We start from the raw sequence: 51036 nt of genomic DNA on the forward strand, positions 1-51036 counted from the left end.
AGTGATAAATCATGCGCTTGTTGGTGCCGGCCCGCCGGGCCACGACATCAATACGTGCACCTGCCAGTCCCTTCGCCGCGACCTCGCGACGGGCTGCTTCCAGAATGGCAGCCCGCGTCCGTTCAGGATTGCGTTGTTGTGTCGATGCGCGTTTGCGAACAGGCTTCACGCTCTCGTTTGTGTCCGGATCAATATTGTTATTCGTATTTGTTTTATCCATCACGACACCCGCTTGACAATGCGTTCGATCAGTGTTCCCATGTAACCAATTAGTTATAAAACAGCAATAGCTGTTCTCGAGCATCATCAATTGGCATTCAATATGGGAGGAGTTGCCAATGTCCATGACGCTTCACAGGCGCACTGTGCTTTCCGGGGGCCTTGCGGCACTCACTCTTGCAACTCTCGGCGGTGGTTCCGCCAATGCGCAGGCTGCACGCCTTCGTATGTTGTGGTGGGGCTCGCAGGAGCGTGCCGACCGCACCAATAAGGCCATCGAGGCCTATAAGACTGTAAAACCCGACCTTACGATTGCAGGAGAATTCGCAGGCTGGAGTGATTATTGGCCACGTCTTGCAACTCAGGTTGCCGGACGCAATGCGCCAGACCTGATCCAGATGGATTATCGCTACATCTTTGAATATGCACGGCGCGGTGCGCTTGCGCCTTTGGATGACTATATCGGCAAATCCTTGAAGATCGATGATTTTGGCAAGATGAACATCGATTCCGGCCGCGTGGATGGCAAGCTTTACGGCGTCAATCTCGGTGTGAACTCGAGCGTCATGTTCTTTGATGCTGCAGCCTGGGAGAAAGCAAAGGCAACGCCACCGTCATCCGGTCAGACCTGGGAAGAATTTGCGGAAAACGCCACGATTTTTGGCAAGAACAAGCCAAAGCCCGGTTATTTCGCAACGGCTGATTCCAGCGGTCTGGAACCAAGTTATGAAAACTGGCTGCGCCAGAACGGCAAGTCCCTGTTCACGCCGGAAGGTGGTTTGGGATATGACGCCAGCGACGCGGCCAAGTGGTTTACGATGTGGGCTAAGATGCGTGAAGCCGGGGCCTGCGTGCCCGCAGATGTTCAGGCGCTTGACCAGTTGAACATTGAAACCAACCCACTGACCACGGGTAAGTCGGCGACTGCTTTTGCCCACTCCAACCAGTTCGTTGGTTATCAGGCGCTCAACAAGGCCAAGCTTTCCTTGACCTCCTATCCGAAGGTATCCAAGGATTCACCATCCGGTCACTACCTGAAACCATCCATGCTGATGAGTGTTGCCAATGGCAGTGCTGGGATTGAGGCAGCGGTTGAATTCATCAACTTCCTGGTCTCTGAACCTGAAGGCGTGGATATTCTCGGTGTGGAGCGCGGCGTGCCGGCATCGGAAGCCATGCGCGGCCAGCTTGGTCCGAAACTCAATGATGTCAGCCAGGCGATGGTGAAGTATATTGCCGACATTACCCCTGACGTGGGTGACCTTCCACCTGCGCCACCACCCGGTGCTGGTGAACTTGCCTTTGTGTTGACCCGCACCAGCCAGGAAGTGGCCTTTGGGAAAATGACGCCGGAGCAGGGCGGTGAACGCCTTGTCACAGAAGCTGAAGCTGTTCTGAAGCGGAAGTAATCGCAAATGACCATGCAGTCTGACATTCTTGCGAGGGAGGGCCGTGATACGGCTCTCCCAAAACGGGGCGGTTTGCGTCGTGTTTTTGATCGCAACTTCCACGCCTATATGTTTCTGCTGCCATGGCTGATCGGCTTTTTCGGCCTGACGCTGGGCCCTGCGCTGGCCTCGCTCTACCTGTCATTCACCAATTACGACTTGCTGCAATCGCCTGACTGGGTTGGTGCGTCCAACTATGTGCGCATCGCCACGGCGGACCCCAAATTTGCGGCAGCGATGAAGGTGACCTTTACCTATGTTTTGCTGTCGGTGCCGTTGAAGCTGGCTTTTGCCTTGCTGGTTGCGATGGCGTTCAATCGGGGCATCAAAGGACTGACACTGTACCGTGCCATTTTTTATCTGCCCTCTTTGCTCGGTTCGAGCGTGGCGATTGCTGTCTTGTGGCGCCAGCTGTTTGCTTCCGATGGTCTCGTCAACATGATGCTGTGGCAGTTGTTCGGTTATGAGGGGCCAAGTTGGGTCTCCAACCCCGACTATTCGCTTTACACGCTGGTTATTCTGTCGGTCTGGCAGTTCGGGTCGCCGATGATCATCTTCCTTGCCGGTCTTCGCCAGATCCCGCAGGATATGTATGAAGCTGCGGAAATGGACGGCGCCAGCAAGACACGACAGTTCTTCCGCATAACGCTGCCATTGTTGACGCCTGTGATCTTCTTCAACGCGGTGATCCAGACGATTGATGCCTTCAAGGCCTTTACGCCAGCTTTCATCATTTCTGAAGGCACTGGCGGGCCAATCAATTCGACACTGTTCTACACGCTCTATCTTTATCAGGAAGCATTCGGTTTCTTCCGTATGGGATACGCCTCCGCTTTGGCATGGATCCTGGTCGTGATTATCTCATTGTTTACAGCCTTCTCCTTCCTCAGCGCACGTTATTGGGTGCATTACGATGACTGATGCTGTTACCGCTCCACGTCCCGGAACTGAAGTTCAACGCTCGCCGCTTCGTTCTACCTTGCTGCATGCAGCGCTGATCATCAGTTCGATCGGCATGCTTTATCCCATCCTGTGGATGATCTCCGGCTCGTTCCGACCGCAGGAAGAATTGTTCGGTTCCTCCTCGCTTATTCCATCGGCACTTGATCTCGGCGGTTATATCCGTGGCTGGACAGGTTTACAGGTAAGTTTCGGCCAGTTCTTCTGGAACTCGTTTTTCATCGCCGTTCTGGCGACGATCGGCAATGTGGTTGGCTGCTCACTTGCCGCTTTTGCCTTCGCGCGGTTGCGGTTTGGCGGGCGTAATTTCTGGTTCGCGCTGATGTTGGGCACCTTGATGCTGCCCTATCACGTTGTGCTCATTCCGCAGTACATCATGTTTTTGGAGATGGGGTGGGTCAACACATCACTGCCGCTGATCGTGCCAAAATATCTGGCAACGGATGCCTTCTTCATCTTCCTGATGGTGCAGTTTTTCCGCGGCATCCCCAGAGAGTTGGATGAGGCTGCGGTGATGGATGGTTGCAGTCCGTTCCGTATCTACTGGAAAATCATGCTGCCCTTGTCTTTGCCTGTACTGGCAACCGCGGCGATCTTTTCCTTCATCTGGACCTGGGACGATTTCTTCGGGCCGCTGATTTATCTGAACGACATCAATACCTACACCGTGCAGCTTGGTCTGCGCTCCTTCATCGACTCCACCGGCAGCTCGGACTGGACGGCCCTGTTCGCCATGTCCAACCTGTCGCTGATCCCTGTTTTCCTGTTCTTCCTGTTTTTCCAGCGCCTTCTGATCGAAGGCATCGCAACCACCGGCATGAAACGCTGAAACGCCAAGGCATACCCATGAAACCTGTTCGATTTGCAGCCATAGGCATCAACCACGACCACATTAGCGGACAAACACGTTGCCTGCTTGACGCAGGTGCCGAATTTGTCGGTTTCCATGCGGTGGAAGATGACCTGTCGAAAGCCTACAGCGCGAAATTCCCCGGCGCACAGCGCGTGGATGACAAACGCCGTTTGATCGAAGATGAGAGTATCGATCTCATTATCAGCGCTGCCATTCCCGATGAACGTGCCGGCATTGCCATAGAAGCGATGAAGGCTGGCAAGGATGTGATGGTTGATAAACCTGGCATGACCACGCTTGACCAGCTCGCCGAGGTGAAGCGCGTTCAGCAGGAAACAGGGCGTATTTTCTCGATTCTCTATTCCGAGCATTTCGAAAACCGCGCAACTGTAAAAGCCGGTGAATTGATTGCTGCCGGTGCAATCGGCAAAGTGGTGTCCACCGCCGGTTTCGGTCCACACCGTTTGCGTGCACCAACTCGCCCCGAATGGTTCTTCAAGCGGGAGAGATATGGTGGCATTCTGGTCGATATAGCGTCGCACCAGTGCGAACAGTTCCTGTTTTTCACTGGCGCTGACACGGCGAGCATCCTGTCTGCGACGGTGTCCAATCGTGCCAATTCGCAGTTTCCTGGCCTGCAGGATAGCGGTGACATCCATCTTTCCACTGATGATGCGGATGGTTTCATTCGTGTTGACTGGTTCACTCCAGAGGGCTTGCCAAGCTGGGGTGATGGTCGTCTGTTTATCACTGGAACGGAAGGCGCAATCGAGCTTCGCAAAAACATTGATGTTGGTGGACGTGATGGTGGCAACCACCTGTTCCTCACCGACAAGAAGGGCGTGCAATATATTGATTGCAACAATGTGCAGCTTCCCTATGGCGCACAACTGATTGCTGACATCCGCAATCGCACCGAAACGGCCATGCCACAGGCGCGGTGTTATGCGGCGATGGAAATTGCCCTGAAGGCCCAGAAGCTGGCGGAGGGTAAGACCCATGGCTAAGCGTTACAAGGTCGGCATTATCGGTTGCGGTATCGGCAAATCGCATATGGAAGAAGGATATTTCCCGCATTCCGATAAATATGAGGTTGCCGTTTTGTGTGACCTTGATGAAGTCAGGCTGAATGCGGTCGCCGACGAGTTTGGCGTCACGAAACGCACACGCCTGTCCGACGAAGTCATGGCCATGGAGGATGTCGACATCATCGATATCTGCACGCCACCTGCCACCCATACCAAACTCATCCTGCAGGCGCTTGCCGCAGGAAAACATGTCGTTTGTGAAAAGCCGTTGACGGGATCATTGGCTGAGGTTGACGAAGTCCGGCGTGCCGAACAGACCGCAAAAGGCGTTCTCATGCCGATTTTCCAATATCGATATGGTGAAGGTGTTGCGCAGGCACGCCACATCATTGAAAGCGGCCTGGCTGGAAAACCTTATGCGGGAACCGCTGAAACTTTCTGGAAGCGCACAGCGGCCTATTATGACAATCCGTGGCGCGGACGCTGGGTGACCGAGCTTGGCGGAGTGCTGATGACCCATGCCATCCACCTGCATGATATGCTGACCTATCTGATGGGGCCGGTTGACCGGGTTTTTGCGCGCACGGCAACGCGGGTAAATGCCATTGAGGTCGAGGATTGTGTGTCTGCTAGCCTTTTGATGCAAAACGGTGCGCTTGTTTCCGCCACCTGCACGTTGGGGTCTCAGGAAGAGATCAGTCGTCTTCGCATCGCATTTGAAAACGTCACCTTCGAAAGCGTGCACTCTGCCTACTCCCCCGGGGATGGGCCTTGGCAGATCATTCCTGCGAATGAAGAGATTGGTTTGAAAATCGCTGAGCTTGTCAAAGAAATGCCGCCGATCGGCCGACGATTCAACGGCCAGATGGCAGCCTTTTATGAGACGCTTGAAAACGGAGAACGCCCACCGGTGACGAGTGATGACGCGCACCGCTCCTTGGAGCTTCTGACGGCAATCTATCATTCCAACGATACCAATAGCGATGTTGCCCTGCCGATTACGCAGGCCCATCCGAAGTACAAGAGCTGGCGACCTTAACAGGTTGGTCTTTGGCTGCCGGACGGGAGGAAACAGAATGGCAAGCAGCATTAAACTGGAAAAAATCGTCAAACGTTATGGTGCGCTGCCTGTCATTCATGGCATCGACCTGCAAATCGAACCGGGTGAATTCACCGTATTCGTTGGGCCTTCTGGCTGTGGCAAGTCCACGCTGTTGCGCATGATTGCGGGGCTGGAGGAAATCTCCGGCGGCGAATTGCGTATTGATGGTGAACGGGTAAATGAGACGGCTGCGTCCAAACGTGGCATCGCCATGGTGTTTCAGTCCTATGCGCTTTACCCGCATATGAGTGTTTACAAGAACCTCGCTTTTGGTCTGGAAACGGCCGGTTACAAGAAACCGGAAATCGAGGCGCGGGTCAAAAAGGCGGCCGATATTCTGCAGATCGGCCCGCTGTTGCAACGCAAGCCAAAGGCACTTTCCGGTGGCCAGCGCCAGCGTGTTGCGATTGGGCGTGCAATCGTTCGTGAACCCAAGATCTTCCTGTTTGACGAACCGCTATCCAACCTCGACGCTGAGCTGCGCGTGCAGATGCGTGTCGAAATTGCCAAGCTGCACCAGACACTCGGCAGTACAATGATTTATGTGACGCATGATCAGGTGGAAGCCATGACCATGGCGGATAAGATTGTTGTACTCCGTGACGGCCATATCATGCAGGTCGGCAAGCCGCTCGACCTCTATAACCACCCGGCAAACCAGTTCGTTGCTGGTTTCATTGGTTCACCCAAGATGAATTTTCTCAATGCGAAACTGGCGGCCGATGATGGTTCAAGGCGGACTTTGGAGGTTGCTGGCCAGAAAATACTGCTTGAAAAACCATTGGCAGCAAAAGACGGCGAGCCTCTGACCTTTGGTTTGCGTCCCGAACATGTCGAACCGCAATCACAGTCTGCGACATTGGGGCAGGGTGCAATCCAGCTTGTCGAGCATCTGGGCGGATCGACGGTTGTTTACACCAATACGGCCGACGGTCAGCCTGCAACGGTGCTGCTGGATGGCCAGAAACATATCAGGATTGGTGAAACCATTCCGCTGGCCTTTGATCTTGCAAATACGCATATCTTCGGCGCTGATGGACGCAGGTTATGAGGATGCTCCGTCGCAGGATTATTTGATAAGCTTGAACGGGATCCCGGACGCCAGTGCTTTGACATAGCGTTTTTTCTGAAACAGGCCGTTTAACGAAACTCTGGGCAGCAGACCGATGTTGTCCAGACTGGTTTTTGACAAGACGCCAGGCTGCGTGGTGACTGCAACTGGAATGCCGGTTGCAAGCACGGCGTCTGCCTCTCTTTGCCCGGTGGCAGACTTATAGCCATAGGGAAAGGAGAATGACTGCGGAGACACCCCGGTATATGTCTGCAATGTCGAAATGGACTGGCGGACTTCATTTTCCAGCCGTGTCTGGTCAACACGTTTCAGGTTTACATGGGTCATGGTGTGCGCACCCATATGGGCAAGCGGATCGTCATGAACCAATTGCTTTAGTTCAGCCTTCGTCATGACGAGATTGTCGACAATGGCGAGCGGATTGATGCCATACTGACGCGCTGCCGCATCAATGCGGGTAACGGCGACATCTTCGTCGTTGGCGTGCACAAAGGCGGCCAGCCGGTCAAACGCATCATGTTTTTGCGTTAGGCTTTCTGCCGCTACGGTCTCAGTGCCTTGGCCGAAATCAAAATCGAATTTGTCCTGCTGTCGAACCAGTGCTTCTACAGTTTCCCACCACATGGAGCGACTGCGCTCCGTCAGACCTGGTGCCACAAATATCGTGTAGGGAATTCCAAATTTTTGGAAAACCGGCGCAGCATATTGCGCATTGTTGCGATAACCGTCGTCAAGCGTGAAAGCGACGAATGTGCGGTTATCGCCCTGATCTGCAAGGCGCGCGGGCAGGTCGTGCAAATGGACCGGTGTCATGCCCATCTCCAGCACCGCCTTGATGGCCTTTTCGAGAAATTCGGGAGTGACAGAGAGTATTGCGTTGGGAGCAAATGCCTGCGGACTATCTGGACGCACATGATGCAGCGTGAAGATAAGGCCGCGCCCGCTGGCACTGGGAAGCAGTGCACGAACAACTGAGAGCGCAGACACTTCAAGCCCGGCTCTGATGATCCCATATTTCAACATGCGTTTGGCGGATTGCAAAGAGAACATAGGCGTGTGGTCCAGATCGTCGTGTCGTATTATTTCTTTGATAGGTTGAATATTCTGCGTGTTAATACACGCCATGCGGTTAACGGTAGATCAAGGAAACCGGGCAGGGGATCATTCCAGCTGAAGGCCGCCATGGCACGCACCTTGAAAAATGAGCCAAAGAAGCTGCGCGCTTTCAGTTTGCCGCGTTTGATAAGGGTGATCGCGGCAGCAAGGTCGCGGGCAGCATAGATCCAGGCCGTGCCGGAATGTGCGGTCAACAGGTTTGACGGCAACTTTCCTTGGGCTGCGTCCCACATCAAGGGGCCAAAATCAACGCCGGCTGCCGAGGACAATGCCAACCATGCCCACGGCCTTGGATTGACGTCGAGTATGTTGAGGGAGCCGTTAAGGGGATGGCGTTTGAACTCAATCTCCACCAGACCACTAAATGCCAGGGATGAGAGCAGTTTATGTGATGCTTCGATGAGGGCCGGTTGCGAGATCACCTCGACATAGGTGCTGGTGAAGCCGAAATCGACGGGATATTGCCGTGTGCGGCGGGCCGTGAACTCTGCAACCGGTTTTCCCTCACTCCACAGGGCGACATAGGAAAACTGGCTTTCGCCACCGCCAGGGATAAGTTCCTGCACAACAACATTGCGCGCACCAATTTCGCCGGCAGCATCGGTGAAACTGTCAATAAAGGACGCCTTGTCATCAGCCTTGATGACTTTTGCCTTGACGATGCGGCTGTTTCCGCCGCCCATATTGGGTTTCAAGATCACCGGGAATGTGGGCGCCAGCATATGCGCTTCTTCGGTCGATGCCAGTTCGTTTGTGCGTGGATATTGCAGACCCAATTCTTCCGCGCGCTTGTAGAGAAGAGGTTTGTCGCACAGCCATTGCAGCGACTGCCAGTCTGGCAACAGGATGTTGTATTCGGATTGCAGTGCCTGTTTGGCTTTCGACACCAGCATCACTTCCGCATCGCCTGCGGGTACAAGAAGACTGCCTTGCAGACCATTTTTGCGGGCAAATTCGATGAGAAAAGCCGTGGCATCGACGTGGTCCGCACCGGGCCACTTGATCTGTTTTTGCACAAAGCGCGACCACCCGGTGAGAGGAGAATCATTGCTGATGTAATGAACCCTTATGCCGGATCGTCCGAGACTTCTTGCCAATGCCAGTGCCCCATGCGCTCCGCCAAGGATAACGACACCTGTCGACTGCGGTGAAATGGCTGTGCGTGGCAATATTTTGGTCCTGAAAGGGCGCCGGATAGGGCGGCAAGGCGGGCTGGTACGTTAGAACGATACGCCCAAATGGGAAGCAAACCCTTAATTCTCCAAGCGCAAACATCAATGCCACCCGAATAGTTTCAATGGCTTCGAAGCACTTGTTCTGGGGCGTCTGAAACAAAATGTGGAAACGTTACCACGTTTTTTATTGACGCTCGCTCTTGAACCGGATAGCAAAATGTGGAAACGTTACCATATTGGGAGGAACCATCATGAAGGCAGCACGCCTCAATCGTCTTTTCGGCACGTCCGGAAATTGCTTCGACGTGGCTATTGACCACGGCATGTTCAATGAACGCACATTCCTGGCAGGCATTGAAAACATGAAGACCGCCATTCAGGTCATCGCTGAAGCGAAGCCGGATGCCATCCAGCTTCCGCCTGGAACTGCCCCTCTTCTTCAAGCTATTCCGGGCAAGGATCGTCCAGCTCTGGTGCTGCGCACCGACATTGCCAATATCTACGGTAACCCGCTGCCATCGGTTCTGTTTTCGGAAGTGATTGACCGTGCTGTCGAACAGGGCGTTGTGCTGGATGCGGCCTGCGTGGTTGTCAATCTTCTGATGTTGCCGAACCAACCGGAAGTTTACCGCGCCTGCGTGCGCAACGTGAACATTCTCAAGCGCGAATGCGAAATCTACGGCATGCCGTTGATGGTTGAGCCTCTGGTCATGCAGGACAACTCCAAGGGTGCCTACATGGTTGACGGCGCCATCGACAAAATCCTGCCGCTGGTTCGCCAGGCCGCTGAGCTCGGCGCTGATATCATCAAGGCTGATCCGTGCGATAACGTCGAAGAATACCACCGCGTTATCGAAATCGCGCAGGGTCTTCCGGTTCTGGTGCGTGGCGGTGGCCGTGTCAGCGATCAGGAAATCCTGTCGCGCACCAAGGTGCTGATGGAGCAGGGCGCTCGTGGCATCGTCTATGGCCGTAACGTTATCCAGCACAGCAACCCGAAGGGCATGACGCAGGCGCTGATGGCTATCGTTCACGATGGTGTAACTGCAGAGGAAGCGGCGCGCCATCTCGGCTAACCGTGCGGTAACGAAGGGAGGAATGTTATGACGAAGATTTTCCGCTTCGGCGTTATCGGCTGCGGTCTGATGGGCCGTGAATTTGCAAGTGCAGCCGCGCGTTGGCTGCATTTGGCGGATGCAAAAGCGCGTCCGGAAATCGTTGCAGTGTGTGATACCAACACTTCCCTGATGGACTGGTTCAGCGACAATGTATCCACCGTGCGCCAGCGCACGACAGACTACAAGGAACTGCTGGCCAATCCTGAGGTGGACGCGATCTATTGCGCGGTGCCGCACGTCCTGCATGCCGAATTCTACACGGACATCCTACGGGCCGGAAAACATCTACTCGGTGAAAAGCCGTTCGGCATGGACCAGCTGCAGAACAGCGAGATCATGAAGGTTTTGAACGAAAAACCTGAATTGGTCGTGCGTTGCTCGTCCGAAATGCCGTTTTTCCCTGGTGCGCAAAAGGTCATTGAACTAGCGCGCAGTGGCGAGATGGGTGAGATCCTGGAAGTCGAAGCTGGTTTCCTGCACTCTTCCGACATTGATCGGCAAAAGCCGATCAACTGGAAGCGCATGGAGCACATCAACGGTGCCTATGGCTGCATGGGGGATTTGGGCATGCATGTGTTGCATGTTCCGCTGCGCCTTGGTTGGCGCCCTTCCACGCTTCACGCGCAATTGGTGAAGAAGGTAACCGAGCGTCCAGACGGCAAGGGCGGTGTCGTGCCGTGCACCACCTGGGACAATGCGACGATCAGCACACGTGTAACCACTGCCGATCAGGATTTCCCGATGGTGTTGAAAACCTGGCGTATCGCGCCCGGCGAATCCAACACCTGGTATATTCGTGTCCTCGGCATGAAAAAGAGCGCCTATTTCACCACGAAGTCTCCACGCCAGTGGCAGTGGATGGATTATAATGGTGGTGCTCAGGCGTGGAGCACGGAAGATCTCGGTTATGGTTCGTTGTTCCCGGCAATCACCGGCAAGATTTTCGAGTTTGGTTTTGCCGATGCCATTCAGCAGATGTGGGCAGCTTTTGTCGACGAACTGGCCGGCGGCAATGGCAGAGGTTTCCATTGCGCCACGCCACAGGAGGCCCAGTCGCACCATGCCGTTTTGACGGCTGCGTTGCAGTCTGGTCGCGAAAACCGTGTGGTTGAAGTCAACTATGCCAATGGAGCGTCCTGATGAAACGCTCCGAGATCAATACGGCCCTTAAATTTGCCGTCGGCATGCTTGATAGCTGGAAATGGTCGCTTCCCGTCTGGGGGGACTGGACCAGCGAGACATTGGCAGCACGGCCAGACGATGCCGCCTATCTGCGCGCTCACCAGTTGGGTTGGGATGTGACGGATTTTGGCACTGGACGGTTTGCCGAGTGTGGCCTTGTGCTTTTCTGCCTGCGCAATGGGATCGTCGGGCAGGCTGACGAACGCACCTATGCTGAAAAATTGCTGTTCGTGACCGAAGGGCAATTGACGCCCGCCCATCTTCACAAGGCCAAGATGGAAGACATCATCAACCGTTCCGGTGGCACGCTGGTGATTGAGTTCAGCGCCGTTCATGAGGACGGAACGCTGAGCAATGACGATGTCGTGGTACAGGTCGATGGCCTGCCGCAGCGTCTTGCGCAATGGGAAAGCCTTGAGCTTTCGCCTGGCCAAAGCGTAACAATCCATCCCGGTCTTTATCACCGTTTCTACGGTAAGGTAGGTGACGGTCCGGTACTGGTCGGTGAGGTCAGTCAGGTCAATGACGACCGCAACGACAACTTCTTCCTCGAGCCAATTGGTCGTTTTGCCGAGGTTGAAGAAGATGAGCCACCCTTCCGGCCTCTCTGGAATGAAGGGGGCAGCTGATGTCCTTGGGGGAGGAGACAAAAGGCGGACAATCAGGAGGGATCGTTTGCGCCGGCAATTTCATCGTTGACCGCGTGCACACACTTTCCTATTGGCCGGAACAGGGCAATCTGACGCATATCGCCCATCAAGATATCGGCGTTGGTGGCGGAGCCGCCAACGTGGTGACGGATCTTTCATCCCTTGGTTTTCCGGGGCGTTTGTCGGCTGCTGGCTGCCTTGGGGATGATGCCGATGGCGTGTTCGTGCGTGAGCGTCTCTCTGATCATGGGATCGATGTGTCGCGGATGGTGTCTTTAGACAGGGCCGCTACGGCGCATACCCATGTGATGTCGGTGCCGGGTCAGAGCCGGACGTTTTTCTATCATGGCGGCGCCAATGACGACATGACGCAGGCCTCGATTGATATCGCATCCTGCGTGTCACAGGGCTATCGTCTGTTTTATCTCGGTTATCTGATGTTGTTGCCGGGATTGGACAAACTCGACCATGAAGGACGGTCTGGTGCAAGCCGTCTGCTGGAAACCGCGCAGAAAGCAGGATTGCTGACCTGTGTGGATTTCGTGTCGAGTGAAGACCCGGCCTTCCAGCGTCAGGTGGAGGCGGCACTTCCCTATTGCGACTACGTCATCATCAACGAAATCGAAGCTGGCCGTGCCACGGGAGTAACCGTACGTGACAGCGATGGTGTGTTGTTGCCGGACGCTGTTTTGAAGGCCGGCAACAGTTTGCTCTCCGGTGGCGTCAAGCGCGGCGCAATCATTCATGCACCGGAACTTTCCCTCTGGCTCGAGCGTGGGTGCGAACCGATTACGACCTATTCGCTTGCTGTCGCTGTCGAGGATATCGTCAGCCCGGTAGGGGCAGGGGACGCATTTTGTGCTGCCGTACTTTACGGCCTGCATGAAGGCTGGCCGAGTGCCAGAACAGCTGCTGTTGCGCATCGTGCGGCAGCTCATTGTCTCGGTGGCGCAACAGCCACAGATGGAATTCCGCATATGTCGGTTCTCGTTGAGGAAACCAAGGAGACGGAACAGGCATTCGGCTGAACCCCGGCTGTCGCAGAAGGAGTGTGCGACAGCCGGTTTTATCAACACATGGGAGGAGAATAACATGAAGGCATATCTTAAAGCCGCAGCATTCGGTCTGGTCGCTTCGGTTAGCATGGCGCCGATGAATTTCGCGCATGCTGCCGAAAAACCGGTGGTCGCAAGCATCGTGTTCCAGGGTGATCAGTTCATGAAGTCGCTGCAGGCCGGCATGCGCAGTGCTGCCGAAAAGGCCGGCGCTGAAATTCTGGAAATCAACATTGATGGTGACCAGGCCAAGGAAACGCAGGCGATTGATACCTATATCGCCCGCAAGGTGAATGCGATCGTGATTGCACCGGTTTCTGCCAAGAACTCGGCCGCGGCTCTGAAGCGCGCCCGTGACGCAGGTATTGTCGTGGTTGCCGTCAACGGCGGCCTGACCAATGCCGGTATTGCGCAGGCAACCTTCTCGACCTCGAACAAGGATCTCGGCATATCCACCGGCAAGGCGGCCGCCAAGTTCATTACTGAAACTTTGGGCGGTAAAGCAAAAGTTGCCATTTTGGGCTTCAAGTCGCTGTTACCTGAACAGAGCGGCGATCGCACTGGTGGCTTCAAGGAAGCTGCTGCTGCAGGCAACACCGTTGATGTCGTAACCGAACAGGACGCATGGCTTCCGGAAAAGGCAGTTTCTGTCGCAACCGATATCCTGACCGCCAACCCTGACGTCAACGTGGTCTACGCCGCCAATGAGGGCGGTACGATTGGCGCCATGCAGGCCGTGCGTAATGCCGGCAAGGCCGGTTCCGTTTATGTCTTCGGTATCGATGGTTCCGAGCAGCTCGCCAAGGGCCTGATGGCCAATGACAATGTGCTGCAGGCCGTTACGGCACAGTCGCCGTTCGACATGGGCGCACAAGGCGTTGATGCGGCACTTGCCATCCTCAAAGGTGACAAGGTTGCCGAGCAGACAACCGTTCCGGCGCTCCTGCTGTCGCGTGCTGATCCTGATGGCGTCAAGGCATTCGCCGAAAGCCTCAAGAAGTAAGGAACAGCGCACGGCATATACCGTGCCGTGCGCATTCCCCACCCTCCAGAAAACACGGAGAACGTATGTCTTCCGTCCTCGAATTGCGTGGCCTCACCAAGCATTACGGCAAGGTGACGGCGCTCGATGACTTCAACCATTCCTTCGAACGGGGGAAGGTTCATGCCCTTTTGGGTAAAAATGGCTCTGGTAAAAGCACCTTCATCAAAATGATGTCCGGTGCCACCGAACCGACAAAAGGCGAAATCCTTTTGAATGGCGACGTCTGTCATTTCAGTCGCCCCTCCGATGCGTTGGAGGCCGGTATCGTCACGGTTTATCAGGAACTCAGCCTGGTGCCGCATCTGAGTGTGGCTGAAAACATCTTCATGGGACGCCTGCCCAAGCGCAAAGGTACGCCATTCATCGATTGGCCGGAGTTGCGCAAGCGTGCAGCCCAATTGCTGAACGATATGGGGGCCGGTGACATTGATCCCGACATTCCAGCCGGCGATTTGTCTGTTGGGCGCCAGCAGGTGGTGGAAATCGTCAAGGCCATGTCGTTCAACCCGATTGTGCTGCAATTGGATGAACCGACCTCGGCGCTGGCACAGGCTGAAGTCAAACAATTGTTTGAGCTTGTCCGGCGTCTGCGTGATCGCGGTGTGACGATCATCTACATCTCGCATCGTCTGGCGGAACTGACCGAGATTGCCGATACGGTAACGGCCTTGCGTGACGGTGTTTTTACCGGATCCTGCTCGATTGACGAGGCGACACCTGCCGTCATTCTTGAAATGATGTTTGGTGAAATCCAGCCGGTTCACCGCCCATTGCACCCCAAGGAGCGGACCAAACCGATCCTTTCGGTGCGCAACCTGTCACTGGCCCCTTTGTTGAAGGATATCTCCTTCGACCTTTACCCAGGTGAAGTGGTGGGCATTGCCGGCATGCTTGGTTCGGGGCGAACTGAACTTCTCAGGGCGATTTATGGTGCAGGTCCGCATGATGGCGGAGAGATTGTCGTCGACGGCAAAACCGTTTCGAATGTCTCCATTCCTGTCATGAAGGCCTTTGGCATCGGTTACACCTCCGAAGATCGCAAACATGGCGGTCTGGCGCAGATCCTGTCCAGTCACGCCAACCTATGCCTGGCTGCCATGCAGCGCATCGGCAAGATGGGCTTCATCACAACTGGGCGAGAAACGCCTTATGTCAAAAAACAGATTGAAGACCTGTTGATCAAGGTTGGTGACCCATCCTTGCCCGTGTCGAGCCTTTCCGGCGGCAACCAGCAGAAAATCGTTGTCGGCAACTGGCTGAATGACGACCCGCGCATCCTGCTTTTTGATGAGCCTGGACGCGGTGTCGACGTGCTGGCCAAACAGCAGATCTACAACATCATCTGGGAACAGGCGACCGAAGGTCTGGCCAGCATCGTGGTTTCCACTGAGCTGGAAGATCTCGTGGAATGCTGTGACCGCATTCTCATTTTGCGCGACGGTGTCATTGCCGATGAATTCGTCAATGACAAGCTTGATCCCAAAACCCTCTATGCCGCCTGCATGGTGCGGCACAAAACCCATTGAATTCAGGAGATTACCATGACACTTTCCGGCGGAAAAATCGGGACCTTCGCACGGCGGAACTCTATGCTCATCATCCTCATCGGCCTTTATGTGCTGGTGGCGTTTACCGCACGAGGGTTCATGTCGCTGGATAACCAGCTTAACATTCTGCGCACTATCGCCGTGCCGGGCATGATCGCCTTCGGTATGACACTGCTGATCATTGTTGGCGAAATCGACCTGTCGGTTGGCTCTATGGTTGCGGCATCATCATGTCTTGTCGCCTGGCTGGTATCATGGATATCAGGCGGTGACTTTGAACCCGCCATATGGGTCGTAATCTTAGCCTTTTTGCTGACATTTGCCTTTGGTGCCGGCATCGGCATCTTTAATGGCTGGCTCAGAAACCGCTTCATGGTGCCGACCTTCATTTCCTCGCTGGCGATGATGGCAACGCTGGCCGGTTTCGCCAATCTGATAACCGACGGAACACCGATCGAGTCCTTTCCGTCATGGTACTATTTCATCGGCAGTGGACGGATATTCCACGTGCCGGTGCCGGTCTATCTGCTGTTGATCGCCTTTCTCATCGCCTATGTTCTGGCAAATTACACCAGCTTCGGACGTTCGGTTTACGCGATCGGTGGCAATGCAGAGGCGGCACGTCTCTCTGGTCTTGCGGTTAGCCGAACCCGCACATTGTGCATGATCATCACCAGCCTTTTTGCTGTCACGGGAGGCATCGTTTATTCGTCACTTCTCAATTCCGGCAATCCGACCATCGCCAAGGGCATGGAGCTTGAGGTTATCTCCGCCGTCATCATAGGTGGTGTTAGCCTGTTTGGCGGCAAAGGATCGATCTGGGGAGCCTTTGTTGGCGTATTGTTTCTGGGTGTGCTTTTGAACGCCATGACGTTGTGGGGCTTTAATCCCTATGCCCAGCAGGTGGTTCGTGGCGCTCTGATCCTCGGTGCGGTATTCATCAACCTGATTATCGATCGCCCACATGCCGGCCATGGCTGAGAAGGAAAACATCATGCAAAACCTGTCGATGTCGTGGGACCGGGGTGATGCAAAACTGCAAAGCCTGGGCGGCATGCTGGGGCCGGTGTCGTTGGTCCTCGAGGATGGACGGTCAGTTTCGCCCCTGCATGTTTCTCCTTGGGAAAATGAGGATATGGCCGATCAGCCGGCCATTCTTCAGCGGTTGCGTGGTGAATGGCCCTGCGTGCCTTTCGGCGCAGTTCCTGGCCGGCCACTTCCTGAACGCTGGCGCGAGGCTCAGGGAAACACTGTCGTGTCTGATCCGGCGTTCGAGGATCCGCACGGCTTTGGTTCAAACCACCATTGGACCATCGCCGCTGGCGGTGAAGGCGAGCTTCTGGCTGACATCGAATATCCGCCGGAAAGTGTCATCAAATCCCTGCAACGGCGCATTGTTGCGACACCGGGAAAAGCCGGTCTTGTGTTTGAATTGACCATCACTGCGCGGCGTGATTGCGAAATACCGATTGGTCTGCATCCCTGTTTTGTTTTGCCGGAAACGCCGGGTGCGATGAGGCTTCACACTGGTCCGCATAGTGGTGTGTGGACACATCCGCTGGATGAACGCCAGCCACTGTCACGTTTTGCAGAGGATCAATATTTCGCTGATCTCTCCGTATTGAAGAACCGCCACGGTGATGAGGTGGATGCCACCGCTTTGCCATTTGCCGGACAATCCGAAAATCTTCTTCTGCTGACAGGTGTTGAAGGGCGGCTGATACTGGACAATCTTGAACAGAACTATCGCATCGTTCTTGAATGGGACCGTGATGTATTTCCCAGCCTGATGTTGTGGATTTCCAATCGCGGTCGCAGCCAGCGCCCTTGGTTTAACCGCCATCTGGCGCTTGGGGCTGAACCGGTGAGGGCGGCGTTTGATCTCGGTGTGGGGATTTCAGCGGCCTCAAATCCGCTCAATCGGGCAGGCGTACCAACAGCTTGGCATTTTGCGGCTGGTGAAAGCCTGACGACACGATATTCGATTTCAGCTTCTGTTTTGCTGTGACGGCAATAGTGCCAATGGCTTAAAGTCTTGCTGGCCCGGTGGAATCACGCTGAACAAGATTAACCGGCAAGCGCAGTACTCCCATGGCTGGAATGTCTTTTTCCTTACGGTGCGCATCAATCAGTTTTTCCAGCCGCTCGACAGCCTTCAGGCCAACCTCACGAATAGGCTGAGCCACCGTGGTCAGTCGCGGCAATATGTGAGAGGCTTCCGGCAGGTCATCAAAACCGATCACGGAATAATCCTGAGGCACAGTACGCCCCTGATGGTGGATCGCGTGAATTGCCGCAATCGCCGCAACGTCGGTTGTGCCGATCAGCCCGGTGACCTCGGGACATTCCTTCAACAGGGTTTCCGCCATCTGGTGGATTTCGGCGAAACGGTGTTCCTCACCGATTGCCTCGCGTACAGGCTCCAGTCCATGGGTGGCGAGCTCCTGCCTTACACCTTCAAGGCGCAGCTGAATGGGCTGGCTGTGCCCAGGCGCGCCAATAACGGCGATGTTTCGATGCCCGAGATCAATGAGGTGTTTGGCCATCATGCGGCCACCTTCGATATGATCGGCCATGACGGCATCTTTTGAAACGCCGGTCATCTCACGGTCTATGCCAACAATCGGAATATGGGTGTTTGCCAAAGCATGGAAGTGCGAGAGATCACCAAAGGCGCTGGCAATGATCACGCCATCCACCCGTTGAGACAACAGCATGGAGATATAACGTTCCTCGTGGTCCCGGTTTTCAGCAGTGCTGCAAATCAGTGTCTGATAGCCCCGTTCAAAAAGCTGCTGTTCGATGCTGTGGGCAAGAATGCCGAAAAACGGCAGGTCGATTGAAGGCAGCAACAAACCGATCATACGGCTTGGCTCACCGCGCAACATGCGTGCGCCCTTATTCGGTGTGTAATTCAGTGACTTGATCGCCGCTTCGACTTTTTCGCGCACTTCGGCAGACGTGTAGCCGCTATTGTTCAGCACGCGCGAAACGGAGGTGACGGAGGTTCCCGCCAGTTTTGCAATGGTTCTTATGCTTGTTTTCAAGTCAGCGGGTCCATACCCTTGATGTATTCAGTCAATACGTGGAAACCGTCGTGTTCACAAGTTTTATCAGTGCCTTATCGCGCCTGCGGTGAAACGAACCGCATGGTTTCATCTCGTAACTCGCCATCTGTACCAAGGATGGCGCGCCACTGCCGGTTTCCGCAACGCAGGGTCAAGCGCCAGGTGTTGGCATCAGCGTCGCGCCCTTCTTCCACCAGACTGTGCACAAGGTTGCGACGCATCAGGTCACGCACGGCATTTTCATTCAGTCCGAAGCGACTTGCTATAAATTCCGCATCGAGAACAAAATTGCCGTCTTCGTCGCGTTTTGCCGATGGAGCACTCTTGTCTGGCGTTTGCTGTGGCGTCTGGTTCATATGACGGGCGGTCTCTGCACATGTGCGTTGGAGTGTTATCTTTGACAATAATGCCGCTCGGAAAAATGCGCCAGTGACCGACTGACGCATTTGGGAGACATCATTCAGCCAATCGTGACCAGTTCGCGAGACAGGCGGTTCATGGTTTCGGCGCCATTTGATGTGATCAGGAACTGCTCTTCGATCATCAATGCCCCAAGACCATTGGCATAAAACGGCGCTTCCAGTGCCAACACCATATCAGGTTCGATGACGATGTCGTTTCCATGTGAAATGAATGGCCATTCTTCGATACCCACTGCCGCGCCAACCGAGTGGCCGAAATGCCCACGATAATATTCCTCGAAACCAAGCCGGCGCATGGACGACAACATGGTTTCGTGGACCTGCCCGAAGGTGTTCCCGGGTTTGAGAACCTCAATGCCGGACATGAATGTTTCCAGCAGCGCCTTGTAGACGTCGCTTGCGAGCGCTGAAGGTTTGCCCAACACGAAAGTGCGGGCACCATCTGAGGAATAACCACCAATCAGCGTACCGACATCCGCCTTGATCAGGTCGCCCTCCTTGAGCGTAGCCGCCATGTTTTGCAAGTCTGCACCGATGGAGATGTAATCCCAGTGTCCTGAAAGAACCTCGCCATTGGCGATTGCTGTATCTGTCGCGCCTGTCAGCCATGCGGTGGAGAGGTCTTTGATGCTTGAGCCGTATCTGGCTGTCTTGACGAGATTTTCGAGACCTGCCTCGGCGTAACGGGCTGCATTGCGCAGACGCTGGGTCTCGGATGCATTCTTGACCATCCGCAACCGTTTGACGATACCGGAAGCATCGCGCCAGACGACATTTGGCATCATGTTTTGAAGTTTCGCAAAGTCAGCGGCCGGCATGAATTCAAGATCAACGCCGAGTGTCGCGCGGTCGAGCCCTCGTTCCGTCAATATGTCGGACAGCAACTGGAAACAGGCCTGTTGGTCAAAGGTTTCAGGGCGTGGGCCGACATTACCGCTATCGCGATAGGCCTTGTTGATGTCGGTGATGGTTTTGGCGTCCTGTAGGTTTACGGCGTCAATCCAGATGCGGTGAGAACGCAAATCCATGGATTGTTGCAAATGACTGGTGCCGGCAAAAACATGATCGCTGACGATCGCAGCCAGTTTGGATGCGCTGTCTGTCGGAACCAGTGCGATGGCTGAACCGGCACGTCCCCACATTGTCGCGACGCCGGCTGCAATGCCGGTGGCATAACGGAAGGTTTCAGGCTGGAACAGTACCATGCCGTCCAGACCCTCCGCTGCCAGCAGTCGTTGTGCCCTTGCGCGATCCATGTCAGCCATAATTTCCTCTCGATGCATTTCCAGCTCTGATGAGGCGGACTTTATCCTGTTGCGATAAAACATGCTTCTCACCGGCGCGCAAAAAATGTCCATAAAAATATGAATTTTCGAGATTTAATTCTATCGACTGGAGAAAAATAGTTGTGCGTGCGGATATCGATCCCGTACACCTGTTTGTATAATTTGTGTCGACGGCAAGCCGTAACGGGCAGCTATTTCGAACAGGAGAATGACATGAGCGGTTTCAAAACCCGCAACGGCAACATCAGGCACACCACCCGTGCTGTCACGACCGCGTTGGCGATCGTGCTTGGTGCAGGTGTGTTCACACAAGCGTTTGCTGCTGAAAACGACCCGGATGCCACAATCAATATCGGTTCGCTCTATGAGCCGCAAAACCTTGATAACACGGCCGGTGCCGGTCAGGGCATCAACGAGGCTTTCAATGGCAACGTTTATGAAGCGCTGTTCCGCCTTGATGATGATGGCTCCGTACAGCCCGCCCTGTCTAAAGAATTCACTGCAAGCGAAGATGGTTTGACATACACCTTCAAGCTACAGCCTGGTGTGACCTTCCACTCTGGTGCGCCACTGACCTCGAAGGACGTCAAATTTTCCATCGAGCGCGTTGCTGCGCCGGAATCGAAAAGCTCGCGCAAGAACAGCCTCAAGACGATTGCCGGTATTGAAACCCCTGACGACGAGACCGTGGTCATCAAGCTGTCGTCCCGCTCGATTTCGCTGCCGTACAATCTCAGCTATGTCTGGATCGTCAATGATGAAGCGACGGACCTGCAGTCGAAGGAAGACGGCACTGGCCCTTACGCACTGGAAGACTGGCGTCGTGGTTCATCGCTGGCCATCAAGCGTTTTGACAAATACTGGGGTGAAAAGCCGAAAAACGGCGAAGTTGTCTTCCAGTATTTCACCGAAGCAACTGCGTTGAACAATGCGCTGCTGACCGGGTCGGTTGATGTGATCACCTCGGTGCAGAGCCCGGACTCGCTTGCGCAGTTCAAGGATAATCCTGAATTTACTGTCAGCGAAGGCAAGTCCACCACCAAGCTTCTCCTTGCTTACAATGACCGCGTTGCACCATTCGATAACGTCAAGGTTCGCAAGGCGCTCGCCCGCGCAATCGACGATGAAAAGCTGCTCAAGGCCGTATGGGGTGACTATGGCACTCTGATCGGTTCCTTCGTGCCGCCAACCGATCCATGGTATGTCGATCTGGCCAAGGTCGATGCCTACAATCCGGAAAGCGCGAAGGAGTTGTTGAAGGAGGCCGGTTATCCCGACGGTTTCACCTTCACCATCGATACGCCGAACTACGATCCGCATCCGATTGCCGCCCAGTTTATCCAGAGCGAACTGGCCAAGGTTGGCGTGAAGGTCAACATCAACATCATCACCGCCAATGAGTGGTACACCAAGATCTACAAGGCGCATGATTTCCAGGCGACCTTGCAGGAACACGTGAACCACCGTGATATCGTGTTTTATGGCAACCCAGACTTCTACTGGGGTTACAACAATCCGCAGGTTGTCGATCTGATCAAGCAGGCGGAAGCCAGCGCCACGACGGATGAACAGACGGCAAAACTGACTGAAGCAAACAAGATCATTGCCGAAGATGCAGCCAGCAACTGGTTCTATCTCTATCCGCAGATCGTCGTTTCGAAAAAGTCGGTTGGCGGTTATTCGCTGAACGGCCTGAATTCACAGTTCTTTGCTTACGGCATTACAAAGTCCGAATAAGTCCAGGAACTCGACACTCGACATGGTACGCCGCCTGAATTATTTTCCGGCGGCGTTGCTGCTTTTGCTGTAATCCGTTGATCTTGTATAAGGAAATGGTCAGCAGCAAACTGTGAAATGTCAGCCGATGAGCGAACCGGACGTCGGTAGCTCATGCTTGAGAGGTAAGCGTCATATTTTCCTATCTTGTTCGCCGCTCGGCCATTCTGGTCCTGTCGGTTGTTATCGCTTCTCTCGTTCTGTTTCTTTTGTTGCGCCTGCTTCCGGGCGATCCTGCCAATGCGCTTGTTTCTGTTGGTGCCGACGCCGCGCAGATTGAGGCCGCGCGCCGGCAGGTTGGTTCTGATCTGCCGCTTTATGAGCAATTTATTCGTTTTATCAGCAGCCTTGCCCGTTTTGACCTTGGAAGCTCCTTTGTCAGTGGTGCGCCTGTATTGGCGGAAATCGGCAAGCGACTGATTGTGACCGTGCCGCTGACCCTGATGGCCTTTGTGGTTGCCATAGCCATTGCCGTGCCGCTCGGCATTTTGTCCGTGGTGCGTCAAAAACGCTGGTACGGCACGTTGATTTCGGTCGTTTCGCAGCTCGGTATTGCTGTGCCGGTCTTCTGGATCGGTATTCTTCTGGTTACTGTTTTTGCGGTGAACCTGCGACTATTCCCCTCTGGCGGATTTCCGTCACGGGGATGGCAGTCTGCACCGGCCGCTTTTCAATCGTTGGTCCTTCCGGTGGCGACAATCGCCATTGTGATGTCTGCGTCGCTCATCCGCTACGTTCGTTCTGCCACGCAGGATGTTTTGGGCAGCGACTATCTACGTACAGCCCGCGCTCTGGGCGCAACTTTTTCGCAGGCACTGATCCGCCACGGTATTCGAAACGGAGCTGTGCCGGTCATTTCCATTCTCGGTATCGAACTGGCGTCGACATTGCTTGGCGCTGTGGTGGTTGAACGCGTGTTTTCGCTCCCTGGTCTCGGTTCCATGCTACTTTTGGGCATTGAACAGCGTGATTACCCGAACGTACAGGGCGTGCTGTTTATCTCGACATTGCTGGTGCTGCTTGTCGGGTTCGCTGCCGATCTTGCGCAGAGGATTATTGATCCGAGGTTGCGTAACCGGGCGGCAGGAGGTGGCGCATGAGCAATCCTGACATGACCACTGTCCCTGAAGATACGCAGCAGAAAACCAGATTGCCATGGCCGCTGGTGGTAGGCGGACTGTTTGTCGGACTGCATCTGGTCATTGCGCTTTTGTCGCTTGTCTGGACACCCTACGGTGTGGGCGACATGGTGGGTGGCCGTTTGGACGGACCATCATTTGCCCACTGGGCCGGAACGGACCGGCTCGGTCGCGATCTGATGACGCAAATCATGATTGGTTCGCGTATCGCGCTGATTGTCGGTTGTGGCGCTGTTGCCATCAGCGCCCTGATCGGTGTGACGCTTGGTGTTCTGGCGGCTTTTGCCACGCAGACGTTGGATGACGTTCTGGCGGCAACGCTTGATATTTTGATCGCGTTTCCGACCCTGTTGCTGGCCATGTTGATTGTCGCCTCCAGCGATGGCGCCAGCCTGTGGACTGCTATTCTTGCCATCGGTGTCGCGGGATCTGCGATTGTTGCCAGACTGACCCGCATTCTGGCCAAGCGTGTCTTGGCGATGGATTACATCACCGCCTCAAGAATTTCAGGCACGTCCTGGTTGGGTATCGTTCGGATACACGTGCTGCCCAATATCTGGCCAACCCTGATTGTCAATTTCGCCTTGCAGTTCGGCCTTGCCGTTATCGCTGAGGCATCGTTGTCTTATCTAGGCCTCGGCGCTCCACCACCAAATTCATCCTGGGGCAGATTGCTACAGGAAGCGCAGGCTTCCGTTTACACCGCGCCGTTTGGCGCGATTGCGCCTGGCCTTGCACTTGTTTCGCTCGTCATCGGGTTGAACCTTTTTGCTGATGGTTTACGAGACGCGGCTGACCCTACCCGCAGGAGACAGAGATGAGCGTTTTGCTGTCGGTTGAAAACCTTGGAATCGAGACTGCAGGCCGCATGCTGGTATCAGGTGTTTCCTTTTCAATATCTGAAGGTGAACGAGTTGGCCTGATCGGTGAGTCCGGTTCCGGCAAATCACTGACTGCGCTGGCGGCGATGGGCTTGCTTGCCGACACCATGCGGCCGAGTGGTTCCATCGTTCTTGATGGTCATCAGGTGATTGGGGCCAAGGACCGTGATCTGGTGCCGCTGCGTGGAACGAGCGTTGCCGCCGTTTTCCAGGAGCCGATGACTGCCCTTGATCCGTTGATGCGAATTGGTGATCAGGTTGCCGAGGTTGTCTCGCGTCGCGCCTCACGCGATGGGCAAAAGCTGTCGAGGAGCGAAATCCGCAGCCGCGTCGTGGCACTGTTTGAGCGTGTTGCCTTGCCTGATCCTGAACGCATTGCTGCATCATGGCCGCATGAAATTTCCGGTGGGCAACGCCAGCGTGCGGCGATTGCCATGGCCTTGGCCTGCCGTCCCAAGCTGCTGATTGCAGATGAACCGACCACAGCACTCGATGTCACGACCCAGGCCGAAATCCTGAAACTGCTTGAGGCGCTCGTGCGGGATGAAGGCATGGGGCTGTTGTTTATCAGCCACGACTTGCCAGTCGTTGCGACGGTGGCAGAACGTGCCTTGGTTTTGCGGCAAGGGGAGCTGATTGAGCAAGGTCCGGTGGCCTCACTATTTGATCAACCTGCACATCCCTATACGCAGGGGTTGGTTGCCGCTGCCCTTGCCTTTGACAAGGCGTTTGAGATTGCACCATGAGCCTGCTGAATTTGTCCGACGTTTCATTTTCCTACATCACAGGAAAACCGGTGTTGCATGATATAAATCTGACGCTGGAGGCCGGCAGTAACCTTGGCATTGTCGGCGAATCCGGCTCCGGCAAAACCACCATGCTGAAACTGTTGCTTGGCCTTCAGCGTGCATCAACTGGTGATGTTTCTTTCCGCGGGCAACCGCTGGATATTCGTAGTAGCGGGTTCATGCGCGGCTTTCGGCGCAGCGTACAGGCGGTGTTTCAGGATCCATATTCGTCACTCGACCCACGCCAGCGCGTGTTCGACATCATTGCGGAACCATTACGGTCGTTGAAAATCGAGAGGGATATTAAGGACGCGGTTGCGCAAGCCCTTGAGGCCGTCGACTTGCCTGCTGACGCTGCAAGGCGTTACCCGCATGAATTTTCAGGTGGCCAACGGCAACGTATCGCGATTGCACGCGCAATTGTCTCGACCCCTGACCTCATCATTGCCGATGAGGTGGTCAGCGCGCTTGATCTTTCCACCCGTGCCCGCATCATTGAGCTGTTGAAGACCCTGTCGCAACGCATGACCTTCGTTGTGGTGTCGCATGACATCGCCCTGGTTGCATTGCTGTGTGACAGGCTCATTGTGCTCGAGAAAGGCAGGATCGTGGAGCAAGGTGTAACACGCGATATTCTGGCTAACCCGTCGCATGACTATACCCGTAAGCTTCTTGCCAGTACGCCACGCATGCCCAAGACTGGCTGAAACCTTCGCACAATCTAACCGGTAACATCTACCCGGTAACTTGGGGTGATGGGGATTGCGAAACGTGCTGCGGTGCGTCATGAATTGCAGCATGACGCATCCGGACCTTACCATCCTCGTTATCGATGAAAATGCCATTCGCGCTTCCATTATCGAGGAAGGGTTGCGGGAGGCAGGGCACAGCCATGTCACGGTCATTCACGAGGTTCATGGGGTGGCACGAACGATTGAGACGCTGCGCCCTGATGTGATCGTCATCGATCTTGAAAATCCCAACCGCGATATGATGGAGCACTTGTTTCAGTTGACGCGTACTGTTGGGCGACCAATTGCAATGTTTGTCGATCGTTCGGATACCGCATCGATTGAAGCGGCCGTGGAAGCCGGCGTCTCTGCCTATATCGTTGACGGTCTGAAAAAGGAACGCGTTAAACCAATCCTTGATATGGCCGTTAGTCGCTTTAATGCTTTCAGTCGCTTGCAGCGCGAACTGGCCGATGCGAAGTCGGCGCTGGAAGAACGTAAGGTTGTCGAACGTGCAAAGGGCATTTTGATGAAAATGCGCGGGCTGTCCGAAGAGGAGGCCTTTGCACTGCTGCGTCAGACGGCGATGAATGAGAAGAAGAAATTGTCTGACATAGCACAAAGCGTGGTTACGGCTGCCGGTTTGCTCATGTGATGTCTTGCGGGTTTCGCCCCAAGGGATCAGCACAATGCTGACGGTGGATGTGGAGTGATGACATGACGGAAAATGGCAATATGACTGAAGAGCACGGTCAAGGGCAGGTCGCCCATGCTGCGCCAGGTTTGATCGGCAATGACCGGCAGCGCATACTGCGTGCGGGCTTCATTCCACTTGTCGATGCATCCGTTTTGATTGCCGCGGCGGAGTTCGGATTTGCTGCCAAAGAAGGTCTGAGCCTTGATTTGGTGAAGGATGTGTCCTGGGCAAATGTCCGCGACAGATTGGCGTTTCGTCAGTTCGATATTGCGCATATGCTGTCGCCGATGCCGGTTGCGTCCATGCTAAGCCTTGGTTCGAACCCGTTGCCGACCATCACGCCGTTTTCTTTAGGGCGTGGGGGCAATGCCATCACCCTATCCAGCAGGCTTTTTGTTCGAATGCGCGAGGCAACCGATCTCTCGGAGACGGCGACGGCACTGGAAAATGCCGTTGCGCTGAAACGCCTGCTTGAAATTATGCGGGCGAAGGGTGAGCCTCAGCCTACTTTCGGCATGACCTATCCCTTCTCCTCTCACAATTATGAGTTTCGTTATTGGTTGGCGGCCGGTGGAATTGACCCGGACCGTGATGTGAAGCTGGTTGTCGTGCCGCCGCCATTGACCTCAGATGCGTTGGCAGCTGGTGCGATTGATGGATTTTGCGTTGGTGCACCATGGAACATGGTGGCGTGTGAGCGCGGTGTCGGCAAGATAGTTGCAGCCAAGCAGGACATATGGCCTTCAGCACCAGAAAAAGTTATCGGCATGCGTCCTGAATGGGCAGAAACCCAGCAGGAATGTGTGGGGCGGTTGCTTGTTGCACTGGATGCCGCAGCGCGGTGGTGTGATTTGCCGGAAAACCACGACGCGCTCAGTCAGGCGCTGGCAGACCCGCGTTACATCGGTGCTTCCTCTGAAATTTTGCGACATGTTCTCGCGGGTGAATTTAACATTGATGACCGCGGCAACCGCCGCGTCATAGACAACTATTTCTCCTTTCATGGCAATTACGCCAACTACCCGCGCCAAAGTCAGGCTTTATGGATTTACAGCCAGATGATCCGTTGGGGGCAGGTGGCTTTTTCCGCAAATGGAATGGGGGCTGCTGTCAGTTCTTATCGCCCGGATATCTACAGGACAGCTCTCGGCAATGTCAGTGCGCCGCAAGACGCAGATATACGGGTTGAGGGAAAGGCGGAGGACGATCGCTTCATGGATGGTCACGTCTTCGATCCGGCAGCCATTGAGACCTACGTCAACACCTTTGTCGTCCGCAGTAAAACCGGGCAAACCACTGCTTCCGACGATATGTAGAAATAACGGTCTGCTCAAAGGCTGACCAGATTATATTTGAAGCCTCACGGCATTTGCACAAATAGCAATCGTTATTCTCTCCGCCTAAAAAGCGGGCGGTATCGTTTGTTTTGGTAATAAATATTTAAAAACAATTGCTTGTTGGCTTTCTATCGAACTGGCACAGTGCTTGCTTTGCTATTGGTGCATCGGTCAATGGCGATCGAGGCGAGTTGAGCACCCAATATGTGCTCACAAAAGACACGGACGTCGCAAGGTTTTGCTGCCCGGGACATTGATCCTGATGGTGCAATATCCGAGCGGCGTTTTTTTTATTTCCGATTTTTTTTGCAAGAAACAAACCACCGCAAGGGTGGTCACCAAAGGGGAACATGCGAATGAAGACTATATTCTCGGGTTCTGTCAGCCGTCGTGGTCTTTTGAAGACCACTGCCACTGCGGCCCTGATTACAGCGGTGCGCTCGGCCTTTCCTTCCGGTGCTTTTGCAGCCGCGGCCACTCCGGAAGTCACTGGTGCGAAGCTTGGTTACATTGCCTTGACCGATGCGGCCCCTCTGATCGTTGCCGTTGAAAAAGGGTTGTTTGCGAAACACGGAATGCCGGATGTGGAGGTCATCAAACAGGCATCCTGGGGTGCAACCCGTGACAATCTGGTTCTGGGCGGGGCCTCTAACGGCATTGATGGCGCGCATATTCTCACCCCGATGCCTTACCTCATGCACACGGGCAAGGTGACGCAAAACAATGTGCCCGTTCCAATGACGATCTTGGCGCGACTTAATCTCGATAGCCAGGGTATTTCGGTTGGTACGGAATATGCCGAGAGCGGAGTTCAACTGGACGCTTCTGCACTCAAGGCAGCTTTTGAGAAAAAGAAGGCCGAGGGCAATGAGATCAAGGCCGCGATGACCTTCCCGGGCGGCACTCACGACCTGTGGCTCCGGTACTGGCTGGCTGCGGGCGGCATTGATCCTGACAAGGATGTTTCGACCATTGTGGTGCCACCGCCGCAGATGGTTGCCAACATGAAGGTTGGCAACATGGATGTTTTCTGTGTTGGTGAACCCTGGAACGAGCAACTCGTCAATCAGGGCATTGGGTTTACCGCCTGTACCACCGGAGAGCTTTGGAAAGGGCATCCAGAAAAAGCGCTCGGCATGCGGGCCGAATGGGTCGAAAAGAACCCAAATGCCGCCAAGGCTTTGTTGATGGCGGTCATGGAAGCGCAGCAATGGTGCGACAGCATGGACAACAAGGACGAGATGTCCTCGATCCTTGGCAAGCGCCAGTGGTTTAACGTGCCGCCAAAGGATGTGCTCGGTCGCCTGAAGGGTGACATCAATTACGGCAATGACCGTGTCGTCCAAGGCAGCAATCTCTACATGAAGTTCTGGAAGGATGCTGCGTCCTACCCGTTCAAAAGCCATGATACCTGGTTCATTGCTGAAAACATTCGCTGGGGCAAGTTTGCGCCAGACACCGATATTAAGGCGCTGGTTGGGCAGGTGAACCGCGAAGACCTCTGGCGCGAAGCCGCCAAGGAACTTGGTGTGGCTACAGCAGACATTCCTGCAACGTCCTCGCGAGGTCTGGAAACTTTCTTCGATGGCAAAGTTTTCGATCCTGAAAATCCATCAGCGTACCTCGATAGCCTCAACATCAAGGCGGCTTCCTGAGGAGGAGAGCGGGGATATGTCTCCATATGCCTTTTACCCATCGTCCCCTCGGGCACTTGGTCAAATGGTGGCATATCCCCACGGCACAATATTGATTTCAGAGGAATAATTCATGACTGCATTGGCCCGTGAATTGAAGCCGCAAGACCATAAGCCGCAGGCACGGAAAGCAACCGTGTTGAGGCTCTCACCAAAACCCGTATCACGTTTGCAGTTTCGCCCGCTTGGCGTTGCAGCGCTTCGCAATATTGTGCCGCCGCTGGTTGTGTTGGCTGCACTGCTCGGCATCTGGCAAATTCTCTGTTCGGCACCTGGCGCAAGCCTGCCGCCACCAAGCCAGGTGTTTGAGGAAAGTTTTGACCTGATTGCCTACCCCTTTTTCCATTACGGTTCGCAGGACATTGGTTTGGGATGGCGCGTGCTGGTTTCGCTGGAACGTGTTGCCTACGGCTTTGGGCTTGCTGCCGTTGTTGGCGTTGTGATCGGAGCCGTTATTGGCCAGTCTATTTGGGCGATGCGGGGTCTGGATCCTATCTTTCAGGTTCTGCGGACAGTTCCGCCTCTGGCATGGCTGCCGCTTTCGCTGGCTGCTTTTCAGGACAGCAATCCTTCAGCAATTTTTGTGATTTTCATCACGTCGATCTGGCCGGTCATTATCAATACTGCCGTCGGCGTGCGTAATATCCCACAGGATTATCGCAACGTTGCGCAGGTGTTGCGGCTCAACCAGCTCGAATTCTTCTTCAAGATCATGCTGCCGTCAGCCGCTCCGTATATTTTTACAGGTCTTCGGATCGGCGTTGGCTTGTCCTGGCTGGCCATTGTCGCAGCCGAGATGCTGACAGGTGGTGTCGGTATTGGGTTCTTCATCTGGGATGCATGGAATTCATCCCGTCTGCCCGACATCATCGTCGCGCTCGCATATATCGGTGTTGTCGGTTTTGTGCTCGACAAGCTGGTGGCCGCACTTGGCAAATTCATCACCCGTGGCGCAGCGACAAATTGAGGAGCCTATTATGAACGCTTATCTCAAGCTTGATTATATCGACAAGTATTTCGACAAGGGTGGTTCGCGCGCCGAGGTGCTGAAAGGCATCAATCTGGTGATCGATAAGGGTGAGTTTGTTTCCGTGATTGGCCATTCCGGCTGCGGGAAATCGACGATGCTGAACCTGATCGCTGGTCTGACCAAAGTATCGGCTGGCGCGGTATTGCTCGAAAACCGTGAGGTCAACGAACCGGGACCGGAGCGTGCAGTGGTGTTTCAGAACCATAGCCTGCTTCCCTGGCTTTCGGTCTACGAGAACGTCAATCTGGCGGTTGAGAAAGTCTTTAGGGGTACAAAAAGCAAATCGGAGCGGCATGATTGGGTCATGCGAAATCTCGATCTCGTGCAGATGGCGCATGCCAAGGACAAGAAGCCGTCAGAGATTTCCGGTGGTATGAAACAGCGTGTCGGCATTGCCCGTGCCTTGGCAATGGAACCGAAAATCCTGCTGCTGGACGAACCGTTTGGCGCACTTGATGCGTTGACCCGTGCGCATCTCCAGGATGCGGTGATGGAAATTCATGCTCGATTGGGAAACACCATGGTGATGATTACCCATGACGTGGATGAGGCGGTCCTTCTATCCGACCGCATTGTTATGATGACCAACGGTCCTGCCGCCCACATCGGCGAGGTGCTCGATGTGCCACTATCTCGACCACGCAGCCGTATCGAGCTTGCGTCCGATAAAACCTATCTCAAGTGCCGAGAGGCGGTGTTGAAGTTTCTCTATGAACGCCACCGTTTCGTCGAAGCTGCGGAGTAATGACATGGCGCAAAAACTTGTTGTTATCGGCAATGGCATGGCACCGGGGCGCATGCTGGAAAATCTGTTTGAAACGGCTCCCGGTCTTTACGACGTTACGATTTTTAACGCGGAACCCCGCGTCAACTACGACCGCATCATGTTGTCTCCGGTGCTGTCGGGAGAGAAGAGTTATGACGACATCATCATTCATGGTGATGAGTGGTATGAGACCAATAATGTGACGCTTCACAAGGGAGAAAAGGTCTCCCTCATTGATCGTGAAAACAAGATTGTCACCAGTGAAAATGGCGTGACTGCCGCGTATGACAAGCTGGTGATTGCCACCGGTTCATCACCTTTCATCATTCCTGTTCCAGGTCATCAGTTGCCGGGTGTGTTGGCCTATCGTGATCTCGATGATGTCTCGCAAATGCTGGATATCGCCGCTCGGGGTGGTCGCGCTATCGTTATCGGCGCAGGCCTTTTGGGGCTTGAGGCAGCCTATGGCCTGAAAAGACAGGGCATGGACGTCACGGTCATCCATCTGATGCCGACGATCATGGAGCGGCAGCTTGATCCAGCATCTGCCTACCTGTTGGAAAAGGCGCTGACGGATCGGGGCATCGACATCATCACCAAGGCCAACACCAAACGTATTCTCGGCGAGAATAAGGTGGAAGGTATCGAGCTTGATGATGGCAGGATTATCAAGGGCGATATGGTGGTCATGGCTGTTGGTATTCGCCCCGCCTCCGGTCTGGCAAAGGAAGCTGGACTTGCCGTTAACCGAGGCATCGTTGTCGATGATGGCATGATGACGTCGGATGCGTCGATTTATGCACTGGGCGAATGCGCCGAACATCGCGGAATGTGTTACGGCCTTGTTGCGCCGCTTTACGAAAGTGCCAGGATTCTGGCTGACAGGTTGACGGGTGGTCACAGCGAATATCATGGCTCCGTTACCAACACGAAACTGAAGGTCACGGGCATTAATCTGTTTTCAGCAGGTGATTTCACCGAGGGCGACGACCGAGAGGAGATCGTACTGCGTGATGCTACCGCTGGCATATACAAGCGCCTTGTCCTTAAAGACAATCGCATCATTGGCGCGGTGCTCTACGGTGAAACCTCGGATGGATCGTGGTTCTTCGACATGTTGAAGAAGGGCACGGATGTTTCGCAAATGCGCGACACGTTGATTTTCGGGCAGGCCTATCAGGGTGGATCACCACTTGATCCGGCGGCTGCAGTTGCAGCCTTGCCGGCCGATGCCGAAATCTGTGGTTACAATCCTGCTGCAGTGCAGCCGATGTGCAAATGTACGGATCTTGGTCATGATGATGTGCGTCGACTGATCAAGGCCAAGGGCCTCAAAACCATTCCCGCTGTGATGCAGGAGTTGGAATGGAAAACATCCTGTGGCTGCGCAAAATGCCGCCCGGCACTAAATTATTACCTCGTTTGTGACTGGCCGGATGAATATGCCGACGATTACCAGTCCCGCTTCATCAATGAACGTGTGCATGCGAATATCCAAAAGGATGGCACTTATTCCGTCGTGCCGCGCATGTGGGGCGGTGTTACCAATGCCGGCGAGTTGCGTGCGATCGCCGATGTCGTCGACAAGTTTGAAATTCCGCTTGTGAAGGTCACGGGTGGTCAGCGTATCGACCTTTTAGGGATTGAGAAGGAAGATTTGCCTGCGGTATGGGCCGACCTTGGCAAGGCCGGGTTCATCTCAGGCCAGGCCTACGCCAAAGGTCTGCGTACGGTCAAAACCTGTGTTGGCCAGCAATGGTGCCGGTTCGGCACTCAGGATTCGACCGGGTTTGGCGTTCGTATCGAGAAGTTCATGTGGGGTTCGTGGACGCCGGCGAAGCTGAAACTCGCTGTGTCCGGCTGTCCGCGCAATTGCGCTGAGGCAACCTGCAAGGACATTGGTGTTATCTGCGTGGATTCCGGTTTCGAAATCCATTTTGCCGGTGCCGCTGGCCTCGACATCAAGGGTACCGAAATACTCGGCCTCGTGAAATCAGAGGATGAAGCGTTGGAGCACATTGTTGCTCTGACCCAGATGTACCGCGAACAGGCGCGCTACCTCGAGCGCATCTACAAATGGGCCAAGCGCATCGGTTACGACGAGGTTCGCCGCCAGATCATGGAGGATGACCAAAAGCGCCGCGCCTATTACGACCGCTTTGTTTTCAGCCAGAAGTTCGCACAGGTCGACCCATGGTCGGAGCGCGTGTCCGGCGAACACAAACACGAGTTCAAGCCGATGGCGACAATCGGTTTCAATCAGGCTGCGGAGTAAAACAATGAGCAATTGGGTTGAAATTGGTCACGTCTCGGACATCCCGCTGCGTGGTGCTCGCTGCGTGAAGACTCCCATGGGAAAGATCGCTGTTTTCCGGACTGCGGATGATCAGGTCTTTGCGATCGAAGATCATTGCCCGCATAAGGGCGGCCCGCTTTCCCAGGGGATTGTGCATGGTGCCTCGGTGACATGCCCGCTGCACAACTGGGTCATTTCACTCGAAACCGGCAAGGCGTTGGGTGCTGATGAGGGTGAGGTCAAGACTATCGCTGTGCGCAATATTGACGGCAGGCTGGCAATTGCTCTCGAAACGCTGATGGTTGCTGCTGAGTAATCGCAAGCTGATGAGGGCTGCCTCTGACACAGTCTGCGCCACTCAATAACGTGGCACAGACCTACGAAGTGATCATCACTTTTAGATCTGAACGTGTCGTCTTTTTACGGACTGCGCTGTTTCCCGGAGGGGTCATACATGGATGTCATGCAAGCCAAACGAAGTGAATCTGCTCGAATGGAGACGCTGGCAAAGTTGCCGGTTTTCTGGGACTTGAGTGGTAAATCCGTCGTGTTGTCCGGGGGATCTGATGCTGCCGCTTGGAAAGCTGAACTGCTTCTGGCCTGCGGCGCACAGCTCCATCTCTACTGTCCGCGCGGGCAGTTCGGCGACGCTATGTGTTCGCTACTGGGGCAGGATTTGCCAGATCCGGCGGCGGCAATCATTCATCACGATACTGAATGGTATGCTGGGTGCCTTCAAGGCGCTGTGTTGGCGATTGCGGACTGCGACAGCGATGAGGATGCCGAGGCGTTTTTCAATGCAGCCAGACAGGCAGGGATCCCTGCCAATGTCATTGACAAACCCCATTTCTGCCAGTTTCAGTTCGGTTCTATCGTCAATCGGTCTCCGGTTGTTGTGTCGATTTCGACTGATGGGGCCGCCCCCATCTTGGCGCAGGCGATCCGTCGCCATATTGAAACCCTGTTGCCGCGCTCTTTGAAAGACTGGGCCGACATGGCGCACAAACTTCGTGATCGGGTGAACGTAAAACTGGCGTCAGGACATGCCAGACGGAATTTCTGGGAGAGGTTTGTTGATCGCGCATTTACGGAAAATGCTGATTGCTCGATGAAAGACAGGTTTCTGTCGGATATCGACCACGTCATCAGCGATGGTGAAGGTCGATACGGCAAGGTCACGCTGGTTGGGGCAGGGCCGGGTGATGCCGAGCTTTTGACACTCAAGGCTGTGCGAGCTCTGCAGGCCGCTGATGTTATCCTTTTTGATGATCTCGTTTCAAGTGAAGTGCTGGAATTGGCGCGGCGTGAGGCCAGACGCATGCTGGTTGGCAAGCGCGGCGGTCGGACGAGCTGCAAGCAGGAAGACATCAACGCGATGATGATCAATTTTGCCAAAGCCGGTAAACGGGTTGTGCGACTGAAATCCGGCGATCCGATGATTTTTGGCCGGGCAGGGGAGGAAATTGCAGCCCTCGAAGCGGAGAGTATTCCGGTCGAAATCGTGCCAGGCATCACTGCGGCAAGTGCCATGGCATCCCGTCTCGGCGTTTCTCTGACCCATCGCGATCATGCGCAATCCGTGCGGTTTGTGACCGGACATTCACGTCAGGGAAAACTGCCGGAAAATCTCGACTGGAACGCATTGGCAAACCCCACTGTGACGACGGTCTTTTATATGGGCGGTCATACGGCAACAGAAATCAAATCACGCCTCATCGAACATGGCATGAGCGATTGCACACCCATTGTTATCATGAGCGCGATTACGCGAACTCGGGAAAAACAGTGGTGCGGCCTGTTGAACGATCTTGATGCCGGAATTATTGATATTGGTGTCGATGAGCCGGTTTTGATTGGCATTGGCAACGCATTTGCACCAGCGCTCTGCCGAGTTGTCGATGTAACATCTGCTGATGTTCTGCCGCAACGGCTATGCTTCAAGGCTATCTAACTTTTTAGCCTGCCAGCTTTTCTGGGCGGCGGGCTGTGTCGAAGGTGCTCCATAATCACGCACGGCTTCATCCCTAGGCCACGGCTGCATCGCCTCTGTTTAGCAGCCATGTACAATTCATGCTATGCGACCGTGCGCAGTTGCGCATTGGTGCCCGCTTGACGAGGATATTCAAGGCTAACGAACATTCGTCCACTGCCGCCATGTTATGTCGTAAAAAATATAGTTTAATCCCAATTCCCAATCAGCTTTCGAAGGTGCTCAGCTTGTTCAGAAGGTCTTGGGATATCTCGAATTGACGCGCGGTCCCTCTGCCCATGGAATTTGTACCCATGGTTTCGTTCAGCATGCCCCGCTTGACGAGGAGATCAACAGTCTCTTTCGCGCCGCTTCGTGTTAATCCGGAAATATCGACGATATTTGTGAGGGTTAGCCTCTGGTGGGCCTGGCTCATGGTGTAAAGGATCGTCATCATGCCGATCTCCTTCAACCGTGCTTGTGGCGTTTCGTCCTCAAGCGGATGTTCTAAAATCTCCTTCAGGATTAGTCCGGAGAAGGCAAGGTTGTGCAATTGTGTGTTGATCGCTCTTGTCATGTTATTTAACTGTGCTATATGAGTTAGTTAAATTGCGTTGCGCACTTGTTGGCCATTGTTGCTGCAGCGCGCTGTCGTTGTTCCGGAGGGGCAAGTCCATGAAAAACCTTCTGCTGAATAGTTTGCTATATGTCTCCTGCATGCTGCTATCCTATCTGATTTCCGGCAGCAATGCGCGCGCAGATAGTTGGGGTTGTGAGGTCATCTTGTGCCTTTCCAATCCTGGCGGACCAACCCAGTATGCCGAATGCCGGCCTCCAATTCAAAAACTCTGGCGCGCGCTTGCCAAGGGTCATTCATTCCCAGCGTGCAGCGGCGTGGGATTTAGCAGCTCCCGGCCCGGCTACGATCCATACTATTGCAACGAGGGTTATCGCCTGTCCGGCAGTTACGGTCCACGTGGGCGACAAACGACCTGCGTTTCAAGCGAGCTCCAACGGATAGACCGCTCGCTTTGCTCCTCCGGGCATGACGATTCAGCTGGGGGTTCGGGCTCTGCCTTGTCAGTGCGGTGGCAGCGTCAGGAAGGTCAGCTTGAGTGCATGGGCTACCTGATTACGCGTCCCAATCTGCGATCTCAACCGCACTATATCGACATCACCATCGATGGTGTCGGCAAGCAGCGCGTCTGGTATTGAGCGATGAGCGCTGCTTTCATCGATATCGCGCAGAGTTGCGCGCCGGAAGTCAGGGTGGAAACATTAGCCGCCATTGTGAGCCTTGAGAGCAGGTTCCTTCCTTTCAATATTCGGATCAACAGTGGTATGCCGATCCCTGCGCAGCCCGCCAACAAGGCTGAAGCAATCGCGTTTGCGACCGCCTTGATAGCGGACCGACAAGATATCCGGATTGGACTTGGCGGTATCGGTGTTGCGGAGCTTCGCAAGCTGAACCTTTCCGTTTCTGATGCATTTGACCCATGCGCAAATCTTAAGGCGACCGCTACGCTTCTCGACGGCTACTATCGCCTCGCTTTGCGTTTCGGAACGAGTTTCGCGCGGGCCGAAACGGTAATGCTCCAGTCCTTCTACGGCCGATATGCCCCGCCCGGTGGAGACACGGTCCGTTATGACGAACAGGTGCGCGATGAGCTCATGCGCCTCTCTCCAAAACTCACGTCGCTCGCAATTGGCGGATCCCCTAGGCCAATGACCCACGGTGACACCACCGATGCGCGCTCAGAAAACCAACTGACTCAGGCAGTCCCCAATCAAGTTGCACAGACGGATGAATCCGCATCATGGAACGTGTTCCGTTCGAGACGGCATTCTTCTGTCTTCGTTTTCCACAATGATCAATCGGAGCAAAGTGAATGATCTCCAGAACCAGCCTTCGTCCCTACGCAGCCTCGGCGCTGATGGCAATCACGATTGCTGCATGCCTCGTTGAGCCGGCCTTTGCCCAGTCTGCCGGTATAGAAACCGTGTTGCAGAACATTGTTACCATGCTCACGGGCAATATTGCCCGCCTGCTGGCCATCATCGCCGTGATCGTCATCTGTATTGCCTGGATGTTTGGCTATATGGATCTTAGAAAAGCCGGATACTGGATTATCGGCATCGGTGGCATTTTCGGGGCTACCGAACTCGTCAACACCATCGTCGGCAGTTGAAGCGTATGGTGAGCGTTCCGTCACTCGAAGAAGACACGCTGTTCCTGGCTTGCACCCGACCGGCGATGGTCGCCGGTGTGACCATGGAGGCGATGGGCATCAACATCATGTTGACCACCATCCTCTACATCACCGCCGGATCGATTGCTTACGCTCTTGTCGGTATCGTCTTCCATCTCGTGTTCCGGTCGCTCGTCAAGCAAGACCACAATATGTTCCGTATCCTGCTTGCCTGGATCGAAACCCGCGGACGCGCACGCAATGCTGCTTATTGGGGCGGGGCAACACTTTCGCCGTTGACGCTTGTCCGATGCTATGACGAAAGGGATCTGAACCTTGCGTGATCTCGTCAAATTACGGTCCCGGGAACTTGGACCAGAAACCTTCATTCCCTATGTCCGCCACGTTGACGAAACCACCTTGGCGCTCGATTCCCGCGCGCTGATGACCGTGCTCGTCCTCGAAGGTGTTTCATTCGAGACTGCGGATAGTCTGGATATGAACGGTCTGCACCGCAACCTCAACACACTCTATCGTAATATCGCCGACGAGCGGTTGGCGCTCTGGACGCATGTCATCCGTCGGCGTGACAACGACTTTCCAGACGGGCGCTTTACCAATCGTTTTTCCGAGGGCCTCAATGCCAGATACCGTGCACGGATGGTCCGTGAGGACCTGTTCCGCAACGATCTCTATCTCACCCTGGTCTGGTCTCCGAGACGTGATCCCGTCGACAAAGCCACGCACCTTCTTTCTCGTTTGCGTAAGGTGCGGCGATCCGGGGGCGAGCTGGACGAAACGGCGCTCAAAAACCTGCACGACAAGGTGGGTGATGTGGTCGCCGGGCTGAGGCGATTTGCCCCTTACGTCCTGTGTCTCCATGAGCGCGACGGGATCTTATTCTCCGAGCCAAGCGCGTTTCTTCACCAGCTTGTTGGTGGGCGTCGTGAGGCTTTGCCACTGACGGAGGGGCGAATTTCATCAGCGATCTATTCGGACCGGGTGATTTTCGGTCGCGAGACCGTGGAAATACGTCATGAGGCGCACACCCGTTATGCGGGCATGTTCGGCTTGAAGGAGTATCCGGCAACGACGCGCAGCGGCATGCTTGACGGCATCCTGACCGCGCCGTTCGAGCTTGTCTTGACACAGTCCTTCGCGTTCACATCGAAGGCCGACGCCCGCGCAATCATGAGCCGCAAGCAAAATCAGCTGGTTAGTGCGGACGACAAAGCCGCCTCACAGATCGAAGAGCTTGGTGCGGCGATGGATGATCTCGAATCCAACCGCTTTGTAATGGGCGAACATCACCTTGGACTTGCGGTATATGCTCCATCTGTCAAGGAATTGAGCGATCATATCGCAAAGGCACGCGCCCATCTCACCAGCGGCGGGGCCGTTGTCGCACGCGAGGATCTCGGGCTCGAGGCTGCGTGGTGGGCGCAACTGCCGGGCAATTTCGGATATCGCGCCCGCTCAGGTGCTATTACCTCGCGAAATTTTGCCGCTCTTTCCCCCTATCATTCCTACCCTGGCGGTCAGAAGGACGGCAATGAATGGGGGGCGGCGGTTGCCATGTTGAAGACAGCGTCCGGATCGCCGTTCTATTTCAATTTCCACCATAACGATCTCGGAAACACCTTTGTCTGCGGCCCCTCAGGTGCTGGCAAGACAGTGCTCCTCAACTTCATGCTCTCACAACTCCAAAAGCATGATCCACATATGGTGTTCTTCGACAAAGATCGGGGTGCAGACCTGTTCGTGCGTGCCGCCGGCGGCACCTATCTGCCCCTGAGGAACGGTATGCCGACCGGCTGCGCGCCGCTGAAGGCGCTTGATCTGACGTCAGAGAACAGGTTGTTTCTCACCCGCTGGGTCGGCAAGCTGGTTGGAACGGCGACACGGGAACTAAGTGCTATAGAGCTGCGCGATATAGCCTCAGCCGTTGACGGTCTTGCGGACCTTCCTGTCGAACGCCGCTCGATCGGTGCGCTGCGTACCTTCCTCAACAATACCGATCCCGAGGGTATTGCGTCACGGCTTCGGCGATGGGAGCGGGGAGAGCCACTCGGCTGGGTTTTCGACAACGATCTGGACGATATCGGGATTGGTGCGAAGTTCATCGGCTATGATATGACGGAGTTCCTCGACATCGAGGAAATCCGCACACCGCTTATGGCGTATCTGTTTTTCCGGGTCGAGCAGCTGATTGACGGTCGGCGCATCATCATCGTTATCGACGAATTCTGGAAGGCGCTACAGGACGAGGGTTTTCGCGATCTTGCGCAAAATAAACTGAAGACCATCCGCAAACAAAACGGTCTCATGCTGTTTGCCACCCAGAGCCCGCGGGACGCCATCGCCTCACCAATCGCTCACACGATCATCGAACAATGCCCGACGCAGATTTTTCTGCCCAACCCGCGTGGTGACCACGCAGACTATGTCGATGGTTTCAAGCTGACGGCGCGCGAATTCGAGCTGATTTCGCGAGAACTCTCCGTCGAAAGTCGGCGCTTTCTCGTCAAGCAGGGTCACAACAGTGTCGTTGCCGAGCTCAATCTCAATGGTTTTGACGATGAACTCGCGATCCTCTCCGGACGTACGGCGAATGTAGAACTGGTCGATGCAATCCGCGCCGAACTCGGCGAGCAAAGCGAGAACTGGCTTCCCGTGTTTCACGCAAGAAGGAGGACTTCATGATTCACAATAGCAAAACAGGGGCTTTCCTGGCGGTCACATTGCTGCTGGTATCGGCCGGTGTCGCTGATGCCCAGGGCATTCCCGTTATTGATCAGTCGGCAATCGCCAAACACATCGAGAGTATCGCCCAGCTCAAGTCACAGCTTGACGCGCTTAACCAGCAAATTGCGCACGCGCAGCAGCTTTACGGCTCACTGAACAAGATCACCGACATGGCAGACGTTGCTAGCCTGTTGAACAATCCTTCAATCCGCAATGCACTCCCACAGGACTTCAATGCCGTTGAGAGCCTGTTTAATGGCTCAGGAATTGGCGTCGTCGGTGATTCCGCTTCGAAATTTCTGGAGAGCAATTCAACATACCGCACCGATGCGGACGACTTTTATGCGCAGGAACTCTTGCGCTTACAGAACAAGAATGCCGGACAGATAAGTCTCGGCCAGCAGATCTACGATGCCGCCACCAAACGTATCGACGGTATCGATGAACTTCGCCAGAAAATCTCAAGTGCCGCCGACGCCAAGGATATCGCCGACTTGCAGGCTCGCTTGCAGGCCGAAACCGCATTTCTGCAAACTGACGTTCTTCGCATGCAGGGTCTGCAGATGGTCCAGCAGGCGCAGATGCAGGTCGATGAGCAACGCAAGGCCGAGGATTGGCGCCAGCGCATGGATACGATGGGGGCTGCACTGAAATGAAATGGTCTATGTTTGTGGTGGTGCTGCTTCTGACGGCCTGCTCCGGTAAAAAAGACAAGGTCTATACCGTCGATGAACTTGTCTCCGACGAGGCTTTGCTGACGAATATCATCGGCGAATGCCGTAACAATCCCGGTGAGCTCCGCAATACGGCCAATTGCCGTAATGCTGAAGCCGCCGACGGCAAGCGTCGTCTTGAGCGCATGCGAAAGTCGTTCGAAGGATGAGCCATGTATGATGTGTTCAGTTTCGTCGACGGGCAGTTCAAGGCACCGCTCGAAAACTTCATCTCCAGCGGCACCTCAAATATCGCCAACTGGATCAGCGGACCGCTGACAGCAGCTTTGACGCTGTATGTCGTGCTCTACGGCTACTTGGTGCTGCGCGGTTCGGTACAGGAACCGATCATCGAATTTGCTTTCCGGGCAGTCAAGCTCGCCATTATCGTCATGCTGGTGCGTAATGCTAGCGACTACCAAACCTATGTCACCGGTATCTTTTTCGACACCCTGCCGAAAGAGATTTCCCAGGCACTGAACTCGGGGACAGCGCCAAGCGCATCCACCTTCGATAGCCTGCTTGATAAAGGCCAGAAGAACGCCCAGGAGATCTGGTCACGCGCATCGTGGCCCATCGATATCGTCACCGGTTTTGGTGGCATGCTGGTCATTGGTGCAAGTTTTCTTGTCGCCGCAATTGGTTACATCGTCTCGCTCTATGCGCGGCTGGCACTTGCCATTGTTCTGGCGATTGGCCCGATTTTCATCGCCCTCGCCATGTTCGAGTCGACGCGCCGGTTCACGGAATCCTGGATTGGCCAGCTTGTGAACTTCGTCATCCTGCAGGTGCTCGTTGTGGCGATCGGCTCGCTGTTGATCACTTGCATAGATACGACCTTCACGGTGATCGAGGGGTATAGTGATGTCTTCATGAGGCCGATCGCGCTTTGCGCCATCTGCGTCGCGGCTCTCTATGTCTTCTATCAATTGCCCGGAATTGCCTCGGCGCTCGCTGCTGGTGGAGCATCGCTGACCTATGGCTACGGCGCGGCCCGTGATGCACACGAAAGTACGCTCTCCTGGGCGGCCTCACATACCCTCAGGGCGGCTGGCCGCGGAACACGCGCCGTTGGTCGGCGGCTCACTCCGAAACAAGCGGAATGATCACCCCGACACTCAAGACATTGGACAGGTTGTTTTCAGATGATCCGTATCCTATTGCCGCTTCTGCTAATCGCAAGCCTTTCCAGCTGCGCCTCGATCTCCAGTCCGTTGCCCAAATGCGATGGGTATTCGCGGCGCCCGCTAAACCGCGCGATGTGGCAATGGGAGGATAAGGGGAAGCAGCAAACGACTGCCATTGAGAACGACCACGCTCCCGCCGCGCTTCGCGCAGTACCCTGGGCGAAAGAACCGCACTCGGTGGCGCCAGCGGCATTCGCACACTTCGATGTATCAGACGCCACCCTCTCGTGTGAGGGGAACTGAAATGGTGAACACCGACAGTCTCAAGAGCTATTTCGACAAGGCGCGCCGCTTCGATCAGGATCGCCTTATTCAGGTTGAACGCTCGGTTCGCATCGCCTGGTTCGTTGCGATCTCGGCCAGTGTCGTCGCCGTCGTCTCCGTTTTCGCGATCGCTGGCCTTACTCCTTTGAAGACGGTAGAGCCGTTCGTCGTGCGGGTCGACAATTCGACAGGGATCGTTGATGTGGTGTCAGCACTGACTTCGACCGCCGGTACATACGACGAGGCAGTAACGAAATATTTTGCGGCGAGATATGTTCGGGCGCGTGAAGGCTACGTCTGGAGCGAGCGGGAGGACAACTTCCGCACGGTGGCGCTTTTGTCGACGCAGCCCGAACAGAGCCGCTTCGCAGCGTCCTACCGGGGTAGTAACCCGGATTCACCGCAAAATACCTATGGCCGGAGCACGACCTCGCGGATCAACATCGTTTCGATCTCGTTGATCAACACCAATGTGGCATCCGTGCGATACATGCGCATTTTGACACGCGGCGATGATGTACGCACCACGCATTGGGTGGCAACACTCACCTTCTCCTATGTCAATGCTCCGATGTCTTCCACCGACCGACTGGTCAATCCCCTGGGTTTCGTCATCAGCGAATATCGCGCCGATCCGGAGGCGATCAATTGAAACAGAGATTTTTGCACGTTTCATTCCTGATTGCTGCCTTTTCCTCCATGGCATCAGCTCTGGAGATCCCGCGCGGTGCGTCGCAGGACAGCCGGGTGCGGTTTACCGATTACCAGCCCTATAACATCACACGGGTTGTCGGCACGCTACGGTCGTCTGTCCAGGTTGAATTTGCGAATGATGAGGAAATAGCCCATGTTGCGCTTGGCAACAGCGTCGCATGGGAGGTGGCGCCTGCTGGTCATATCCTGTTCCTCAAAGCTCGGGAAAACCAGCCCGTGACCAATATATCGGTCGTGACAACCAGGCGCGACGGGTCGACCCGCAGCTACCAGATGGAGTTGACCGTCCGGGAGGGAAGCGTTGAGGCCGGGCAGAACACCTATTTCTATGTAAAATATCGCTATCCAGCCGATGAAGCGGAGCGTCGGAGACAGGACGCAGCCGCTCGCGCCTTGGCAGCACAAGCCGGTGAAGCCAATCGCGTTCTGTCTCTTCACGAGGCCTATGGACCCCGCAACTGGCGGTATTCCGCGCAAGGCTCGCAAGCGCTTGAACCGCAGGCCGTCTATGACAATGGGAAAATCACGACTTTCGCTTTTGTCGGCAATCAGGAAATGCCAGCAATTTTTATGGAGAACTCGGACGGAACCGAAAGCCTGGTTCCAAAATCCATCGACGGCAACCTGGTGCTGGTCCACGCCACGAGCCGCAAGTTTATCCTTCGTCGGGGCGGCGATGTCCTGTGCATCTTCAACGAGGCCTACGATCGCGTCGGCATCAATCCCGGGACAAATACGACGTCACCGTCGGTTGAACGCGTGGTCAAGGCCGCCCCCAGTACGACGCAATAGGAGGTGTCATGGCCGATGAAGAAATCGCTCCAATCCCCGGCGAGCGTGCGGAGACATCGACAGGCGGGCAGATCGATAACAACCCGATCCTCAAACGTAGTGCCGTCGCTGTCGCGATCGTTACCTTTGTCGCCTTCGCGCTCTGGTCGATGCGCAGCCAGAACAAACCGGCGGATGGCATGCCGCCTGAGCGGGTTGTCATCCGTCAGACAACGGATTTCGAGCCTGCCAAGGAACCGGTCCCACCGGTGACGAGGCCTGCAGACGTTCAGCTTCCAACCCCCGTCATCACCTCAAATGAGCCCACCGACGACGACAAGCTGCTTGATGCGGCTCGGCGTGCACCCGTCATGGCCTATGGTGCCGAAAAGACCTCGTCTGTGAGGCGTCAGCAGGATGATGCAGCCACCGATCCCAACTCGAACTATGTCCCACTTGGAAGCGCGCCAGGCGGTTTTACGGAGCAGGGTGAGGCCGAGGACCAGCGCTTCAACCGAATGCTGACCACGACAAGATTGCAGGGATCGCGCGCAGGCGCGCTCGGTAACCGCGATTTTATCGTCGCCATGGGAACCTCCATCCCTTGCGTACTTGAGACGGCGCTTTCGTCCGACCAACCGGGATTCACCAGTTGTGTCATCAGTCGCGATGTGCTGTCGGATAACGGACGCGTTGTGTTGATGGAGAAGGGAACGCAGATCGTCGGTGAATATCGTGGTGGGCTGCGTCGTGGCCAGAAACGCCTGTTTGTCCTCTGGAATCGGGCAAAGACCCCGAAAGGCGTGATTATCACGCTGGCATCGCCCGCGACAGATGCGTTGGGTCGGGCCGGTATGGATGGCTACATCGATACGCATTGGTGGGAGCGTTTCGGTAGTGCTCTACTACTGTCGATCGTTGGCGATGTGACATCCTATGCCAACAGTCAAATGCGCAATGGAGACGTCGATGCACAGAATACCGCGAGTACCGGCCAGCAGGCTGCGGCGATTGCTGTCGAACAGTCGATCAATATTCCGCCATCCCTGATAAAATCTCAGGGAGCGTTGGTTTCGATTTTCGTGGCGCGGGATCTGGATTTCTCCAGCGTCTACCGGCTGCGCGTCATAGAACCGCGCAACCGCATCTATGACCGTGCCGTTCTCGGAGATTTCACGCCAGATTCGACGCTCGTAACAAAGTAGGCATGACGATGACTGAAGCAACAGACGCCGGTGTGGTGCGCGAATTGCTACTGCCACTGGCTCCATTCCTTCGCAACAAAACTCTCTATGAGGTGATCGTCAATAGGCCCGGAGAGGTTGTGACCGAAGGAGGGCAAGGGTGGAAGACCCATGATATGCCTGAAATCACCTATGACCGGCTGATGCGTCTCGCGCGCGCGGTCGCAAGCTTCTCAAGTCAATCGATCGATGAAACCCATCCGATCTTGTCGGCGACCTTGCCCGACGACGAGCGCATCCAGATTGTTATCCCGCCCGCGACGACAAAGGGAACCGTCAGCGTCACCATCCGCAAACCATCCTCGGTGTCGCTCGGCCTTGATGATCTTGACCAGGCTGGGCTGTTCGACGAGGTGGCACGCTCACAAAAGAGCTGCGGGCAGCAGGACCAACGTCTGTCGCAACTCTATCGCGCCGGCGCTCACAAGACATTCCTGCGCGAAGCAGTGCTGGCTCGGAAAAACATAATCATCTCCGGGGCGACGGGTTCGGGCAAGACGACGCTTTCCAAGGCGTTGATCCAGCATATTCCGGATACCGAAAGGATCATTTCCATCGAGGACACGCCGGAACTGGTCATCCCGCAGGCCAACCACGCCCGTCTCTTTTATTCGAAGGGCGGTCAGGGGGCAGCAAAGATAGGCGTGAAGGATCTTCTCGAATCCTGTCTGCGCATGCGGCCGGACAGAATCCTGTTGCAAGAATTGCGCGACGGCACGGCATTTTACTACATCCGCAATGTGAATTCGGGGCATCCCGGATCAATTACCACCGTTCATGCCGATTCAGCGCGTCTTGCCTTTGAGCAGTTGATCTTGCTGGTGAAGGAATCTGACGGTGGCGGTGACCTCGAACGGCAAGACATTCGTGAGATGCTGACGATCGCCATCGACATCATCGTCCAATGCAAACGGATCGAGGGTCGGTTTCGGGTAAGCGAGATCTATTTTCGCGATGCACTTGAATGCCGCGCCGAGGGTGATCAGAGAGCAGAGATATAGTGCCGCTTCAGATATCATTCGGCGCTTCAGCACCGGGTGAATGGTCTCACCAATGCTGAATTGTCGCGCTTTACCTCGCATCAGGCATTCTTCCTCATAGGCTATCCCACATAAGACGGTTGAGGACTTCAGGCCGAACCGATTGTTCAAAGTTGCTATAGTTGCTATAGTTGCCATAGGTGCCATCGTTGACAAAGTTGCTTAAAAATAGCCATTTTCTCTTCAGGAGAAGCGCCATGGCCCAGAAGACCCCGTCCAAGACGTCGAAAACTAGCGCTAAGACCCCGAGCGGCATCATGACAATGTTTGTTCTTGATGCGAACCCTTTCAAGGAGGTTGCCGGATTCCAGTTGCCCGAGGGCGCACGGCTTGCCGTGGTGACCTCGACACCGGAAGCGGCGAGCTCTGTCGCCCGGACCGTCGGAAAGCACTTTCGCGGCAATAGCATGATCGTTCGAAGACAGCGCCAGCTTGTCGGGGGCAAAGAAAGCGCCGAGACGACCAGCACGGTCAATAAGGCGGCTTTCGAGCCGGACGCTCGCAGCCTGGCGGTGCTTCAGGGCGTTCGGATTGCACAGAACGATCTAAATGCATCGGGCGGTGCCTACGATCTGGAGCAGGTCAGAATGCTCCTGCATGGGGTCTCCCGTCAGGCTGTCGACAAGCGTGTGCAAGAAGGAAGTTTGCTTGCCGTCCCCGGCCCAAGCAACAGGCGCTGCTACCCAACGCTTCAGTTCAACCGGGACGGTAGTGTGATGGCAGGTCTCAAGGAGGTATAGGATGCGCTTCCCGTTGAAAGCCCCTGGGCTGTGCTGAGCTTCCTCGCGCGGCCGGATCATCGTCTGGATGGGCGCAAGCCGATCGACCTTCTGCGAGAAGGGAGCCTTCCCTTGGTTCTCGAAGCGGCGAACCGCTATGGTGAGCAGGGCGCGTGACCGTCCCATTTCCACCGTCAGACCGACATGGCCGTCGTCCAAATATCGTTTCACTCCCCGCTGTGAGTGAAACCCATCGATTCTACACGGCTATATACGAACCCGTCTTTTTTGACCCATCCAGAACCGGCCGCTTTAACGCTCCCGATGGCACTTATGGCGTGCTCTATGTCGCGACGCTCGTCAACGGTGCGTTTGCCGAGACGTTCTTGCGCTCGCCAGGAAACACGCTGATCGACGGTGGCTTTTGGGAACGCAAAGGCATATGTCCGGCTTGGAATTTTGTCGTCGCTGAAGCTGATCGATCTGAACGGTCCGGGCCTTGCGATTGTTGGAGCGACGGCGGAAATCCCGCATTCGGGGCTTCCCTATGATGCGGCTCAAGCCTGGTCAAAGGCGCTGTTTGATCACCCTGTCGGGACAGATGGAATTGCCTATCATGCGCGCCACGATGATACAGAGATTTGCTATGCGATCTTCGATCGCGCGGGACCAGCGATCGTGGAAATTTCCCGCGACGTGGATCTCGACCAGGATTGGTTCCGGAAAACCGATGCCCGATACGGGGCCGGTTGTGCACCATAGCCACTTCGATATCTCGAATTCATTTGATCGCGCATGCAAAAGCTGCATTTGCATGCGTGCTCTTTCGGGAAACAGTGATCTAGGTTCTCGCCGTCGTCGCGACATCGCCTCTGCCTGCTATCCGTGACATGTCCCGACACAGATTTGCCAATGGACGGTCTTTCGCTACCGTGTGCCGCTGATTTCGGTCTCTCTTTTTAAGGTCGGCTTTCTTCCCGAATAAACCGCTGCCCCGATCCGTGCTTGAGGACGGAACGATATTCAGGCTACCGCACCGGCGGCTTTTGAATGCCGAGCTCATTTCGGTTCAGACCTTTTTGATCTATCCGATCTTTCATCGTTCGAAATGGCGCACCGGTTTCAGGCTCCGGTGGCGCGCAGAACACTTCGGTGTCAACCTCATGAGGGGGCGCAGACAACAGGCGGCATCATGGATGTGTTGGAGACCGGACAGAGCGCGCTGATTTTCCCTGGGGGCCCGCTGGTCGGTGCTGGGTGGGCGGATGCGTGTGGGACGGGGAAACTGGCAGGTGTGGTGTGAGGGAGAGGGGGGAAGGGGTTTTTGCGGCGGGATCGTCGGAGAGAGGCTCCGGCCAGGCCGCTACGGAGAAACGACATGGCACAGGCCATCGAAAAAATTACGCTCAATGCCGGGCGTGATATCCCCTTCAACAAGCTGGTGCTCAGCCAACAGAACGTGCGCAAGACGAAAGCGGGCGTCTCCATTGAGGACCTCGCCGAAGACATCGCCTATCGTGGCTTGCTGACGAGCCTCAATGTCCGTCCCGAGGTCGACGGCGACGGCAAGGAGACCGGTATTTATCGCATCCCAGCGGGTGGTCGCCGATATCGTGCGCTCGAACTGCTTGTCAGCCAGAAAAAGCTAACCAAGACGGTTGCCATCCCCTGCATCATCAGCAAAGCCGACACCCTCGAGGTCGAGGATTCGCTCGCCGAAAACGTCATGCGTGTTGATCTCCACCCGCTCGACGAATTCCGGGCTATCATGACGCTGCGCGAACAAGGGCTCGACGATGAAGACATCGCCGCGAGGTTCCATATGTCGGTGGCGACGGTCCGGCAACGCCTACGGCTGGCTTCGGTCTCACCAAGGCTTCTGGAAATCTATGCCAGTGATGAGATGAAACTCGGCCAGGTCATGGCGTTCTCAATCACCAACGACCATGGTCGGCAGGAGCTGGTCTGGGACACGATATCGCGCTCAAACAATCAGGATGCGTATTACATCCGGCGCATGCTGACCGAAGCTGCGGTACGAGCCAACGACCGCCGTGCCGTCTATGTGGGCGTCGAAGTGTATGAGACAGCCGGCGGTGTGGTCATGCGCGATCTGTTCGAGCAGGATAATGGCGGATGGCTGCAGGATCCAGCGCTCCTGGAGCAACTGGTATTGGAGAAGCTCACCGCTGACGCGCAAGCCCTCAAAATGCAGGAAGGGTGGAAATGGGTTGAGGCCGCATTTGACTTCCCGTACGGCCACGCCTCCGGTCTACGCCGCTTCTACGGCGAACTGGCGGAATTCACTGACGAGGAGCTTGCGCGACACGATACGCTTAAAGGGGAATACGACAGGCTCGACGCTGAATACGCAAAGGCGGATGAACAGTCTGATGAGACGGAGGACCGCCTTGAGGCTCTGGGCAATGCGCTGGATGCCCTCAACGACCGTCCGTATGTCTTCGACCCGGAAGAGGTCGCGCGCGGCGGTGCTTTTGTGTCGCTGGCGGCCAATGGCGAGTTGAAAATCGAACGCGGTTTTGTGCGGTCCGAGGACGAACCGGAAACGAACCAGTATGGCGGTAGTCATGGTGATGGCGACAGTGATGGGGAGGAACGCCAAGGCGCCACTCCGGCCTCAACCAACGGCGGCTGCTCGATTAACGGCACCCCTACGAGCGTCGAGGAGCAGGACATCGAAGGCGAGAGTATCCGCCCTCTTTCAGACCGTCTCGTTGAAGATCTGACAGCAGCCCGGACCGTTGCGCTGCGCAACGCACTGGCCAACGATCCGGTGATCGCCTTTATCGCCGCCCTGCATGCTGCGGTCCTAAGAACCTTCTACAGATATGCGGCCGGTTCGTGCCTGGAAATCACGCTGGCGCATACCATCTTCAGCCAAACTCAAGGCCTTTGCGATACGGGATGGGTCAAGGAGATCGAGCAGCGGCAGGAGGCCTGGGGCCACGATCTTCCGGCTAATGCAGAGGAGGTTTGGGGTTATCTGGTCGCGCTTGATGAAGCGAGCCGCATGGCGCTCTTTGCCCATTGCGTCTCACTCTCGGTCAACACCACCGTCCAGTCATGGAACCGTCGAGCCAAGGAAAACGTCCATGCCAACGAGCTTGCCCGGTCGCTTGGATTTGGCATGGTCGCGGCGGGCTGGACGCCGACGGTCGACAACTATCTCGGACGCGTCACCAAGGCGCATATCCTGCAAGCCGTGCGCGAAGCCAAGGGTGAGCAGACGGCGCAACTCATTGACCACATGAAGAAAACCGACATGGCTCGTGAAGCCGCCAGGTTGCTGGAAGGTAGCGGATGGCTTCCCGAAATGCTGCGGCTCCCTTCCGACGAAGCCACATCGGTCGCCGAGGTTGATGCAGTGACGGTGGACGACGTTGCCGAACAAAATGCTCTCGAAAATGAACATGTCGACCTGCCAGCCGTCCTGGCTGACAATCAGGATGCTGAGAAGGTATCCACTGACCAGACTGATGACGATGGCGAGGATCTGGAGGCAGCGGAATAATCGCCTCTCGACTTTCAACACATGGATTCGGGCCCGGTGATCAAGCCGGGCCTGTTCTGCTTTCTGGATATTGCAGGCTGGCACCTCCCTCACATCAGGGCGGCAAGTCGGCGGCAGCGTTGGCTTTACGGGAGAGAGTGGGGCCGTGAGAGGGGCGAACCGGGTGGTCGAGAGAGTGCTACCCAGCCTCATCTCACCTGCCTCTCTGGAGAAAAATCGATGTCTACAGTCGAAACAAGCCGACAAACCGCAACCATCGTCCCTGATGAGTGCCGCCTGGAGTTCCTTCCCACACTGTTTGGGCGCTCACGACTGATCATCGGTGAAAACGCAGTTTACAGTTTCATGGAACGACTGAGCCCACTCGACTACTGCGGCGGCTTCTGGGACTTTTATGAATACGATGGAAAGCCGCTCTTTCTGGCCCCGAAGTCCAGTTCGCGTTTCCGGGTCACTGGCGAGATAACC

The 51036-nt window shown here is 55.3% G+C and carries 50 protein-coding genes and 1 pseudogene; 44 read left to right on the forward strand and 7 right to left on the reverse strand.

Annotated features, from left to right (window positions below; all coding sequences use genetic code 11):
* Window positions 1-220: pseudogene (locus tag RT613_RS09540) on the reverse strand (TetR/AcrR family transcriptional regulator); the annotation flags it as partial.
* A gap of 118 nt (window positions 221-338) precedes the next feature.
* Between RT613_RS09540 and RT613_RS09545 the strand changes: the two are divergent.
* From RT613_RS09545 to RT613_RS09570, 6 genes are all read left to right on the forward strand, one after another.
* Window positions 339-1628 (forward strand): ABC transporter substrate-binding protein, encoded by a 1290-nt coding sequence (locus RT613_RS09545; RefSeq protein ID WP_313614853.1) that lies wholly within the window; start codon window positions 339-341, stop codon window positions 1626-1628.
* 108 nt (window positions 1629-1736) lie between these two features.
* Window positions 1737-2588 (forward strand): sugar ABC transporter permease, encoded by an 852-nt coding sequence (locus tag RT613_RS09550; protein ID WP_313614954.1) that lies wholly within the window; start codon window positions 1737-1739, stop codon window positions 2586-2588.
* Window positions 2581-3456 carry a carbohydrate ABC transporter permease gene (locus RT613_RS09555; RefSeq protein WP_313614855.1) on the forward strand — a complete coding sequence of 292 codons (876 nt, stop codon included), beginning with the start codon at window positions 2581-2583 and terminating at the stop codon, window positions 3454-3456. Before RT613_RS09550 ends, RT613_RS09555 begins: the two co-directional genes overlap by 8 nt.
* Window positions 3457-3473: 17 nt before the next feature.
* On the forward strand, window positions 3474-4487 hold the full coding sequence (locus RT613_RS09560; protein WP_313614857.1) for a Gfo/Idh/MocA family oxidoreductase: 1014 nt from the start codon (window positions 3474-3476) through the stop codon (window positions 4485-4487).
* Window positions 4480-5547, forward strand: coding sequence for a Gfo/Idh/MocA family oxidoreductase (locus RT613_RS09565; RefSeq protein WP_313614859.1), 1068 nt, complete (start codon window positions 4480-4482; stop codon window positions 5545-5547). Before RT613_RS09560 ends, RT613_RS09565 begins: the two co-directional genes overlap by 8 nt.
* Window positions 5548-5584: 37 nt before the next feature.
* Window positions 5585-6661 carry a sn-glycerol-3-phosphate ABC transporter ATP-binding protein UgpC gene (locus tag RT613_RS09570; protein WP_313614861.1) on the forward strand — a complete coding sequence of 359 codons (1077 nt, stop codon included), beginning with the start codon at window positions 5585-5587 and terminating at the stop codon, window positions 6659-6661.
* Window positions 6662-6679: 18 nt separating this feature from the next.
* Here the strand turns inward: RT613_RS09570 and RT613_RS09575 are convergent, their stop codons facing one another.
* Window positions 6680-7732: a polysaccharide deacetylase family protein gene (locus RT613_RS09575; protein ID WP_313614862.1), complete on the reverse strand. Its 1053-nt coding sequence runs from the start codon at window positions 7730-7732 to the stop codon at window positions 6680-6682.
* 29 nt (window positions 7733-7761) lie between these two features.
* A complete protein-coding gene (locus RT613_RS09580; RefSeq protein ID WP_313614863.1) occupies window positions 7762-8967 on the reverse strand; it encodes an ATP-grasp domain-containing protein in 1206 nt (401 codons plus the stop codon).
* A gap of 257 nt (window positions 8968-9224) precedes the next feature.
* Between RT613_RS09580 and RT613_RS09585 the strand changes: the two genes are divergently transcribed.
* The 8 genes from RT613_RS09585 to RT613_RS09620 all read left to right on the forward strand — a co-directional run bounded on the left by RT613_RS09585 (window position 9225) and on the right by RT613_RS09620 (window position 17578).
* The gene (locus RT613_RS09585; RefSeq protein ID WP_192489310.1) at window positions 9225-10049 is read left to right on the forward strand and encodes a class I fructose-bisphosphate aldolase; all 825 of its coding nucleotides are present in this window, start codon (window positions 9225-9227) and stop codon (window positions 10047-10049) included.
* A gap of 27 nt (window positions 10050-10076) precedes the next feature.
* On the forward strand, window positions 10077-11231 hold the full coding sequence (locus RT613_RS09590; RefSeq protein WP_313614865.1) for a Gfo/Idh/MocA family oxidoreductase: 1155 nt from the start codon (window positions 10077-10079) through the stop codon (window positions 11229-11231).
* The gene (locus tag RT613_RS09595) at window positions 11231-11902 is read left to right on the forward strand and encodes a D-lyxose/D-mannose family sugar isomerase (protein WP_313614866.1); all 672 of its coding nucleotides are present in this window, start codon (window positions 11231-11233) and stop codon (window positions 11900-11902) included. Before RT613_RS09590 ends, RT613_RS09595 begins: the two co-directional genes overlap by 1 nt.
* Entirely contained in the window at window positions 11902-12951 is a 1050-nt protein-coding gene (locus RT613_RS09600; RefSeq protein ID WP_313614867.1) for a carbohydrate kinase family protein, read from the forward strand. The genes RT613_RS09595 and RT613_RS09600 overlap by 1 nt, the downstream gene beginning before the upstream one ends.
* Window positions 12952-13015: 64 nt before the next feature.
* On the forward strand, window positions 13016-13981 hold the full coding sequence (locus tag RT613_RS09605) for a substrate-binding domain-containing protein (protein ID WP_313614869.1): 966 nt from the start codon (window positions 13016-13018) through the stop codon (window positions 13979-13981).
* A gap of 65 nt (window positions 13982-14046) precedes the next feature.
* A complete protein-coding gene (locus RT613_RS09610; RefSeq protein WP_313614870.1) occupies window positions 14047-15549 on the forward strand; it encodes a sugar ABC transporter ATP-binding protein in 1503 nt (500 codons plus the stop codon).
* Between the two features lie 15 nt (window positions 15550-15564).
* The gene (locus RT613_RS09615) at window positions 15565-16551 is read left to right on the forward strand and encodes an ABC transporter permease (RefSeq protein WP_313614872.1); all 987 of its coding nucleotides are present in this window, start codon (window positions 15565-15567) and stop codon (window positions 16549-16551) included.
* A complete protein-coding gene (locus RT613_RS09620; protein WP_313614874.1) occupies window positions 16544-17578 on the forward strand; it encodes a hypothetical protein in 1035 nt (344 codons plus the stop codon). Before RT613_RS09615 ends, RT613_RS09620 begins: the two co-directional genes overlap by 8 nt.
* Window positions 17579-17597: 19 nt before the next feature.
* On the opposite strand, the gene RT613_RS09625 is transcribed toward RT613_RS09620, so the two are convergent.
* From RT613_RS09625 to RT613_RS09635, 3 genes are all read right to left on the reverse strand, one after another.
* Window positions 17598-18617, reverse strand: a complete 1020-nt coding sequence (locus RT613_RS09625) for a LacI family DNA-binding transcriptional regulator (protein WP_313614876.1) — start codon at window positions 18615-18617, stop codon at window positions 17598-17600.
* Window positions 18618-18691: 74 nt separating this feature from the next.
* Entirely contained in the window at window positions 18692-18994 is a 303-nt protein-coding gene (locus RT613_RS09630; protein WP_313614878.1) for a DUF6522 family protein, read from the reverse strand.
* A gap of 104 nt (window positions 18995-19098) precedes the next feature.
* On the reverse strand, window positions 19099-20325 hold the full coding sequence (locus RT613_RS09635) for a Xaa-Pro peptidase family protein (RefSeq protein ID WP_313614880.1): 1227 nt from the start codon (window positions 20323-20325) through the stop codon (window positions 19099-19101).
* A gap of 234 nt (window positions 20326-20559) precedes the next feature.
* Here RT613_RS09635 and RT613_RS09640 point away from each other — a divergent pair, with 234 nt between their 5' ends.
* The 13 genes from RT613_RS09640 to cysG all read left to right on the forward strand — a co-directional run bounded on the left by RT613_RS09640 (window position 20560) and on the right by cysG (window position 35432).
* Window positions 20560-22083: an ABC transporter substrate-binding protein gene (locus RT613_RS09640; protein WP_313614882.1), complete on the forward strand. Its 1524-nt coding sequence runs from the start codon at window positions 20560-20562 to the stop codon at window positions 22081-22083.
* Window positions 22084-22256: 173 nt separating this feature from the next.
* Window positions 22257-23222: an ABC transporter permease gene (locus tag RT613_RS09645; RefSeq protein WP_313614956.1), complete on the forward strand. Its 966-nt coding sequence runs from the start codon at window positions 22257-22259 to the stop codon at window positions 23220-23222.
* On the forward strand, window positions 23219-24082 hold the full coding sequence (locus RT613_RS09650; protein WP_313614884.1) for an ABC transporter permease: 864 nt from the start codon (window positions 23219-23221) through the stop codon (window positions 24080-24082). The genes RT613_RS09645 and RT613_RS09650 overlap by 4 nt, the downstream gene beginning before the upstream one ends.
* Window positions 24079-24888, forward strand: coding sequence for an ABC transporter ATP-binding protein (locus tag RT613_RS09655; protein WP_313614885.1), 810 nt, complete (start codon window positions 24079-24081; stop codon window positions 24886-24888). Before RT613_RS09650 ends, RT613_RS09655 begins: the two co-directional genes overlap by 4 nt.
* On the forward strand, window positions 24885-25637 hold the full coding sequence (locus RT613_RS09660) for an ABC transporter ATP-binding protein (protein WP_313614886.1): 753 nt from the start codon (window positions 24885-24887) through the stop codon (window positions 25635-25637). Before RT613_RS09655 ends, RT613_RS09660 begins: the two co-directional genes overlap by 4 nt.
* 91 nt (window positions 25638-25728) lie before the next feature.
* Window positions 25729-26316, forward strand: coding sequence for an ANTAR domain-containing response regulator (locus RT613_RS09665; protein ID WP_313614888.1), 588 nt, complete (start codon window positions 25729-25731; stop codon window positions 26314-26316).
* Window positions 26317-26378: 62 nt separating this feature from the next.
* A complete protein-coding gene (locus RT613_RS09670) occupies window positions 26379-27674 on the forward strand; it encodes a CmpA/NrtA family ABC transporter substrate-binding protein (protein WP_313614889.1) in 1296 nt (431 codons plus the stop codon).
* 377 nt (window positions 27675-28051) lie between these two features.
* A complete protein-coding gene (locus RT613_RS09675; protein WP_313614891.1) occupies window positions 28052-29350 on the forward strand; it encodes a CmpA/NrtA family ABC transporter substrate-binding protein in 1299 nt (432 codons plus the stop codon).
* A 112-nt stretch (window positions 29351-29462) separates the two neighbouring features.
* Window positions 29463-30356, forward strand: coding sequence for a nitrate ABC transporter permease (gene ntrB / locus RT613_RS09680; protein WP_313614892.1), 894 nt, complete (start codon window positions 29463-29465; stop codon window positions 30354-30356).
* A gap of 10 nt (window positions 30357-30366) precedes the next feature.
* The gene (locus tag RT613_RS09685) at window positions 30367-31164 is read left to right on the forward strand and encodes an ABC transporter ATP-binding protein (RefSeq protein ID WP_313614894.1); all 798 of its coding nucleotides are present in this window, start codon (window positions 30367-30369) and stop codon (window positions 31162-31164) included.
* A 4-nt stretch (window positions 31165-31168) separates the two neighbouring features.
* On the forward strand, window positions 31169-33460 hold the full coding sequence (locus RT613_RS09690) for an NAD(P)/FAD-dependent oxidoreductase (protein ID WP_313614895.1): 2292 nt from the start codon (window positions 31169-31171) through the stop codon (window positions 33458-33460).
* A gap of 4 nt (window positions 33461-33464) precedes the next feature.
* Window positions 33465-33797: a nitrite reductase small subunit NirD gene (nirD, locus tag RT613_RS09695; protein ID WP_313614896.1), complete on the forward strand. Its 333-nt coding sequence runs from the start codon at window positions 33465-33467 to the stop codon at window positions 33795-33797.
* Window positions 33798-33935: 138 nt separating this feature from the next.
* Complete coding sequence (gene cysG / locus RT613_RS09700) at window positions 33936-35432, forward strand: siroheme synthase CysG (protein ID WP_313614897.1); 1497 nt, start codon at window positions 33936-33938, stop codon at window positions 35430-35432.
* Window positions 35433-35676: 244 nt separating this feature from the next.
* Here cysG and RT613_RS09705 read toward each other — a convergent pair whose 3' ends face one another.
* Window positions 35677-36027 (reverse strand): MarR family transcriptional regulator, encoded by a 351-nt coding sequence (locus RT613_RS09705; protein ID WP_313614898.1) that lies wholly within the window; start codon window positions 36025-36027, stop codon window positions 35677-35679.
* A 98-nt stretch (window positions 36028-36125) separates the two neighbouring features.
* Between RT613_RS09705 and RT613_RS09710 the strand changes: the two genes are divergently transcribed.
* The 17 genes from RT613_RS09710 to RT613_RS09795 all read left to right on the forward strand — a co-directional run.
* Complete coding sequence (locus RT613_RS09710; protein WP_313614900.1) at window positions 36126-36665, forward strand: hypothetical protein; 540 nt, start codon at window positions 36126-36128, stop codon at window positions 36663-36665.
* Between the two features lie 3 nt (window positions 36666-36668).
* Window positions 36669-37343, forward strand: coding sequence for a transglycosylase SLT domain-containing protein (locus RT613_RS09715; protein WP_313614901.1), 675 nt, complete (start codon window positions 36669-36671; stop codon window positions 37341-37343).
* A complete protein-coding gene (locus RT613_RS09720) occupies window positions 37340-37639 on the forward strand; it encodes a TrbC/VirB2 family protein (protein ID WP_313614902.1) in 300 nt (99 codons plus the stop codon). The genes RT613_RS09715 and RT613_RS09720 overlap by 4 nt, the downstream gene beginning before the upstream one ends.
* Before the next feature lie 5 nt (window positions 37640-37644).
* A complete protein-coding gene (locus RT613_RS09725) occupies window positions 37645-37983 on the forward strand; it encodes a type IV secretion system protein VirB3 (protein WP_313614904.1) in 339 nt (112 codons plus the stop codon).
* Window positions 37976-40342, forward strand: a complete 2367-nt coding sequence (locus RT613_RS09730) for a VirB4 family type IV secretion system protein (protein WP_313614906.1) — start codon at window positions 37976-37978, stop codon at window positions 40340-40342. Before RT613_RS09725 ends, RT613_RS09730 begins: the two co-directional genes overlap by 8 nt.
* Entirely contained in the window at window positions 40339-41040 is a 702-nt protein-coding gene (gene virB5 / locus RT613_RS09735; protein ID WP_313614907.1) for a P-type DNA transfer protein VirB5, read from the forward strand. The genes RT613_RS09730 and virB5 overlap by 4 nt, the downstream gene beginning before the upstream one ends.
* A complete protein-coding gene (locus RT613_RS09740; protein WP_313614908.1) occupies window positions 41037-41267 on the forward strand; it encodes an EexN family lipoprotein in 231 nt (76 codons plus the stop codon). Before virB5 ends, RT613_RS09740 begins: the two co-directional genes overlap by 4 nt.
* Before the next feature lie 3 nt (window positions 41268-41270).
* Window positions 41271-42203: a type IV secretion system protein gene (locus RT613_RS09745; RefSeq protein WP_313614910.1), complete on the forward strand. Its 933-nt coding sequence runs from the start codon at window positions 41271-41273 to the stop codon at window positions 42201-42203.
* Between the two features lie 39 nt (window positions 42204-42242).
* Window positions 42243-42527, forward strand: a complete 285-nt coding sequence (locus tag RT613_RS09750) for a hypothetical protein (RefSeq protein WP_313614912.1) — start codon at window positions 42243-42245, stop codon at window positions 42525-42527.
* 1 nt (window position 42528) lies between these two features.
* A complete protein-coding gene (locus tag RT613_RS09755) occupies window positions 42529-43200 on the forward strand; it encodes a virB8 family protein (protein ID WP_313614913.1) in 672 nt (223 codons plus the stop codon).
* Entirely contained in the window at window positions 43197-44054 is an 858-nt protein-coding gene (gene virB9 / locus RT613_RS09760) for a P-type conjugative transfer protein VirB9 (RefSeq protein WP_313614914.1), read from the forward strand. Before RT613_RS09755 ends, virB9 begins: the two co-directional genes overlap by 4 nt.
* Before the next feature lie 8 nt (window positions 44055-44062).
* Window positions 44063-45238, forward strand: a complete 1176-nt coding sequence (gene virB10 / locus RT613_RS09765; protein ID WP_313614916.1) for a type IV secretion system protein VirB10 — start codon at window positions 44063-44065, stop codon at window positions 45236-45238.
* Between the two features lie 8 nt (window positions 45239-45246).
* Complete coding sequence (gene virB11, locus RT613_RS09770; protein WP_313614957.1) at window positions 45247-46278, forward strand: P-type DNA transfer ATPase VirB11; 1032 nt, start codon at window positions 45247-45249, stop codon at window positions 46276-46278.
* A 236-nt stretch (window positions 46279-46514) separates the two neighbouring features.
* A complete protein-coding gene (locus RT613_RS09775; protein ID WP_313614918.1) occupies window positions 46515-47057 on the forward strand; it encodes a hypothetical protein in 543 nt (180 codons plus the stop codon).
* 396 nt (window positions 47058-47453) lie between these two features.
* Window positions 47454-47798 carry an RES domain-containing protein gene (locus RT613_RS09785; RefSeq protein WP_313614922.1) on the forward strand — a complete coding sequence of 115 codons (345 nt, stop codon included), beginning with the start codon at window positions 47454-47456 and terminating at the stop codon, window positions 47796-47798.
* A 616-nt stretch (window positions 47799-48414) separates the two neighbouring features.
* Entirely contained in the window at window positions 48415-50568 is a 2154-nt protein-coding gene (locus RT613_RS09790; protein WP_313614923.1) for a ParB/RepB/Spo0J family partition protein, read from the forward strand.
* A gap of 219 nt (window positions 50569-50787) precedes the next feature.
* Window positions 50788-51036, forward strand: a 249-nt coding sequence (locus RT613_RS09795) for an antirestriction protein (protein ID WP_313614925.1), incomplete at its 3' end; no start/stop codon positions are given.

This window comes from Agrobacterium sp. (assembly GCF_032092815.1).
Lineage (GTDB): Bacteria > Pseudomonadota > Alphaproteobacteria > Rhizobiales > Rhizobiaceae > Agrobacterium.

Bases quoted from the DNA above. Each gene is read 5' to 3' on its own strand.
- RT613_RS09600 (WP_313614867.1), top strand. From the start codon at position 11,902: ATGTCCTTGGGGGAGGAGACAAAAGGCGGACAATCAGGAGGGATCGTT.
- RT613_RS09610 (WP_313614870.1), top strand. From the start codon at position 14,047: ATGTCTTCCGTCCTCGAATTGCGTGGCCTCACCAAGCATTACGGCAAG.
- RT613_RS09685 (WP_313614894.1), top strand. From the start codon at position 30,367: ATGAACGCTTATCTCAAGCTTGATTATATCGACAAGTATTTCGACAAG.
- RT613_RS09545 (WP_313614853.1), top strand. From the start codon at position 339: ATGTCCATGACGCTTCACAGGCGCACTGTGCTTTCCGGGGGCCTTGCG.
- RT613_RS09745 (WP_313614910.1), top strand. From the start codon at position 41,271: ATGTATGATGTGTTCAGTTTCGTCGACGGGCAGTTCAAGGCACCGCTC.
- RT613_RS09690 (WP_313614895.1), top strand. From the start codon at position 31,169: ATGGCGCAAAAACTTGTTGTTATCGGCAATGGCATGGCACCGGGGCGC.
- RT613_RS09620 (WP_313614874.1), top strand. From the start codon at position 16,544: ATGGCTGAGAAGGAAAACATCATGCAAAACCTGTCGATGTCGTGGGAC.
- RT613_RS09790 (WP_313614923.1), top strand. From the start codon at position 48,415: ATGGCACAGGCCATCGAAAAAATTACGCTCAATGCCGGGCGTGATATC.
- RT613_RS09575 (WP_313614862.1), bottom strand. From the start codon at position 7,732: ATGTTCTCTTTGCAATCCGCCAAACGCATGTTGAAATATGGGATCATC.
- RT613_RS09655 (WP_313614885.1), top strand. From the start codon at position 24,079: ATGAGCGTTTTGCTGTCGGTTGAAAACCTTGGAATCGAGACTGCAGGC.
- cysG (WP_313614897.1), top strand. From the start codon at position 33,936: ATGGATGTCATGCAAGCCAAACGAAGTGAATCTGCTCGAATGGAGACG.
- RT613_RS09560 (WP_313614857.1), top strand. From the start codon at position 3,474: ATGAAACCTGTTCGATTTGCAGCCATAGGCATCAACCACGACCACATT.
- RT613_RS09640 (WP_313614882.1), top strand. From the start codon at position 20,560: ATGAGCGGTTTCAAAACCCGCAACGGCAACATCAGGCACACCACCCGT.
- RT613_RS09630 (WP_313614878.1), bottom strand. From the start codon at position 18,994: ATGAACCAGACGCCACAGCAAACGCCAGACAAGAGTGCTCCATCGGCA.
- RT613_RS09725 (WP_313614904.1), top strand. From the start codon at position 37,645: ATGGTGAGCGTTCCGTCACTCGAAGAAGACACGCTGTTCCTGGCTTGC.
- RT613_RS09740 (WP_313614908.1), top strand. From the start codon at position 41,037: ATGAAATGGTCTATGTTTGTGGTGGTGCTGCTTCTGACGGCCTGCTCC.
- RT613_RS09650 (WP_313614884.1), top strand. From the start codon at position 23,219: ATGAGCAATCCTGACATGACCACTGTCCCTGAAGATACGCAGCAGAAA.
- RT613_RS09710 (WP_313614900.1), top strand. From the start codon at position 36,126: ATGAAAAACCTTCTGCTGAATAGTTTGCTATATGTCTCCTGCATGCTG.
- nirD (WP_313614896.1), top strand. From the start codon at position 33,465: ATGAGCAATTGGGTTGAAATTGGTCACGTCTCGGACATCCCGCTGCGT.
- RT613_RS09605 (WP_313614869.1), top strand. From the start codon at position 13,016: ATGAAGGCATATCTTAAAGCCGCAGCATTCGGTCTGGTCGCTTCGGTT.
- RT613_RS09570 (WP_313614861.1), top strand. From the start codon at position 5,585: ATGGCAAGCAGCATTAAACTGGAAAAAATCGTCAAACGTTATGGTGCG.
- RT613_RS09665 (WP_313614888.1), top strand. From the start codon at position 25,729: ATGACGCATCCGGACCTTACCATCCTCGTTATCGATGAAAATGCCATT.
- RT613_RS09775 (WP_313614918.1), top strand. From the start codon at position 46,515: ATGGCCCAGAAGACCCCGTCCAAGACGTCGAAAACTAGCGCTAAGACC.
- ntrB (WP_313614892.1), top strand. From the start codon at position 29,463: ATGACTGCATTGGCCCGTGAATTGAAGCCGCAAGACCATAAGCCGCAG.
- RT613_RS09750 (WP_313614912.1), top strand. From the start codon at position 42,243: ATGATCCGTATCCTATTGCCGCTTCTGCTAATCGCAAGCCTTTCCAGC.
- RT613_RS09555 (WP_313614855.1), top strand. From the start codon at position 2,581: ATGACTGATGCTGTTACCGCTCCACGTCCCGGAACTGAAGTTCAACGC.
- RT613_RS09715 (WP_313614901.1), top strand. From the start codon at position 36,669: ATGAGCGCTGCTTTCATCGATATCGCGCAGAGTTGCGCGCCGGAAGTC.
- RT613_RS09590 (WP_313614865.1), top strand. From the start codon at position 10,077: ATGACGAAGATTTTCCGCTTCGGCGTTATCGGCTGCGGTCTGATGGGC.
- RT613_RS09705 (WP_313614898.1), bottom strand. From the start codon at position 36,027: ATGACAAGAGCGATCAACACACAATTGCACAACCTTGCCTTCTCCGGA.
- virB11 (WP_313614957.1), top strand. From the start codon at position 45,247: ATGACTGAAGCAACAGACGCCGGTGTGGTGCGCGAATTGCTACTGCCA.
- RT613_RS09675 (WP_313614891.1), top strand. From the start codon at position 28,052: ATGAAGACTATATTCTCGGGTTCTGTCAGCCGTCGTGGTCTTTTGAAG.
- virB5 (WP_313614907.1), top strand. From the start codon at position 40,339: ATGATTCACAATAGCAAAACAGGGGCTTTCCTGGCGGTCACATTGCTG.
- RT613_RS09670 (WP_313614889.1), top strand. From the start codon at position 26,379: ATGACGGAAAATGGCAATATGACTGAAGAGCACGGTCAAGGGCAGGTC.
- virB10 (WP_313614916.1), top strand. From the start codon at position 44,063: ATGGCCGATGAAGAAATCGCTCCAATCCCCGGCGAGCGTGCGGAGACA.
- RT613_RS09585 (WP_192489310.1), top strand. From the start codon at position 9,225: ATGAAGGCAGCACGCCTCAATCGTCTTTTCGGCACGTCCGGAAATTGC.
- RT613_RS09615 (WP_313614872.1), top strand. From the start codon at position 15,565: ATGACACTTTCCGGCGGAAAAATCGGGACCTTCGCACGGCGGAACTCT.
- RT613_RS09595 (WP_313614866.1), top strand. From the start codon at position 11,231: ATGAAACGCTCCGAGATCAATACGGCCCTTAAATTTGCCGTCGGCATG.
- RT613_RS09660 (WP_313614886.1), top strand. From the start codon at position 24,885: ATGAGCCTGCTGAATTTGTCCGACGTTTCATTTTCCTACATCACAGGA.
- RT613_RS09755 (WP_313614913.1), top strand. From the start codon at position 42,529: ATGGTGAACACCGACAGTCTCAAGAGCTATTTCGACAAGGCGCGCCGC.
- RT613_RS09565 (WP_313614859.1), top strand. From the start codon at position 4,480: ATGGCTAAGCGTTACAAGGTCGGCATTATCGGTTGCGGTATCGGCAAA.
- RT613_RS09635 (WP_313614880.1), bottom strand. From the start codon at position 20,325: ATGGCTGACATGGATCGCGCAAGGGCACAACGACTGCTGGCAGCGGAG.
- RT613_RS09720 (WP_313614902.1), top strand. From the start codon at position 37,340: ATGATCTCCAGAACCAGCCTTCGTCCCTACGCAGCCTCGGCGCTGATG.
- RT613_RS09550 (WP_313614954.1), top strand. From the start codon at position 1,737: ATGTTTCTGCTGCCATGGCTGATCGGCTTTTTCGGCCTGACGCTGGGC.